At 65.4% G+C, this 55,941-nt stretch carries 56 protein-coding genes (1 of these 56 only partly in view); 31 read left to right on the top strand and 25 right to left on the bottom strand.

Translation table 11 applies throughout. The features are described 5' to 3' along the window. From AWB78_RS09395 to AWB78_RS09385, 3 genes are all read left to right on the top strand, one after another. On the top strand, positions 1 to 61 hold the 3' portion of the coding sequence (locus AWB78_RS09395; RefSeq protein ID WP_062604300.1) for a PrkA family serine protein kinase. The gene continues 1,862 nt to the left of window position 1, outside the view; only the last 61 of its 1,923 coding nucleotides appear in the window; its start codon lies off the left edge, out of view; the stop codon is at positions 59 to 61. Positions 62 to 300: 239 nt separating this feature from the next. After that, complete coding sequence (locus AWB78_RS09390; RefSeq protein WP_062604299.1) at positions 301 to 1,566, top strand: YeaH/YhbH family protein; 1,266 nt, start codon at positions 301 to 303, stop codon at positions 1,564 to 1,566. After that, positions 1,563 to 3,227: a SpoVR family protein gene (locus AWB78_RS09385; RefSeq protein WP_062604298.1), complete on the top strand. Its 1,665-nt coding sequence runs from the start codon at positions 1,563 to 1,565 to the stop codon at positions 3,225 to 3,227. The genes AWB78_RS09390 and AWB78_RS09385 overlap by 4 nt, the downstream gene beginning before the upstream one ends. A 58-nt stretch (positions 3,228 to 3,285) precedes the next feature. Here the strand turns inward: AWB78_RS09385 and AWB78_RS09380 are convergent, their stop codons facing one another. Further along, complete coding sequence (locus AWB78_RS09380) at positions 3,286 to 4,341, bottom strand: AI-2E family transporter (protein WP_062604297.1); 1,056 nt, start codon at positions 4,339 to 4,341, stop codon at positions 3,286 to 3,288. A 282-nt stretch (positions 4,342 to 4,623) separates the two neighbouring features. On the opposite strand from AWB78_RS09380, the gene rarD reads away from it, so the two are divergent. Continuing rightward, positions 4,624 to 5,499, top strand: a complete 876-nt coding sequence (gene rarD / locus AWB78_RS09375; RefSeq protein ID WP_062604296.1) for an EamA family transporter RarD — start codon at positions 4,624 to 4,626, stop codon at positions 5,497 to 5,499. Between the two features lie 4 nt (positions 5,500 to 5,503). Here rarD and AWB78_RS09370 read toward each other — a convergent pair whose 3' ends face one another. Both AWB78_RS09370 and AWB78_RS09365 read right to left on the bottom strand, forming a co-directional pair. Beyond that, positions 5,504 to 6,499 carry an aldo/keto reductase gene (locus AWB78_RS09370; RefSeq protein WP_062604295.1) on the bottom strand — a complete coding sequence of 332 codons (996 nt, stop codon included), beginning with the start codon at positions 6,497 to 6,499 and terminating at the stop codon, positions 5,504 to 5,506. A 54-nt stretch (positions 6,500 to 6,553) separates the two neighbouring features. After that, entirely contained in the window at positions 6,554 to 7,939 is a 1,386-nt protein-coding gene (locus AWB78_RS09365; protein WP_062604294.1) for a DHA2 family efflux MFS transporter permease subunit, read from the bottom strand. A gap of 163 nt (positions 7,940 to 8,102) precedes the next feature. On the opposite strand from AWB78_RS09365, the gene AWB78_RS09360 reads away from it, so the two are divergent. After that, the gene (locus AWB78_RS09360) at positions 8,103 to 8,963 is read left to right on the top strand and encodes a LysR family transcriptional regulator (RefSeq protein ID WP_062604293.1); all 861 of its coding nucleotides are present in this window, start codon (positions 8,103 to 8,105) and stop codon (positions 8,961 to 8,963) included. 137 nt (positions 8,964 to 9,100) lie between these two features. Continuing rightward, positions 9,101 to 10,759: a tannase/feruloyl esterase family alpha/beta hydrolase gene (locus tag AWB78_RS09355; protein ID WP_062604292.1), complete on the top strand. Its 1,659-nt coding sequence runs from the start codon at positions 9,101 to 9,103 to the stop codon at positions 10,757 to 10,759. Between the two features lie 3 nt (positions 10,760 to 10,762). Here the strand turns inward: AWB78_RS09355 and AWB78_RS09350 are convergent, their stop codons facing one another. After that, positions 10,763 to 11,161, bottom strand: coding sequence for a DUF2917 domain-containing protein (locus tag AWB78_RS09350; protein WP_062604291.1), 399 nt, complete (start codon positions 11,159 to 11,161; stop codon positions 10,763 to 10,765). Positions 11,162 to 11,500: 339 nt separating this feature from the next. Between AWB78_RS09350 and AWB78_RS09345 the strand changes: the two genes are divergently transcribed. The 3 genes from AWB78_RS09345 to AWB78_RS09335 all read left to right on the top strand — a co-directional run bounded on the left by AWB78_RS09345 (position 11,501) and on the right by AWB78_RS09335 (position 13,630). Next, positions 11,501 to 11,854, top strand: a complete 354-nt coding sequence (locus AWB78_RS09345) for a YciI family protein (protein WP_062604290.1) — start codon at positions 11,501 to 11,503, stop codon at positions 11,852 to 11,854. Positions 11,855 to 11,948: 94 nt separating this feature from the next. Next, positions 11,949 to 12,347 carry a VOC family protein gene (locus AWB78_RS09340; protein WP_062604289.1) on the top strand — a complete coding sequence of 133 codons (399 nt, stop codon included), beginning with the start codon at positions 11,949 to 11,951 and terminating at the stop codon, positions 12,345 to 12,347. After that, entirely contained in the window at positions 12,344 to 13,630 is a 1,287-nt protein-coding gene (locus AWB78_RS09335) for an RNA polymerase sigma factor (protein ID WP_062604288.1), read from the top strand. The genes AWB78_RS09340 and AWB78_RS09335 overlap by 4 nt, the downstream gene beginning before the upstream one ends. Before the next feature lie 416 nt (positions 13,631 to 14,046). Here AWB78_RS09335 and AWB78_RS09330 read toward each other — a convergent pair whose 3' ends face one another. Continuing rightward, the gene (locus AWB78_RS09330; RefSeq protein WP_062604287.1) at positions 14,047 to 14,553 is read right to left on the bottom strand and encodes a CBS domain-containing protein; all 507 of its coding nucleotides are present in this window, start codon (positions 14,551 to 14,553) and stop codon (positions 14,047 to 14,049) included. A gap of 89 nt (positions 14,554 to 14,642) precedes the next feature. After that, positions 14,643 to 14,954: a TFIIB-type zinc ribbon-containing protein gene (locus AWB78_RS09325; protein ID WP_062604286.1), complete on the bottom strand. Its 312-nt coding sequence runs from the start codon at positions 14,952 to 14,954 to the stop codon at positions 14,643 to 14,645. A gap of 379 nt (positions 14,955 to 15,333) precedes the next feature. Here AWB78_RS09325 and AWB78_RS09320 point away from each other — a divergent pair, with 379 nt between their 5' ends. Then, positions 15,334 to 16,032, top strand: a complete 699-nt coding sequence (locus tag AWB78_RS09320) for a carbonic anhydrase (RefSeq protein WP_062604285.1) — start codon at positions 15,334 to 15,336, stop codon at positions 16,030 to 16,032. Between the two features lie 46 nt (positions 16,033 to 16,078). Here the strand turns inward: AWB78_RS09320 and AWB78_RS09315 are convergent, their stop codons facing one another. Continuing rightward, on the bottom strand, positions 16,079 to 16,624 hold the full coding sequence (locus tag AWB78_RS09315) for a DUF4142 domain-containing protein (protein ID WP_062604284.1): 546 nt from the start codon (positions 16,622 to 16,624) through the stop codon (positions 16,079 to 16,081). 139 nt (positions 16,625 to 16,763) lie between these two features. On the opposite strand from AWB78_RS09315, the gene AWB78_RS09310 reads away from it, so the two are divergent. Both AWB78_RS09310 and AWB78_RS09305 read left to right on the top strand, forming a co-directional pair. Further along, positions 16,764 to 16,982 carry an FmdB family zinc ribbon protein gene (locus AWB78_RS09310; protein ID WP_062604283.1) on the top strand — a complete coding sequence of 73 codons (219 nt, stop codon included), beginning with the start codon at positions 16,764 to 16,766 and terminating at the stop codon, positions 16,980 to 16,982. Between the two features lie 210 nt (positions 16,983 to 17,192). Continuing rightward, positions 17,193 to 17,468 (top strand): DUF1488 family protein, encoded by a 276-nt coding sequence (locus AWB78_RS09305; RefSeq protein ID WP_062604282.1) that lies wholly within the window; start codon positions 17,193 to 17,195, stop codon positions 17,466 to 17,468. A gap of 53 nt (positions 17,469 to 17,521) precedes the next feature. On the opposite strand, the gene AWB78_RS09300 is transcribed toward AWB78_RS09305, so the two are convergent. Next, on the bottom strand, positions 17,522 to 18,139 hold the full coding sequence (locus AWB78_RS09300; protein ID WP_232477657.1) for a response regulator: 618 nt from the start codon (positions 18,137 to 18,139) through the stop codon (positions 17,522 to 17,524). Beyond that, entirely contained in the window at positions 18,076 to 18,540 is a 465-nt protein-coding gene (locus AWB78_RS09295) for an ElaB/YgaM/YqjD family protein (RefSeq protein ID WP_062604280.1), read from the bottom strand. The genes AWB78_RS09300 and AWB78_RS09295 overlap by 64 nt, the downstream gene beginning before the upstream one ends. 333 nt (positions 18,541 to 18,873) lie before the next feature. Between AWB78_RS09295 and AWB78_RS09290 the strand changes: the two genes are divergently transcribed. Continuing rightward, positions 18,874 to 19,824, top strand: coding sequence for a DMT family transporter (locus AWB78_RS09290; RefSeq protein ID WP_062604279.1), 951 nt, complete (start codon positions 18,874 to 18,876; stop codon positions 19,822 to 19,824). 1 nt (position 19,825) lies between these two features. On the opposite strand, the gene AWB78_RS09285 is transcribed toward AWB78_RS09290, so the two are convergent. The 3 genes from AWB78_RS09285 to AWB78_RS09275 all read right to left on the bottom strand — a co-directional run bounded on the left by AWB78_RS09285 (position 19,826) and on the right by AWB78_RS09275 (position 21,083). Beyond that, complete coding sequence (locus AWB78_RS09285) at positions 19,826 to 20,359, bottom strand: cupin (RefSeq protein WP_062604278.1); 534 nt, start codon at positions 20,357 to 20,359, stop codon at positions 19,826 to 19,828. A gap of 94 nt (positions 20,360 to 20,453) precedes the next feature. After that, entirely contained in the window at positions 20,454 to 20,708 is a 255-nt protein-coding gene (locus AWB78_RS09280; protein WP_232477656.1) for a hypothetical protein, read from the bottom strand. A gap of 30 nt (positions 20,709 to 20,738) precedes the next feature. Next, on the bottom strand, positions 20,739 to 21,083 hold the full coding sequence (locus AWB78_RS09275; protein WP_062604437.1) for a hypothetical protein: 345 nt from the start codon (positions 21,081 to 21,083) through the stop codon (positions 20,739 to 20,741). Positions 21,084 to 21,319: 236 nt separating this feature from the next. Here AWB78_RS09275 and AWB78_RS09270 point away from each other — a divergent pair, with 236 nt between their 5' ends. The 6 genes from AWB78_RS09270 to AWB78_RS09245 all read left to right on the top strand — a co-directional run bounded on the left by AWB78_RS09270 (position 21,320) and on the right by AWB78_RS09245 (position 30,214). Next, a complete protein-coding gene (locus AWB78_RS09270; RefSeq protein WP_062604277.1) occupies positions 21,320 to 22,237 on the top strand; it encodes a LysR family transcriptional regulator in 918 nt (305 codons plus the stop codon). 165 nt (positions 22,238 to 22,402) lie between these two features. Continuing rightward, the gene (locus tag AWB78_RS09265; RefSeq protein WP_232477655.1) at positions 22,403 to 24,718 is read left to right on the top strand and encodes a two-partner secretion domain-containing protein; all 2,316 of its coding nucleotides are present in this window, start codon (positions 22,403 to 22,405) and stop codon (positions 24,716 to 24,718) included. Then, positions 24,691 to 26,460, top strand: a complete 1,770-nt coding sequence (locus tag AWB78_RS09260; RefSeq protein WP_232477654.1) for a ShlB/FhaC/HecB family hemolysin secretion/activation protein — start codon at positions 24,691 to 24,693, stop codon at positions 26,458 to 26,460. The genes AWB78_RS09265 and AWB78_RS09260 overlap by 28 nt, the downstream gene beginning before the upstream one ends. An 8-nt stretch (positions 26,461 to 26,468) precedes the next feature. Further along, complete coding sequence (locus AWB78_RS09255; protein WP_062604275.1) at positions 26,469 to 27,113, top strand: FecR family protein; 645 nt, start codon at positions 26,469 to 26,471, stop codon at positions 27,111 to 27,113. Between the two features lie 55 nt (positions 27,114 to 27,168). Beyond that, the gene (locus AWB78_RS09250) at positions 27,169 to 29,397 is read left to right on the top strand and encodes a CHASE2 domain-containing protein (RefSeq protein ID WP_062604274.1); all 2,229 of its coding nucleotides are present in this window, start codon (positions 27,169 to 27,171) and stop codon (positions 29,395 to 29,397) included. A 31-nt stretch (positions 29,398 to 29,428) separates the two neighbouring features. Continuing rightward, positions 29,429 to 30,214, top strand: a complete 786-nt coding sequence (locus AWB78_RS09245; protein ID WP_062604273.1) for a 3',5'-cyclic-nucleotide phosphodiesterase — start codon at positions 29,429 to 29,431, stop codon at positions 30,212 to 30,214. Positions 30,215 to 30,264: 50 nt separating this feature from the next. Here AWB78_RS09245 and tehA read toward each other — a convergent pair whose 3' ends face one another. After that, positions 30,265 to 31,281, bottom strand: coding sequence for a dicarboxylate transporter/tellurite-resistance protein TehA (tehA, locus tag AWB78_RS09240; protein ID WP_062604272.1), 1,017 nt, complete (start codon positions 31,279 to 31,281; stop codon positions 30,265 to 30,267). 132 nt (positions 31,282 to 31,413) lie between these two features. Further along, entirely contained in the window at positions 31,414 to 31,683 is a 270-nt protein-coding gene (locus AWB78_RS09235; RefSeq protein ID WP_062604271.1) for a hypothetical protein, read from the bottom strand. Positions 31,684 to 31,871: 188 nt separating this feature from the next. Between AWB78_RS09235 and AWB78_RS09225 the strand changes: the two genes are divergently transcribed. From AWB78_RS09225 to AWB78_RS09215, 3 genes are all read left to right on the top strand, one after another. Next, a complete protein-coding gene (locus tag AWB78_RS09225) occupies positions 31,872 to 32,315 on the top strand; it encodes a diacylglycerol kinase (RefSeq protein WP_062604435.1) in 444 nt (147 codons plus the stop codon). A gap of 26 nt (positions 32,316 to 32,341) precedes the next feature. After that, complete coding sequence (locus AWB78_RS09220; protein WP_062604269.1) at positions 32,342 to 32,980, top strand: hypothetical protein; 639 nt, start codon at positions 32,342 to 32,344, stop codon at positions 32,978 to 32,980. Positions 32,981 to 33,082: 102 nt separating this feature from the next. Further along, the gene (locus AWB78_RS09215; protein WP_062604268.1) at positions 33,083 to 33,403 is read left to right on the top strand and encodes a hypothetical protein; all 321 of its coding nucleotides are present in this window, start codon (positions 33,083 to 33,085) and stop codon (positions 33,401 to 33,403) included. Between the two features lie 7 nt (positions 33,404 to 33,410). On the opposite strand, the gene AWB78_RS09210 is transcribed toward AWB78_RS09215, so the two are convergent. Further along, a complete protein-coding gene (locus tag AWB78_RS09210; RefSeq protein WP_062604267.1) occupies positions 33,411 to 34,889 on the bottom strand; it encodes an NCS1 family nucleobase:cation symporter-1 in 1,479 nt (492 codons plus the stop codon). On the opposite strand from AWB78_RS09210, the gene AWB78_RS46395 reads away from it, so the two are divergent. From AWB78_RS46395 to AWB78_RS09185, 5 genes are all read left to right on the top strand, one after another. Then, positions 34,888 to 35,223, top strand: a complete 336-nt coding sequence (locus AWB78_RS46395) for a hypothetical protein (RefSeq protein WP_157697446.1) — start codon at positions 34,888 to 34,890, stop codon at positions 35,221 to 35,223. The genes AWB78_RS09210 and AWB78_RS46395 overlap by 2 nt on opposite strands. Positions 35,224 to 35,332: 109 nt before the next feature. Further along, positions 35,333 to 36,244: a YihY/virulence factor BrkB family protein gene (locus tag AWB78_RS09200; RefSeq protein WP_062604265.1), complete on the top strand. Its 912-nt coding sequence runs from the start codon at positions 35,333 to 35,335 to the stop codon at positions 36,242 to 36,244. Positions 36,245 to 36,311: 67 nt separating this feature from the next. Further along, the gene (locus tag AWB78_RS09195; RefSeq protein ID WP_082883277.1) at positions 36,312 to 37,202 is read left to right on the top strand and encodes a DMT family transporter; all 891 of its coding nucleotides are present in this window, start codon (positions 36,312 to 36,314) and stop codon (positions 37,200 to 37,202) included. Between the two features lie 524 nt (positions 37,203 to 37,726). Further along, the gene (locus tag AWB78_RS09190) at positions 37,727 to 38,521 is read left to right on the top strand and encodes a hypothetical protein (RefSeq protein ID WP_062604264.1); all 795 of its coding nucleotides are present in this window, start codon (positions 37,727 to 37,729) and stop codon (positions 38,519 to 38,521) included. Continuing rightward, positions 38,481 to 39,629: a GGDEF domain-containing protein gene (locus AWB78_RS09185; protein WP_374729453.1), complete on the top strand. Its 1,149-nt coding sequence runs from the start codon at positions 38,481 to 38,483 to the stop codon at positions 39,627 to 39,629. Before AWB78_RS09190 ends, AWB78_RS09185 begins: the two co-directional genes overlap by 41 nt. Before the next feature lie 9 nt (positions 39,630 to 39,638). On the opposite strand, the gene AWB78_RS09180 is transcribed toward AWB78_RS09185, so the two are convergent. Both AWB78_RS09180 and AWB78_RS09175 read right to left on the bottom strand, forming a co-directional pair. Then, complete coding sequence (locus tag AWB78_RS09180; protein ID WP_062604263.1) at positions 39,639 to 40,550, bottom strand: recombination-associated protein RdgC; 912 nt, start codon at positions 40,548 to 40,550, stop codon at positions 39,639 to 39,641. A 52-nt stretch (positions 40,551 to 40,602) separates the two neighbouring features. Further along, entirely contained in the window at positions 40,603 to 41,541 is a 939-nt protein-coding gene (locus tag AWB78_RS09175; RefSeq protein ID WP_062604262.1) for a DMT family transporter, read from the bottom strand. A gap of 112 nt (positions 41,542 to 41,653) precedes the next feature. On the opposite strand from AWB78_RS09175, the gene AWB78_RS09170 reads away from it, so the two are divergent. Further along, the gene (locus AWB78_RS09170) at positions 41,654 to 42,124 is read left to right on the top strand and encodes an Lrp/AsnC family transcriptional regulator (protein WP_062604261.1); all 471 of its coding nucleotides are present in this window, start codon (positions 41,654 to 41,656) and stop codon (positions 42,122 to 42,124) included. An 88-nt stretch (positions 42,125 to 42,212) separates the two neighbouring features. Beyond that, positions 42,213 to 42,533, top strand: coding sequence for a hypothetical protein (locus tag AWB78_RS09165; protein WP_062604260.1), 321 nt, complete (start codon positions 42,213 to 42,215; stop codon positions 42,531 to 42,533). An 81-nt stretch (positions 42,534 to 42,614) separates the two neighbouring features. Here AWB78_RS09165 and AWB78_RS47590 read toward each other — a convergent pair whose 3' ends face one another. Beyond that, positions 42,615 to 42,770, bottom strand: coding sequence for a hypothetical protein (locus tag AWB78_RS47590; RefSeq protein ID WP_198399243.1), 156 nt, complete (start codon positions 42,768 to 42,770; stop codon positions 42,615 to 42,617). A gap of 197 nt (positions 42,771 to 42,967) precedes the next feature. Between AWB78_RS47590 and AWB78_RS09160 the strand changes: the two genes are divergently transcribed. Next, a complete protein-coding gene (locus AWB78_RS09160) occupies positions 42,968 to 44,362 on the top strand; it encodes a selenium-binding family protein (protein WP_062604259.1) in 1,395 nt (464 codons plus the stop codon). Between the two features lie 20 nt (positions 44,363 to 44,382). Then, entirely contained in the window at positions 44,383 to 45,006 is a 624-nt protein-coding gene (locus AWB78_RS09155) for a hypothetical protein (RefSeq protein WP_062604258.1), read from the top strand. A gap of 94 nt (positions 45,007 to 45,100) precedes the next feature. Here the strand turns inward: AWB78_RS09155 and AWB78_RS09150 are convergent, their stop codons facing one another. From AWB78_RS09150 to AWB78_RS09120, 7 genes are all read right to left on the bottom strand, one after another. After that, the gene (locus AWB78_RS09150; protein ID WP_062604257.1) at positions 45,101 to 46,612 is read right to left on the bottom strand and encodes an efflux transporter outer membrane subunit; all 1,512 of its coding nucleotides are present in this window, start codon (positions 46,610 to 46,612) and stop codon (positions 45,101 to 45,103) included. After that, on the bottom strand, positions 46,612 to 47,820 hold the full coding sequence (locus tag AWB78_RS09145) for an efflux RND transporter periplasmic adaptor subunit (RefSeq protein WP_062604256.1): 1,209 nt from the start codon (positions 47,818 to 47,820) through the stop codon (positions 46,612 to 46,614). The genes AWB78_RS09150 and AWB78_RS09145 overlap by 1 nt, the downstream gene beginning before the upstream one ends. Before the next feature lie 25 nt (positions 47,821 to 47,845). Next, complete coding sequence (locus tag AWB78_RS09140; RefSeq protein ID WP_062604255.1) at positions 47,846 to 51,034, bottom strand: efflux RND transporter permease subunit; 3,189 nt, start codon at positions 51,032 to 51,034, stop codon at positions 47,846 to 47,848. A 253-nt stretch (positions 51,035 to 51,287) separates the two neighbouring features. Further along, positions 51,288 to 52,628, bottom strand: coding sequence for a phenylacetate--CoA ligase PaaK (gene paaK, locus AWB78_RS09135; RefSeq protein WP_062604254.1), 1,341 nt, complete (start codon positions 52,626 to 52,628; stop codon positions 51,288 to 51,290). Positions 52,629 to 52,658: 30 nt separating this feature from the next. Continuing rightward, the gene (locus AWB78_RS09130; RefSeq protein WP_062604253.1) at positions 52,659 to 54,173 is read right to left on the bottom strand and encodes a 3-hydroxyacyl-CoA dehydrogenase; all 1,515 of its coding nucleotides are present in this window, start codon (positions 54,171 to 54,173) and stop codon (positions 52,659 to 52,661) included. 12 nt (positions 54,174 to 54,185) lie between these two features. Then, a complete protein-coding gene (pcaF, locus tag AWB78_RS09125; RefSeq protein ID WP_062604252.1) occupies positions 54,186 to 55,388 on the bottom strand; it encodes a 3-oxoadipyl-CoA thiolase in 1,203 nt (400 codons plus the stop codon). Positions 55,389 to 55,534: 146 nt separating this feature from the next. Continuing rightward, on the bottom strand, positions 55,535 to 55,941 hold a 407-nt coding region (locus tag AWB78_RS09120), incomplete at its 5' end, for a 2Fe-2S iron-sulfur cluster-binding protein (RefSeq protein WP_157697445.1).

Raw genomic sequence — 55,941 nt, 5'->3', positions numbered from 1 at the left:
CACGCCGAAGCAGGTGCGGCTGCTGTGCGACTGGTATCTGCGTGTGCGCAAGTCGTCATGAAGTAAAGTATCAGGGCCAGCGCCCGGTTTCATTGCAGGCGCGAAACCCATAGACCGGAACGGCGCTTCAACGCCGGTTCCGGTCCCGCGCAGCGCGGGAGTTATGATGTCCCTGAGCCGTGCGGGCGCGCGGATTGCATCCGGCCGGCACAGTGGACAGTTTGCGAGACAGAGACGCTGCGAACGATTCAAGGCTCGCGCAGCGCCTCGCCATCTCGCCAATAACGCGGGAGACTGGATGTGCTGCACCAAATCATCGACCGCAGGTTAGCCGGCAAGAACAAGAGCATCGCCAACCGCGAGCGCTTTCTGCGACGCGTCAAGAGTTATATTCGCCGCGCGGTTTCCGACGCGGTGCGCGATCGCAGCATCAAAGACATTCAAAGCACCCAGAGCATCACCATTCCCAAGAAGGACATCTCCGAGCCCTCGTTCCGTCATGGACCGGGCGGCAAGCGCGAGTATGTCCATCCGGGCAACGCCGATTACATTCGCGGCGACAAGATTCCGCGTCCGCCGGGCGGCGCGGGCGGCGGCGGCAAGAGCGCGAGCAACGAAGGCGAAGGGCAGGACGATTTCGTCTTCGAACTCTCGCGCGACGAGTTCATGCAGTACTTCTTCGACGACCTCGAACTGCCGCGCCTCGTGAAGACGCAACTGCTGGCCGTGCCGACATGGAAGAACGTGCGTGCGGGTTGGGCGGCGGAAGGCACGCCGAACAACATCGATGTGGTGAGATCGCTGCGCAGCGCGCTCGGGCGGCGCATCGCGCTCGGCTGGCCGCTCGCGTCGCAGTTGCGCGAGATGGAACGCCAGCTCGAGCAGCTGAAGGAAGAGAATGGCGACGCCGAGGAAATCGCGCGGCTCGAAGCGGATATCGTCATCATGCAGGGCCGGATCACGCGCATTCCGTTCATCGATCCGTTCGATCTGCGCTATATCAATCGCGTGAAGCAGCCTACGCCGTCGAGCAAGGCGGTGATGTTCTGCCTGATGGACGTCTCCGGCTCGATGGACGAGCAGCGCAAGGATCTGTCCAAGCGCTTCTTCATCCTGCTGTATCTGTTCCTGCAGCGGAACTACGAGAAGATCGAGGTCGTGTTCATCCGGCACCATACGCGCGCCGAAGAAGTGGACGAGGACACGTTCTTCCATTCGACGGAAAGCGGCGGCACGGTGGTGTCGAGCGCGCTCGAGCTCATGAAGAAGATCATGGACGAGCGTTATTCGCCGACTGAATGGAACATTTACGGCGCGCAGGCATCGGACGGCGACAACTGGACGGACGATTCCCCCAAGTGCCGCAAGCTGCTGGCGGAAGACATCCTGCCGAAGGTCCGGTATTTTGCCTATATTCAAGTTGCGCCGGAGGAGCAAAATCTCTGGCTGGAGTATGCTCAGCTTGCCATGGGCGCGCCCGAGCTGGCTATGAAGAAAGTCGATTCGGCCGCGGACATCTATCCGGTGTTCCGCGAACTGTTCGAAAAACAGCAGGCGGCCGCATGACGACGCGGCATTTGCACAATGAGACGCGCGGGTATCAGCTGGATGGCACGGACGATCGTGCCGCCGCGCGGCCTGGGCCTGATGCAGGGCAACGCAATGCGTCCGCGAAGACAGACGAGGCGCACAAGGAAGGCAGAATGAATGTTTCTGAGAAACGGCGGCCGCTGCCGTGCCCATCGGACTGGAGCGTCGAGCTGATCGAGGAGTACGACGCCGAAATCTCGCGCGTCGCGAACCGCTACGGTCTCGACACTTATCCCATTCAGCTCGAAATCATCAGCTCCGAGCAGATGATGGATGCGTATGCATCCGTCGGCATGCCGGTGAACTATCGGCACTGGTCGTTCGGCAAGCACTTTCTCGCGACGGAGAAAGGCTATCGGCGCGGGCAGATGGGCCTGGCGTACGAAATCGTCATCAATTCGAATCCCTGCATCGCGTATCTCATGGAAGAGAACACCATGACGATGCAGGCGCTCGTGATCGCGCACGCCGCTTACGGGCACAACTCGTTCTTCAAGGGCAATTATCTGTTCAAGCTCTGGACGGATGCGCACGCCATCATCGATTACCTCGTCTACGCGAAGAATTACATCGCGGAATGCGAGGAGCGTTTCGGGCTCGACCGCGTCGAGGAACTGCTCGACTCGTGCCATGCGCTGATGAATTATGGCGTCGACCGATACAAGCGTCCGCAGAAGCTGTCGCTCGCGAAGGAAGCGGCGATGCGGCGCGAACGCGAAGCGTATCTGCAGTCGCAGGTGAATGAACTGTGGCGCACGCTGCCGAAAGGAAAGGAGCCTTCGCAGGAGGAAATCGAAAGCCGGTATCCGCCTGAGCCGCAGGAAAATCTGCTGTATTTCGCGGAGAAGAACGCGCCGTTGCTGGAGCCGTGGGAGCGGGAAGTCATCCGCATCGTGCGCAAGATCGGCCAGTATTTCTATCCGCAGCGGCAGACGCAGGTCATGAACGAGGGCTGGGCGACATTCTGGCACTACACGCTCTTGAACACGCTCTACAACGAAGGCCGCCTGGAAGACGGCTTCATGATGGAGTTTCTGCATTCGCATTCGAATGTCGTGTATCAGCCGCCGGTGACGAAGCCGTATTACAGCGGCATCAATCCGTATGCGCTCGGCTTTTCGATGATGAGCGATATTCGCCGCATCTGCGAAAACCCCACGGACGAAGACCGCGAGTGGTTCCCGGAGCTCGCGGGCAGCGACTGGCTGGAATCGCTGCACTACGCGATGCGTAATTTCAAGGACGAGAGTTTTATCGCGCAGTATCTGTCGCCGCACCTGATTCGCGAGATGCGTCTCTTCTCGATTCTCGACGACGACATGCGCGACGCGCTCGAAGTCTCCGCGATTCATGACGACAGCGGGTATCGGTATGTACGACAGGCTTTGTCACGGCAATACGATATTCACCATCGCGAGCCGAACATTCAGGTGTATTCGGTGAATACGCGCGGGGATCGGAGTCTCACGCTGCGCCACTTCATGACCGATAACCGGCATTTGTCGAACGACAGCGACGAAGTGCTCAAGCACATGGCGCGCTTGTGGCAGTTCGATGTCTATCTGGAAAGTGTCGACGAGAACGGGACCGTGAGGAAGCGGTTCGAGTGTCGGTATACGGCGCCGAATACGCGGTGAACGACGCATGCCTCGAAACAAAACCGGCTCTGATCCAGAGCCGGTTTTTTCTTCGCCGCTATTGCGTCCCTGCCTGATCCTGCGAAAACAAATCCCAGCTCGCCATGAAAAGCGCCGCCACGAGCGGCCCGATCACAAACCCGTTGATCCCGAAGAGCGCCATTCCGCCGAGCGTCGAAATGAGCACGACCCAGTCCGGCATCTTCGTATCCTTGCCGACGAGAATCGGCCGCAGCACGTTATCGACGAGCCCGATCACGACAACGCAGAACACGACCAGGATCAGCCCCTTGAGAATTGCGCCTGTCATGAAGAAGTAGAGTGCCGCGGGCACCCACACGATCGCCGCACCGACGGCGGGCAGCAATGACAGAAATCCCATCAGCACGCCCCACAGCAGCGACCCGCCGATGCCCAGAATCCAGAAAATCAGCCCGCCGAGCAATCCCTGCACCGCCGCGACCGCGATATTGCCCTTGACCGTCGCGCGCACCACCGTGGTGAACTTGGCGATCAAATGAAGCTTCGGCTCCGGATCGAGCGGAATCGCGCGGCGGATGCGCCGGCCGATTTCGCCGCCATCGCGCAGCAGAAAAAACACGAGATAGAGCATCACGCCGAAGCTCACGACGAACTGGAACGTGTTCTGCCCGATCGACAGCGCCTGCGCCGCCGCAAACTGGCTGATCTGCGCCGCGCCTTCCATCAGCTTGCGCTGCACGCCGACGATATCGTCGAGACCGTAGCGCCCGAGCAATTGTTGTATCGAAACCGGCAGCGCATGCAGCACGTGCTGGAAATACAGCCCGAAATTCAGCTCGCCGCTCTTGATCCGCGCGTACACGAGCGCGATTTCCTGCACGAGCGTCACCGCGACGACCGCAAGCGGAATGATGACGATGAGAATCGCGGCGGCCAGCGTCGTCAGCGCGGCGAGATTGCGGCGCTTGCCGAAGCGCGCGGCGAGATAGCGCTGCATCGGCTGAAAGAGGATCGCGAGAATCGCGCCCCAGAAGATCGCGCCGAAGAAGGGCAGCAGCACCCACGCGAGCGCGAGCGTCACGATGGCCAGCAGGATATGGAAGAAATTCTGGTGAACGGTGTGGTTATCCATTGGCGAACGATAAAACAGGCGGGGAGCTATTCAGCAATCGCGAGGCCGGCCATGCTATCACGGCCCTTCGGGCGGCTTTCGCGCTCTGGGTTCGAGCGCCAATTCGTCCAAGGGTTCGTTAAACAGTTCGCAAAAGGGCGTGCACGCCGCTGGAGCCAAACCGCGCGCGTCGACTAAAATCCGGCTTCCAATCCTTGCGGAACGCTGCCGGTCAGCCGGCAAGCACGCCCGAGAACGAGCCGATCGTTCGTGCGCGGCCATTTCCGCTCAACGCATCGAACAATGAATCCAGGCGTCGTCTACGCATTCGCGGCCTTTGCCATCTGGGGCCTTTTTCCCATTTACTTCAAGGTCCTGCATTCGATCGGCGCGGTCGAGATGCTCGCGCATCGCATGGCATGGTCGATGCTCTTCCTGCTCATCGTGATGACCGTGCGCCGTCAGTGGAAGTGGCTCGGGCCGGTTCTGCGCGACCGGCGCCTGCTCGCGCGCTTCGCGGCGAGCGCCGTGCTGCTGTCGGCGAACTGGGGCATCTATATCTGGGCGGTGAACGACGGACGCATCGTCGAGGCGAGTCTCGGCTACTTCATCAATCCGCTCGTCAACGTGCTGTTCGGGATGGCGTTCCTGCACGAGCGACTGCGGCCGGTGCAATGGATCGCGGTCATCATCGCCGCGCTCGGCGTGCTGTGGCTGACGTGGGTGAACGGCGCGCCGCCGTGGATCAGCCTCGCGCTCGCGCTGACATTCGGCGGCTACGGGCTCTTGCGCAAGACCGCGTCGCTCGGCGCGCTCGAAGGGCTCACGCTCGAAACCATGCTGCTGTGTCCCGTCGCGCTGCTGTATCTGTTCTTCCTGAACGCGCACGGCGGTAGCGGCTTCGAGCACGCGTCGCTCGGCGTAAAACTGCTGCTCGCCGCCGCCGGGCCCGTGACCGCCGTGCCGCTGCTGCTCTTCGCGGCGGGGGCGCGGCGCATTCCGCTGTCGATGCTCGGGCTCATCCAGTACATCACGCCGTCGCTGCAATTGCTGATCGGCGTCGTCATCTATCAGGAGTTCTTCGGCCACGATCAGTTGATCGGCTATGGCGCGATCTGGACCGCGCTCGCGATCTACTCGCTCGAAGGCGTGTATCGCGCACGCGCGGCCCGCGTCTGACGAATCAGCGCAGCGCGTCGCCGAAGCGATACTCGACCGTCGCTTCGTCGAGCTTCGCCTTGATCTCCGGATCGAGCGGCTGATCGACGGCCGCGAGCGTCTCATTCAGCTGATCGGGCCGGCTCGCGCCGATGATCGCCGAGCTCACCGCCGGATTCGCCAGCACCCACGCGAGCGCCGTGCTCGCGAGCGAGCGTCCGGTCGGCGCGACGATCTGGTTGATCTGCTCGATGGTGTGAAACTCGCGCTCGTGCCAGTAGCGCTCCGTGTACATCGCGCCCGCCTTGCCGACCGCGCCGGTGAAGCGGCCCTCGCTCGGGCCCGCATCGAATTTGTGCTTGCCGGTGAGAAGGCCGCCCGCGAGCGGGTTGTACGGAATCACGGCGAGGCCTTCCTCGGTTGCGAGCGGCAGCAGTTCGCGCTCGATCTGCCGGAACAGCAGGTTGTAGCGCGGCTGCACGGAAACGAAGCGCGCCGTCCGCAGAACGTCCGAGCGGCCGAGCGCCCGCGCGAGCCGGTACGCCAGAAAGTTCGATACGCCGATATAACGCGCCTTGCCTTGCCGCACGATGATGTCGAGCGCTTCGAGCGTCTCGTCGAGCGGCGTGTCGCGGTCGTCGTTATGGAGCTGGTACAGGTCGATGTAATCGGTATTCAGGCGCTTGAGCGATGCGTCGATCGCGTCGAGCAGATGCTTGCGCGACGCGCCCTTGTGCCAAGCGTGCGGCCCCATCTCATGCACGGCCTTGGTCGCGAGAATGAAATGGTCGCGCCGGCCCTGGAGCCAGCGCCCGACGATCTCCTCGGTGCGGCCCGCGAGATCATGCCCGCTGCCGAGCGGATAGACGTTCGCCGTGTCGATGAAATTGACGCCCGCATCCGCCGCGCGATCCATGATGCTGCGCGATACGTCTTCCTCGGTCTGCAGCCCGAAGGTCATCGTGCCGAGCGTGAGACGCGAAACGGTGAGGCCGGTGTTGCCGAATTTGCCGTATTGCACGGTTGCGCTCCAGAAGAAAACGGTTCGATGGGACCGACAGAATAGCCGCAACGGCTAGGACGTGCCGGCGCGGGCGGGCGCGGCGCCTTGCGGCGCGGAATCGAGATAGCGGAACACGACGCCCGACAGCAGCGTCACCACGCCCATGCACACGAAGCTCAGCTTGAAACCGGTCGACGCCGAGAACGGCCCCTGGAAAAGCTGCACGAGCGAGCCGCCGATCGATACGCCGAGGCCGATCGCGAGCATCTGCACCATCGAGAAGAGGCTGTTGCCGCTGCCCGCATCCTTTTTCGACAGGCCCTTGAGCGTGACGCTGTTCATCGCGGCGAACTGCATCGAATTGCTGGCGCCGAACACCGCGAGGATCGCGATTTCGACGGCGAGCGGCAGCGTCGGCGAGAAGAGCGCGAACGCGACGATCGACGCGCCCACGAGCGCCGTGTTCACGAGCAGGAAGGTGTCGTAGCCGTAGCGCTTGACGAGCTGCGCGATCCAGCGCTTGCTGATCGTGCCGGCGATTGCGATGGGCAGCATCATCAGGCCCGAATGCAGCGGGCTATAGCCGAGCTCGAGCTGCATCAGAAGCGGCAGCAGGAACGGCACCGCGCTCGATCCGATCCGGCACAGCAGATTGCCGATCAGCCCGACGCTGAAGTTCGGCTCGTGAAAGAGCGCGAGATGAAAGAGCGGATGGCGCTTGTGCCGCGCGTACGGCACATACGCGAACGCCGATACCGCCGCGAGCGCGAAAAGCGCCGCCGACACTGCGCCGCGATGCGTCTCGACCGGGCAATCGAGCGCGAGCGAGAACGACACCATGCACATCGACAGCAATCCGCAGCCGACGAAATCGAAGGGCGGCGCATCGTGCCGCGTGTCGTTCGGCAGATAGCGGTGCACCGCGTACAGCCCGACCGCGCCGATCGGCACGTTGATCAGGAAGATCCAGTGCCACGAGAACGACTCGACGAACCATCCGCCGAGCGTCGGGCCGAGGATCGGGCCGACCTGGCCGGCGACGGAAATCATCGCGAGCGCGGAGACGTAGGCTTCGCCCGACACGGCGCGCAATACGGCGAGACGTCCGATCGGCAGCAGCATCGAGCCGCCGATGCCCTGCAGCACGCGCGCGAGCACGAGTTGATTGAGCGTGTGGGCGCTCGCGCAGGCGAGCGAGCCGATCACGAAAAGCGAAATGGAAACGAGATAGACGCGGCGCGTGCCGAAGCGGTCGGCGAGCCAGCCGGAGGCGGGCGTGAAGAGCGCCATCGTGAGCGTGTAGGCGACGACGATCGATTGCAACGCGAGCGGCGCGGCGTTCAGGCTTCGTGCGATGGAAGGCAGCGCCGTGTTGACGATCGTCGTATCGAGCGCCTGCATGAAAAAGCCCACGGCGACGATCCATAGAAGTGCCGTGTGCGAAGACTGTCTGGTCATGTGGAGAGGCGTTTTTGCAGGTGACGCGCACGATCGAAAGCCGGGAGAAAGCGCGTTGAAACCGGTTTCTCTGGCGCATTGTGAAATCTTAGTGACTCGGAGAGTCATCGGGAAGACCGCTAACCGCATTGACTGTCATCGGATTTAGCGATCACAATGCGGGATGCTCAATCCAGTCTGGCTGAACACCTTCGCGACGGTGGCCGCGTCGCACAGCTTCACCGACGCCGGCCGGCAGCTCGGGCTGCGCCAGTCGAGCGTGTCCGAGCATATCCGGCGTCTGGAGGAGAGCGTCGGGCGGCGGCTTTTCGTGCGCGACACGCATTCGCTCGCGCTCACAGCCGACGGCGAAGCGATGCTCGTGCACGCCCGCGTGATCCTCGAAGCGATGGCGCACGCGCAGTCGCAGTTCAGCTCGCCGCGCCTGCGCGGGCGCGTGCGGCTCGGTTCATCGGACGATATCGCGCTCGGGCCGCTGCCGAGCGTGCTCGCCGCGTTCCGCGACACGCATCCGGACGTCGAGCTGGAAATCACCATTGGCATGACGGGGCGGCTGTATCAGATGGTCGATGCGGGCGAACTCGATCTCGCGGTCGGCAAGCGCCGTCTCGGCGATGCGCGCGGCATGCGCCTCTTCTCCGGGCGGCTCGAATGGCTCGCGAAGCCCGGCACCGTCGTCGATACGAGCGGGCCGCTGCCGCTCATCCTCGTCTCGGAGCCGAGCGTCACGCGCGGCGTCGTGCTCGATTCGCTCGCGATGACCGGCGCCAGTTGGCAGATGGTCTGCACCAGCAGCAGCCATGCGGGGTGCATCGCCGCGGCGCGCGGCGGCCTGGGGCTGACGGTCCGTTCGCATTTTCTGGCGGCCCGGGGACTGGCGGCGCCGGTGAATCGCGCGGAGTTGCCCGTGCTGCCGGAAGTGGAGTTCATCGCGTTCGGCGCGAAACATTTGAGCCGCCCGGCCGAAACCTTGCTGCAGCTCCTCGAGAACAGCGACCTGCGCGGCGAATGGGACGGCGAATGACCACGACAACGACCCGCGAAGAAACACGCGAGGGCAGGGAAGCCGGTTGTGCCGCTGCAACGACCGGCAGACCCGAATGGCTATCGACAATCTGTTCTTATATATTGTGCGGCGTTTGAAGTAGCCACTTCCAAGACGTGTTCCGTTTCCTGCGCCTGCTTTCCTCCTATCCGTTCCGCTTGCCGGCGTTTTTCGTCGCGATGATGCTCGCGGCGTGGTCGAACGCGCACGCCGCCGCCTACGTGACGAAGCACTGCGACGACCTCGAAGGCAAGACGGTGCCCGCGTCGATCATCGGCCTGCCGACGCGCGGCGCGACCATCGTGTCCGCGTGGGTCGTGAAGGCGGCCGCGCCCGGCAACCGCAACGGCGAGTATTGCCGGATCACCGGATTCATCAGGGCGCTGCAGGACACGACGCCCGACATCCGCTTCGAAGTGAACCTGCCGAGCCGCTGGAACGGCCGCGCGCTGCAGATGGGCGGCGGCGGCTACAACGGCACGATCGTCTCCGGCACCGATCCGATGCCTTTCGCGCCCGATTCGACGCCGCTCGCGCGCGGCTACGCGACCTTCGGCTCGGATTCGGGCCACGTCGGCAATTCGGGGCGCGCGGACTTCGCGGTGAACGACGAGGCCATCGTCAACTTCGGCTTCGGGCATCTCAAGAAAACACGCGACGTGGCGCTCGCGCTGATCCAGATGGGCTACGGGCGCACGCCCGACAAAACCTACTTCGCGGGCGGATCGACGGGCGGCCGCGAAGGCTTCACCGTGATCGAGCGCTTTCCGAACGACTACGACGGCGTGATCGCCAACGCGCCGGCGATCAATTTCTCCGGCGTGCGGCTGATGGGCGTGCAGATCGGACAGGCGTCGTATGCGAAGCCGGGCGGCTTCGTCGGGCTCGCGCAGCAGCGGCGCGTGTTCGAGACCGTCGTGCATGAATGCGACCGGCTCGACGGCGCGGCGGACGGCATCGTCGGCAATGTGGAGGCGTGCAGGACGCTGGAGCCGCAGATCGTCGCGTCGCTGCGTTGCGCGAACGGGCAGCGTCCTTCATTGCGCGACAGTTGCCTCTCCGATGCGCAGATCGACACGCTGGAAATGCTGCGCGACGGCCTTACCTTGCCGTATGCGCTCGCCTACGGGGTCGATGCGTATCCGGGCTACAACGTGTTTCAGGGCGTCGATTTGTCCGGCGCGCTCGGTCTCGGCGATTCGCCGACGCTGCTGAATCCGCCGACCTTCGCCGCGAACGGCTATCTCTTCGCGCAAGGCGACGCGTATATCCGCCACTTCGTCACGCGCGATCTCAACTTCAGCTCGCTCGCGTTCGACCTCGACAATCCGGGCCGCTTCAGGCAGCGCCTGAGGACGCTCGCGTACACCGTCGGCGCGATGAACCCGGACTTCTCCGCGTTCATCGAGCACGGCGGCAAGCTCATCGCGATGCACGGCCTCGCCGATGAAGTCATCAGCCCCAATCAGACGATCGCGTTCTATCGCGGGCTCATCGACCGATACGGCAACGAGACCGTCGATTCGTTCATGCGGCTCTACATGGTGCCGGGCTTTCAGCACGGCAACGGCGTGTTCATCCCCGCATGGGACGAGCTCGGCGCGCTCGACGAATGGGTGAGCAACGGCGTAGCGCCCGAAACGCTCATCGGCAGCGACATCGCGCCCGCCACCAACGGACGCACGCGGCCGATATGCCGTTATCCGAACTATCCGCGCTACATGGGGCGTGGCAGCGTCAATCTCGCGGCGAACTTCCGTTGCGTGGAGCCTTGAACGCTAGAACGCGTTCGTATGCCGCTGCGCCATGCGCGGCCAGTACCGCGCGAGCCAGCGCGACACGAAGCCGCGTTGCGTGCCCCGATACGACGTGAGCGACACCTCCAGCGGCTCGTCGCTCTCGGATGTCAGCCACACGCGCTCGCCGCGCGAAAGACGCACGACGTCGCCGGGCTTCATCCAGTAGTCGTACGGATCGCGATGACGCGTGAGCCAAAGGGAACACGCGGGTGCATCGCCGATACGCAGCTCGGCATCGCGCGTGAGGCGCCACGACACCATCTGATGCGGATGCACTTCGACATAGACCACGACGCGCGCGCCCGATGCGCTCAGGCAGCCCGACGCCACGCCGTGGCCGACGCCATGACGCGCGAAAACCTGCGATACCTCTTCCATCTCTGCTCTCCATGATGTGAGCCGAAGACGGAAACCTTGCACGCAAAAACAAGAAGGCCCCGTCTTGCGGCGGGGCCTTCGGAATTTGTTTGCTTGCCTGTTTCGCTAGCGCACACGCTGTCCCGATGACCCGCCACGGATGGCGTTCATACGGTTTTTAATCGCGGCGATGGAGAAAAGGATGGCTGCGTGCATGTGTCGCAGTATCGTGTGGCGTGAGGGCGCTTGTCAATATCGAGATAGATGCGTGATGCAGAAAACCGGAGCGGGGCGGGCCTTGCCGGCGCGCGTGCGACGGTTTAACTTGGACGCCATCGCGAAAACATTCGGAGACTCGTCGTGGCTTATCTGCTACTCGTGGTGGAACCGGTCGAACAGCGCGGCCAGCGCACGCAGGAAGAAGGGCGCGAGGCGTATCGCCAGATGGTGGGATTCGCGGAGGGACTGAAGGCGCGCGGCGTGCTGCGCGCGGTCGAATCGCTGACGTCGCTGAAGGATGCGTCGCGCGTCACCGCGAGCAATGGCGATACGCGCGTCATCGACGGTCCCTTCGCCGAGGCCAAGGAGATGATCGGCGGCTTTTTCCTCATCGATTGCGAAACGCATGCGGAAGCGGTCGCCATTGCCGCGGAATGTCCGGCGGCGCAGTGGTGCACCATCGAAGTCCGCAAAGTCGGACCGTGTTATTCGTGATCGTCGTGTCGATTCCGGCGTGCGCGGATCGTCGTGTAGTTGACGGCCAACGATGAAACGCCCCGCGTAACGACCCAACCAGGAGACCTCCGCCATGCACAAGCAGATTTTCGTGAACCTTCCGGTGCGCGACCTCAAGCGCTCGATGACCTTCTTCAAGGCACTCGGCCTCCACTTCGACCCGGCGTTCACGAACGACGACGCCGCGTGCCTCGTCATCGGCGAAAACATCTTCGCGATGCTGCTCGTCGAAAAGTTCTTCCAGACCTTCACGGAAAAGACGATCGCCGATGCCCACACGAGCACCGAGACGCTCGTGTGCCTGTCGTGCGAGAGCAGGGCGGAAGTCGACGAGCTCGTCGCGAAGGCCGTCGCCGCGGGCGGACGCGCGCCGCGCGAGCCGCAGGATCACGGCTTCATGTACGGCCACGGCTTCGAGGACCTCGACGGCCATATCTGGGAACTCGTGCACATGAATCCGGAAGCGGCGTGAGCGGGCCCGAGCAGCGGAACGATGCCGCCCGGCGCGCCATCGACGCGGTATGGCGCATCGAATCGGCGAAGGTGATCGCGAGCGTGGCGCGCGTCGTGCGTGATGTCGCGCTCGCCGAGGAGCTGGCGCAGGACGCGTTCGTCGCCGCGCTGGAGCATTGGACCGAGACGGGCGTGCCGGAAAAGCCGGGAGCGTGGCTCATGACGACAGCGAAGAACAAGGCGCTCGACCGGCTGCGGCAGCACGCGCTGCACGCGAGGAAGCACGAGGAATACGGCCGCGATCTCGACGCGCGGGAGGCGCACGTCACGCCGGATTTCGTCGATGCGCTCGACGCCGCGCGCGAGGACGACATCGGCGACGATCTGCTGCGGCTCATTTTCACGGCGTGCCATCCGGTGCTGTCCGTCGATGCGCGCGCCGCGTTGACGCTGCGTCTGATCGGCGGCCTCACGACCGACGAAATCGCGCGCGCGTTCCTCGTGCCGGAGCCGACGATCGCGCAACGCATCGTGCGGGCGAAGCGCACGCTGTCGGCGGCCCGCGTGCCGTTCGAGGTGCCGAAAGCCGACGCGCGCGCGGCGCGGCTGGGAACGGTGCTGGAAGTCATCTATCTGATCTTCAACGAGGGCTATTCGGCGACGGCCGGCGACGACTGGATGCGCCCGGCGCTGTGCGAGGACGCGCTGCGGCTCGGACGCATTCTCGCCGGACTGGCGCCCGACGAGAGCGAGGTTCACGGGCTGGTCGCGCTGATGGAGATTCAGGCGTCGCGTACGAAGGCGCGTGTCGATCGGGAAGGCAGACCGGTGTTGTTGCCGGATCAGGATCGCAGCCGCTGGGATCCGCTCTTGATCCGGCGCGGGCTCGCGGCGCTGGAGCGTTCGGAGGCATTGGGCGGCGCGCGCGGCGTGTACGCGCTGCAGGCGGCGCTCGCGGCGTGCCACGCGCGCGCGCCGAGCGCCGCTGATACCGATTGGCCGATGATCGTCGCGCTCTACGACGCGCTGATGCAGACGGCGCCGACACCGGTGGTCGAGCTGAATCGCGCGGTGGCGGTCAGCATGGCGTACGGGGCGGAGACGGCGTTGCCGATCGTCGATGCGCTTTCCGATGCGCCCGCGCTCAGGAATTACCACTGGCTGCCGAGCGTGCGCGCGGATCTGCTCGCGAAGGTAGGACGCAAGGACGAGGCGCGCGTGGAGTTCGAGCGCGCCGCGTCGCTTGCGAAGAATGCGCGGGAGCGGGAGTTTCTGTTGGAGCGGGCCGGAGCGATGGGATGAAGGGAGCGCGGGCGGATTGCTGCCGGCGCAATATCCAATTTTACATAAGATAAATTAGCGAAGTTTTGCTTGTAGGTCCCAAGTTCAAATGTCGTGTTCTGGCTATTTACAGATGTCGGGTTTTTAGCCGGTGGCAAGCTGGCGGCTGACCGCTTAGCGGGAGCCTGCCATGTCACCGAACCCAATGGTGAGTTTTACCTTGCGCGAACGGGATCGCTTGAAGATCATCGAGGCCGGTGGTCGATGCGCGGCTGATGACCTGATGCTCCGAACTCGACGGCCTGGCATCCATCGACGCGTCTCGTCCGCGCCCGCCGGATGGGCGGCTCGACGGACGACGCTCGCAATCCGCAACAACGTCTCGCGCTCGCCGGGCGCTGAGCGCCCGGCGGCAAGGCGCGTCCACGCGCCCCGCATCAAGCAAAACGCGCCGCGAGCGTCTGCGGGATCGGACTGCGGCGCGTGAGCGCGCAGGTCGGCAGCTCATGGTCCGGACCGCGCACATAGGTCTCCAGCTGATCGATCGCGAACTGCTGCTCCTCGATCAGATGCCGCACCATATCCCCGATTGAGATCATCCCGACGAGCGCACCGCCCTCTATCACCGGCAGATGACGGATGCGGTGCTGCGTCATCAGCGCCATGCATTCGTCGGCGCTCGTCCTGAGGCTCGCGGACATCACGGGCGCGGTCATGATTTCGCAGACCGTCGTCGTGCGCGATGCCTTGTCCTGCAGGATCACCTTGCGGGCATAGTCGCGCTCCGTGACGATGCCGCACACGGCATCGCCCACCGTGACGACGAGCGCGCCGACTTCCGCCCTCGACATCAGCGCCACGGCTTCATAGACGCTCGCTTCCGCGTCGATGCTGTGAACCGTCGTATCGCTCTTCGTCTTCAGGACTTGCTTCACCGTTGCCATTGCCGTTCTCCGTTGCAGTTTTCCGATGCATCCGCGGGTGCGGCGTGCTGCGCTTCAAAAGCTCGTCGATGAATCGGGCGTTTTCGCATTCAGTCGAAGTCGAAAAGATCGCCGAGGAAGGATTTCTTGCGGCGCGGGTGCCCGCGCTTGTCACGCGGGTCGCCATAGTGATAGCCGTCGTGATGATGGGCACGGCGCTCGCGCTCGCGATCGCGCTCCTGCCAGTCGTCGCGCTCGGCCGCCTGCGCGTCGGCCAGCGACGCCTGCGCCGCGCGGCGGATGATCTGATCGAGTTCGCCGCGATCCAGCCACACGCCGCGGCATTGCGGGCAATAGTCGATTTCGATGCCCTCGCGCACGGTCATCAGCAGTTCGGTGGCGGGACATACCGGGCATTTCATGTCGATTCCTTTCTGATTGCTTTCAATGAAAACAATCTAACCGAAAGAACGACATCGAAAAATGCGAGATTCCGAGCGGTTAAGTTCGGAAAAACCGCAATTGTCGGCGCGGTGCGCGGACGGGCTCGGCCGATTCGCCGGATCGGTGAGCGGCGAAGGTCTGGTAAATGCTTGAAACGAGCAGCATCGGTCGATGTGAAACCATCAGACGATCTTTCAACGCAAAAACGCCGCAAGCCGACCGCAAAGCCGCACTACGCCGGCGCGCATGCCGGGCATGAGCACGGCCGACTTGCGATCCATCTCAAAACCTCGCAAGCTTTCGGCTTGAGACGGCGCGCGGGGGCGCGCGCCGCGACCGCACAACCAAGGCGAGATCATGCCCGACAAAACCACGATGGAAGAACGCGACGGCGCCGAGACGCCCGATCTCCTGTATCTGCTGCAAGGCGCCGACGACTTCAGCCGCCTCGTGTTCCCCGACAGCGAAGCGCTCTTCAAGAGCCTCGCGCGCCGGCAGACGCCGCACACGCTTTTCATCACCTGCGCGGATTCGCGCGTGTCGCCGGAAATGATCACGCAGACGCGCCCCGGCGAGCTTTTCGTGTGCCGCAACATCGGCAATATCGTGCCGGCTTATGGCGAGATGCTCGGGGGCGTGTCGGCGGTCGTGGAATACGCGGTGCTCGCGCTCAACGTGCGGCAGATCGTGATCTGCGGACACTCGGATTGCGGCGCGATGAAAGGCCTCGCGTCGGGCGCGACCATCGCCGATGAAATGCCGACCGTGCACGCGTGGCTGCGCAATGCCGAAGCCGCGCGCAGTGTCGTGATGGCGCGAAAGCTGGAAGAGGAGCGCATCGTCCAGGCGATGGTCGAGGAAAACATTCGCCTGCAGCTGACGCACCTGCGCACGCATCCCGCGGTCGCCGGAAGGCTCGCGCTCGGCAAGCTGCAGGTGCAAGGCTGGGTCTACGACATCGGACGCGGCAAGGTCTCGGTGTTCGACGAAGCCGACAGCAAGTTCGAATCGCTGGAACAAGCGCGTCTGCGGATGTTGCGCAAGGACGCGCGCTGACGGATTCGCGAAGCCGCGCGCACGGGCGGCGCGCGGCGCAGGCGCGTTACTGCACGCCCTTCTTCGCGGCGAGATCCTGCGCCATCTTCAGGTGCTGCTGAATCGTCGGCAGCGCCTGCTGCGCGGCCTGCTTCAGCTTGGCGTTCTGCCCTTCCTGCGCTTCCTTTTCGAAGAGCTGGACGGCCTGCTGGTGTCCCTCGACGCCCACCTCCTGGATGTACGCGGTATCGAACTCCTTGCCGTGCAGCGGCTTCAGCGAATCGAGCACGGCCGGATCGGAGTTGTCCTTCGGCACGGTCACGCCGTGCGGGGCGGCCATCTTGAGCTGCATCGTGAGCTTGGTGTGATCGACCATCATGTGATGCGCGAAGCTCTTGACGTCCTTGTCCTGCGACTGCTTCGTGGCGAGCTTGGCGGCGTCGATTTCCGTCGATCCCGCCGCCGACGCCGCCTGCACGAAAGCCTTGTCGACGGGCGGCAGGTCGTTCGCCATCGTCGTGCTGGCCGCCTCGGTCTGCGCGAGCGCGGCAAGCGGCACAGCGGCGATGAGGGTCGAAGCGAGCGCCGCGCACAGCGTTGCATTGCGTTTCATGAGGCCTCCTTGAGCAATTAGGTCCGCCTCTTTTTCAGCAATGGCGGTGCCACGGCGCATCGGGGCCGGGAACGAAAACCGCTTGCAACAGGCTTGTTAAACTGGATCAATACGCAATCTGCAATCGAGTGGAATCGCCATGCCTGTCTACGATTACGAGTGCGCGCGCTGCGGCGCATTCGAAGCCGTCCGCCGCATCGCCGAGCGCGACGAACCCGCGGCCTGCCCGCAATGCGGCGCGATCGCCGCGCGCGTGACCATCGGTGCGCCGAGCGTGGGCAGCGCGAGCCCGTCCGGCGCCGACGATGCCGGCAGCTACGGCATGCAGCATCGCGGCGGCTGTCTCTGCTGCCGTTAGCGCACGTCGGGCCGCCTGCCCGGGCACAGCCATTGCAAAGTCACCACGGCGCCCGCCTCGCGCGGGGCGGGCGTATGATGCAAGACGACGGTGCGTGGCGCACAAGGCCGCGCGCAGTCGAGGGCATCGCCATCGCGGGCCGCGGGTCGTTGCGGCCATTGCGATGATCGCGCTTAGCGTGTTCCGATCGAATAACAGGAGGTGATAAGGATGACGATAGAGTTCAGCGGGCGGCGTCATGTGGTGGCGGCAGCGCGTGTCGCGTTCGAGGCCAAGGTAGAGGGCCGCGAGGTCTGGTGCAGCGTCTCCCTCGATGCGCTCAACGATCACTTCGGCAACAGCGGAACGTCCTCGCACGATCTCCTCGCCGCGTTCGAAGGAGGACGCGTGCAGATCGAGGACGCGGCCCGGCGCGCACTGGAGCGCAACGGCGGTCAGTCGGTCGAGCTGGAAACGAACGATTTCAAGGCGTCACGGGCCGTCTGAGGCCGCGCAGCGGGCGGCGCATCGTCAGGATCCGCCGCCCCGCATCGGCGCAATCAGCGCGCATAGAAGCACTTCAATACGTCGAACATCCACCAGACCGGGCACGGCGTCCGGCAAAAGCCGTCGTAGCCCGCGTCGAAAAGGACATCGCGCGGGTCGCGGACGGCATCCGCGGCCAGCGCGATGAGCAACTGGACTTCACCCTCCACCGGATCCTGAGCCAGCGTCTCGCGCAGCCTGTGCGCCAGCGCGTGGTCGTGCGCGTCGCCGATGAGCGTATCGACGAACAGGACCTGCGGCCGCCACGTGCGGACGAACTGCAATGCGCTCTCGGCATCGCCGATCTGCACGGCCTCGAAGCCGCGCATCGCGAGCAGGAGCGCGAAGGAATCGCCGACATTCGATTCGGAATGCACGATCAGAACGCGCCGCGTGCCGGCCAGCGCCGACGTCGACGGGTTCCATACTTCGCACCGTTCGGTGCAGAGATCGTACGATCGTTCTTCCATATCGGCGCGGCACGGCGATTGGCGCCGTGCCGGTACCGTTAGTCCAGCAAGGTTAAGGCCCGCTTGATCCATCGCGCCGATGCGGGCCCATGCACCGCTCAACGCGCAGCCAGCAAACCGACGATCAGCCCGGCGACCGCCGCCAGCGCGATCGATTTCCAAGGGTTTTCGTGCACGTAATCCTCGGTGCCTTCCCTCGCCTGCCGGTAGCTCGCCGCGACGACATCCTGCGCATCCGCGAGCACGGCGCGCGCGCGGCGCGGAACCGGCCGCGCGGGATGGAACTGGCTGCCCTGCCCCTCGGCCCTGGCGGCGGCGGGCTGGGCGAGCACCGTCGGGCTGTCGCCGCCCTCGAGCACGCTGCCGTGCACGTGATACGGCGCGTACATCGCCGGCTTGTGCGCCGCACCCGGCGCGAGCGGCGTCACGCTCGCGCCCTGCCCCTGCGTCATGCCGGGCGTGAGCGCCGCTTCCATCGCGCTCGCCACCGTCCGGCGCGCGAGCGGTGGCTCGCCCGAGGGCATCGTCTGGATCGTGGATGCGCTGCCGTTTGCCTTTTCCATGTTCCTCTCCCGTTGACTCCGTTCCCCGCCTTTCGATGAGCAAGAGTCGCACCGAATCGGCGCGCCGGCAACCCATCCGATCGGGGCCACCCGGTCCGCGCGGCACATGGCAATTTTTCTCACATAACGGTGAGAATTGCTCGTTTGCCGCCGCGCCCGCGCGAGCCTACGATCCGTGGCGTAGAGCGAAGCCGGGCGCGTGTCCCGAAAGAAGCGGCGCAGCACGAGCCGTGCGCCGGCGCTGCATCTTTCGTTTCACGCCACGCGGAAACGTCGGCCGGCCGCGCGCCGCTACGATGGCTTCGCTTTCCGACTCCTTCAGCGAAGCCCGCCATGAATCCCGTCAACCTCGTTCAGCTGTTCATCCTTGCCGCGCTGTGGGGCGGCTCGTTCCTGTTCATCCGCGTCGGCGTGACCGATCTCGGCGTCGCGCCGCTGATGGCGTTGCGCGTCGGCATCGGCGCGGCGTTTCTGCTTCTCATGTTGATGCTGCGCGGCACCGCGCGCCAGGCCTTCTCCACGATGCGCGAGCGCGCGTGGCCGCTCTTCGTCGTCGGCGTGCTGAATTCGGCCGCGCCGTTCTGTCTGTTCGCCTATGCGGAGCTCACGTTGTCGGCGGGCGTCACGTCCGTCATCAACGCGACGACGCCGCTCTGGGGCGCGATCGTCGCCTTCTTCTGGCTCGACGACCGCCTGACGCGCATGCGTGTCGCGGGCCTCGCGATCGGCTTCGCGGGCGTGCTCGCACTCGTCTGGGATCAGATGTTCGCGCATGACGCGAGCGCGGCTCCCGTTTCGCCGACGGCAACGGCGCTGGCCGCACTGGCGGCGCTCGCGGCGTCGGCCAGCTACGGCGTCGCGGCGAGCTACACGAAGAAGCATCTGATGGGCGTCGATTCGCTGACGGTCGCCGCCGGTACGATGAGCGCGGCGACCGTCGTGCTGCTGCCCTTCGCGATCGTCTTCTGGCCGGCCGGCACGGTGTCGCTCCACGCGTGGGGCGCGGTGCTCGGGCTCGGCGTCGCGTGCACGGGCCTCGCCTACATGATGTTCTTCCATCTCATCTCGGTGGTCGGTCCCGCCCGCGCGATCACCGTCACCTTTCTGATTCCGATCTTCGGCATTCTGTGGGGCGCGCTGTTCCTCGCCGAGCGCGTCTCGATGGGCATGGCGGCGGCATGCGCGATCGTGCTCGTCGGCACCGCGCTCGCGACGGGCGTCGTCAAGCGCATGCCTTTGACGGGCACGCGCCGGACGCAATGCGCGAAAGAAAGCGAGGCGTGATTCAGTGCCAGTGGCGCGCGAGCGGCCCGTCTTCTCCGGCGACGGGATCGCTCCTTGGAAACGGCAGCGCTTCCATCGCGATGCGCTCCGGCTCGCTGATCGCTTCACGCCGGATATCCCATTGCTGGCCTGGCGGATAAGCGCCGACCACCTGAAAGCGGCGTCCGGACGTGAGCAGGCAATGGCCGGTGCCCGCGGGCAGGACGAGCACATCGCCTGCGGAGACGGCGATCACGCGCCCGTGCGGGCCGCCGAGAATCAGCTCGGCGTCGCCCGACGCGATGCCGAGCGCCTCATGCGCCGTCGAATGGAAATGGTGATAGTCGAAGACACTGTCGCGCCATTGCGGCGGCCAGCCGTTCTGCGCGAACAGGGCTTCGAAACGGGCGGCGAGGTCCGCCGCGTGCGGATCGATCGCGCCGCGCCAAACGAGCACCGGTAGGCGCGTATTGTTCGGCACCCAGCCGTTCGGCGGCAGCATGAAATGCTCGCAGCGGGCGTCCTGCGCCAGCAAGCCTACGGTTTGCTCAGCCATCTTGCGCTATCTCCAGAGAAGTCTGGAGAAAGCGCAGCAACAGATGTTCCAGTGCGGTTCAGTGCGGCTCGACGCTATCTGGCCGATGTCCGCATCAGTGGCCGTGCCAGTGCCCTCCGCCACTGCCTCCGCTGAAGCCGATACCGAGCGACACCGACGGCGCCGCGTAATATCCCGGCCCGTACGCGTAGCCATAAGCAGGCGCGTAGCCATAGGCCGGCGCGGGCGCATAGCCGTAAGGCGGCGCGTAGACGCAGCCGCCGAGCGCCGCCGCCAGCACGAGCGCGCCGGGCACGATCAAAGCGCGTGCGACGCGCGCCCCGGTTTGAGTTCGAGTTGAATTTTTCATGGTGATGCCCCGTTCCCCGAGTTCCTGCGCTTACCAGTGCCGATAGCCGTAGCCGCCGCCGTGATGCGCATACCAGTCGCGGCGTCCCCAGTAACGGTAGCCGTCCCAGTAGCGGTCGCCATGCCATCCGACGACGATCGCGGGCGCCGGCGCGACGACGACCGGCGCCGGCTGATACATGACAGGCGGAGGAGGCGGCGCGACATAGACCGGCGCGGGCGGCGCATAGACAGGCGCGGCATAGACCGGCGCGGCATAAACGGGAGCGATGGGAACCCCGAGATTGATGCCGACGCTCACGCGCGCCATCGCCGCTTCGCAGGCGAGCCCTGCCGACAGCGCGATTCCGATCCCGACCAAGCCCTTGATGTTCATTTCTTCCTCTTCTGAGAAGGCCGTCATGAAGACCGCCATGCGATCCCGAATTCACATCCGGCCATGAATCCATGGTAGCCGCGCCCCCTGCGCGCTGAGTTACAAGCCATGTAACAGATGTGAACTCTGAAACGAATGTGCGGAAACACGCGCGGACGGAGCGCCCTCGTGCGCGGGTTGCGCGGCCTTGCGCCGCCGTGGGATAGTTCCGGCTTCGTCAAACGGACGGCGGGACGATGGATCTGTTGCGGAGCATGAGGATCTTTGCGCGGGTGGCGGAAGCGTCGAGCTTCACTGTCGCGGCGCAGCATATGGACATCACCACGGCGCAGGCATCGCGCGCCGTCACCGAGCTCGAGACGCATCTGCGCACGCGCCTCCTGAATCGCACGACACGTCGCGTCGCGCTCACCGATGCCGGCAACCGCTATCTGACACGCTGCAAGGAAGTGCTCGAGCTCGTCGATCTCTCCGAGGCCGAAGCGAGCAACGCGCAGGTTTCACCGAGCGGCGTGCTGCGCATGCATGCGCCGATCACCTTCGGCCAGCACTACGTCGTGCCCGCGCTCACGCGCTATCTGGAAGCGCATCCGCAGGTCCGCGTCGAGCTGACGCTTTCGCAGCAGGTGCCCGACATGCTCGACGAAGGCTACGACGTCTTCCTGCAGGTCACCACGTCCACCCTGCCCGACTCCGCGCTCGTCTCCACGAAAATCTGCTCGATGCCGAGCGTGCTCTGCGCATCGCCGGCTTATCTGAAGAAAGCGGGCATCCCGCGCGATATCGGCGATCTGTCGGGCCACGCGTGCCTGCAACTCGTGACGACGTTCTTCCCCGTCGACCGATGGACCTTCGAAGGTCCGCGCGGACAGGTCGAGATGGAGCTGGACCCCGGCCGCCTGCGCGTGAATTCCGCCGATGCGCTCGCCGTCGCGCTGTCGAACGGTCTCGGCATCGCGCCCTTGCCGATGCTCTCGGCGCTGCCGTGGCTCCAGAGCGGCGCGCTCGTGCGCGTGCTGCCCGAGTGGGAACTCCAGACGATGACCATCTACGCGATGTACGCGTCCCGCCAGTATCTCGACGCGAAAATCCGTACGTGGATCGCGTTTCTGCGCGAATTCGTCGAAGGAACGCTCGCAAACGAACCGGCCTGAGCACGCCGGCAAACATCGCATCCCTAATACAAATCGACTGCCCAGGTGCGAGACCCGGCGCAACTGAACGCATAGTTGCAAGCATGCTTCGGAACACTAAACTGCTTGATGGTGCGCCTGCATTCGTCGACGACGATGCACCGCAACAGAAAGGAGTCGGCCGACATGATCAGGACTCTGCGCACAGGCATCGCGTCCCCCGCGCTGCGACTCTGCATGGCCGCGCTTCTCGGCGCGACATTCACGCTTGCACATGCGGGGCCGAGCGGCGGGCGCGTCGTCGCGGGCGCCGGCTCGGTCACGAGCGCAGGCGCGAGCACGACCATCCAGCAGAACAGCGGCCGCCTCGCGATCGACTGGAATTCGTTCAGCACGCGCCCGGGTGAATCCATCACGTTCAATCAGCCCGGCGCGAATGCGATCGCGCTCAATCGCGTCGTCGGTCCGCGCCCTTCGGCGCTCTTCGGCAGGCTCGACGCGAACGGCCAGGTCTTTATCGTCAATCCGAACGGCGTGATCTTCGGGCCGGGCGCACAGGTGAACGTGGGCGGGCTGCTCGCGTCGACGCTGAATCTGTCGACGAACGATTTCATGAGCGGCCATTACACCTTCGCGGGCGGCGAGCGCTGGCATCACCATCATCACGACGACGGCGCGGCGGTCGTCAATCTCGGCTCGATCAAAAGCGCGCCGGGCGGCTATGTCGCGCTGATCGGCGCGCGCGCGATCAACGCCGGCACGATCGACTCCCCCGGCGGGTTCGCCGCGCTCGCAGCGGGCGAGCGCATCGCGGTGACGCTCGGCGATCACAGCATGATCGGCCTGTCGGTGGAACGCGGCGCACTGCACGCGCTCGCCGCCAATCACGGTCTGATTCAGGCCGATGGCGGTCAGGCATGGCTCGCCGCGAGCGCCGAAGACGCGCTCTTCGCGAATGTCGTGAACAACACGGGCATCATCCGCGCGCGCAGCGCCGTGAACCAGAACGGCGTGATCCGGCTCGTGGCCGACAGCGGCATCGTGCAGGTCGGCGGCACGCTCGACGCGTCCGCGCCGGGCGGCGGCAACGGCGGCATCATCGAGACGGCGGGCACGCAGGTGCGCGTCGCGCCCGATGCGCAGGTCACGACGGCGGCGGCCTCGGGGCGAACCGGCACGTGGCGCATCGCGAGCGATTTCGCCGCGCTCGTCGGCTCGGGCGACCGCTTCGGGCAGCGCTTCGGCACGATCCAGAGCACGACGCTCTCGCGCGTGCTCGAATCGACCAATGTGTCGATCAGCGCGGCTGCGCCTTCGGGCTTCGAGCCGTTCGGCTTCGTGCTGATCGATGGCCCGGTCGCGTGGCGCGGCGCCAACACGCTTGCGCTCGCGGCGCAAAGCGGCATCCAGCTCGACGCGCCGATCAGCGCGCCGCGCGGCACCCTGTCGATGACGACCGCCGGCGCGGCCACGCAGCGCGCGCCCATCGAAGCGGCCAATGTCGCGCTGCAAGGCGGCGGCACGTATCGGCTGACGAACGCGGGCAATCGCATCGGCACGCTGGCCGCCGATGCCGCCACGGTCACCATCGACGATAGCGCGCCGCTCACCATCGGCAGCGTTGCCGGATTGACGGGCGTGTCGGCGAGCGGCGCGGTCACGCTCACGGCGCCGTCGCTCACGCTCGACGCGCCGGTCTCGAGCCGCGCGAGCGGCACGGCCATCACGCTCGCCGCCGCGACCTTCGACAATCGCGCGGGCTCGCGGGCGCTTTCCGCGCCGAACGGCCGCTGGCTCGTCTACACCGATTCGCCCGACGCCGACGCGTTCGGCGGCCTGCAAAGCGGCAACCTCGCGCTCTGGGGCGACGCGTACACGGGCGGCGCCGATGCACGCGCGGCGGCGTCGCCGGGCAACCGCTTCGCGTTCGACGCGCTCCAGCAGGTCACATTGACGGCGATCAACATCGACGTGCCGTTCGCCACGCCGCGCACGCTCGGCCCCAACGACGTCACGATCGCGCTGCGCTACAACGGCGCGAAGTACGGCAACGCCTTCGCGGACAGCCCGACCGTTCACGAACCTTTCATCTTCACGGTGACGAGCACGGGCGCGGCGCCGGGCGCGCCGAGCGGCACCTACGCGATCACGGTCACGGCGTCGGGCGGTCCGACCGGCTACAAGATCACGACGCAAGGCGGCACGCTGCGCATCGCCGGCGCGCCGACGCCGCCCGCTCCCCCGGCGCCGCCTACGCCGCCTGCGCCGCCCCAACAGCCCGTGGCGCCGCAACCGCCGGAATCGGTCGTGACGACCGTGGCGGCGCTGCCCGGCGTTCTCGATTCCGCGCGCACCGACGCCGCCAATCCCCCGCATCTCTTCGACGCGACGCCGGGCCTCCAGCCGGTGTCGGCACCGCTCGTGCGGCAGCGCACCGATTCGTCGAGCGACGGCAGCCGCCTGCCGGACGACGCATGGCCCGGCCACGTATGCCGTATGTGAGGGCGCGGCGCGTGCGACGCTTCGGGCCTCACGCACAATGCCGGCGCGTCGCGGCGCGGCGGCTCGCCGTGCTGTTCGCGACGCTCGTCGCCGCGACCGCGCGCGACATGCGCGATGTGCACGCACAGGCGCTGCCGAACGCGGGCAGCACCCTGCGCGAGCAGCAGCAGCAAGCGCCCGTGCCGCCGCCGCCGTCCGATCTGCGCCTGAACGTGACGCCCGCGCCCGAGCCGCCGCCGCCCGCAGCGGGTGCGCCGGGCGGCATCCGCTTCGAGGTGAAAGGCTTCGCGTTCACCGGCAACACGCTCTTTTCGTCGGCGGAATTGCTCGATGTCGCGCGCCCTGTCATCGGTCCGGATCGCTCGCTCGACGATCTCGAAAACGCCGCCGATCGCGTGAGCGCGTTCTACCGCCGCCACGGCTATCTGGTCGCGCGCGCCTATGTGCCGCCGCAGCAGATCGATAACGGCATCGTGCGCATCGCGGTGAGCGAGGGGCGCTATGGGCACATCGGCATCGACAACCGGTCGCGCACGCGCGATCCGGTCATCGCGCGCTTCTTCAGCACGCTCAAACCGGGCGATGTCATCGACGAGCACGCCCTCACCCGCGCGACGCTGCTCGCGCAGGACGCCGCCGGCACGACGGGCGCGAATGCGACGATCTCGCCGGGGCTTCTGCCGGGCACATCGGACATGACACTGCAGATGCCGCAGGCGCGGCCGCTTTCCGGCAGCGTCCAGGCCGACAACTACGGCCAGACGACGACCGGCACCGCGCGGCTGATCGGCGCGCTGCAATGGAACAATCCGCTCGGCATCGGTGACCAGCTCGGCGCGCGGCTGCTCGGGTCGATCACCGGGCAGTTCTACGGCAACATCGGCTATACGGTGCCGGTCGGCGGCAGCGGGCTCGCGTGGGGCATCGGCTACACGCGCTCGACGTATTCGGTCGGCGGCCAGTTCGACGAGCTCGACGCCTACGGCAGCGCGAACGTGTTCTCCACCTTCGTCAGCTATCCGCTATTGCGCGCGCCGTCGGCGAACGTGTACACGACGCTCGGCTACGACCACAAGCTGCTGTCGGATCACCTGGGCGCGTTCGATTCCGTCAGCGACAAGACGAGCGATGTCGGGCGGCTCGGGCTGTCGGGCAATCTCACGCTCGAAAAGAGCATCACCACGTTCGATACGAGCATCCAGCAGGGCAATCTGCGCTACAAGTCGCCGCAGCAGGAGCAGATCGCATCGCAGATCGCGGGCTCGTTCACGAAGTTCGTGTTCGCGGTGACGCACCTGCACGTGATCGGCGATCAGGCCAACGGCACGCAGCTCTACTTTTCGCTGACCGGCCAGGCCAGTTCGCACAATCTCGATTCGTCGGAACAGATCTCGCTCGGCGGCCCGTACGCAGTGCGCGCCTACGCGACCGGCGACGCGCCCGTCGACGAAGCGTATATCGCGACCTTCGAACTGCGGCAGACGATCAAACAGTCGCTCGTGCCGGTGCTCGTCACGCTGGCCGGTTTTGTCGATACCGCCGATGGCAGGATCGTCGCGCATCCGGTCGTGCCGGGCACCAATCACGTGCGGCTCTCGGGGCTGGGCGTCGGCGCGACCTTTACCGCGCCGCACGACTATTTGCTGTCGATGTCCTACGCGCACACGCTCGGCCATGTTCCGCCGACGCTCGGCACCGGCCACGCGAACCGCTTCTGGGTCGCGCTTACGAAGTCCTTCTGAGGCCGATCATGACGCGCGCCCGACACCTTCTCCTGCTACTTCTGCTGCTGACCGTGCGCGCCGCATGCGCCGAGCCGGTCGCGACGATCACCGCGCTCGTCGGCAATGTCGCGATCCAGTCGGCGGGCGGCGCGCAGCGCGTGGCGGCGGTCGGCGGCGGCATCGACAACGGCGACACCGTGCAGACCGGCGTCGCGTCCGAAATCGTGATGATCTTCACCGACAGACAGCGCGTCTATCTGAAGCCCGGCTCGGTGTTTCGTGTCGACGATTTTCATTACGCGGCGAACGCCCCGCAGGAAGATCGCAGCTTTCTCTCGCTCGTCAAAGGCGGCTTGCGCGCGGTCGACGGGCTCGTCGCGAAGGAAGGCAAGCCGGAGAACTATCGCGTGAAGACGCCGACCTCGACCATCGGCATACGCGGCACCGAATACTCCGTCACCGATTGCGCGAACCTCGAGCCCGGCGGCAACGCCGACTGCAAGGGCGACCAGATCGTCGTGTATGACGGGCAGATCGTCGTGATCAATCAGGTCGACAGGCAGATCGTGCGCGCGGGCGAAGGCACGATCGTCATCAGCGCGCGGCTGCCGTTTCACGTGCTGCCGGCATCGCGGGTCACGCCGGTGGTGCCGTCGGCGGCGTGCCGCTAGCGGGAGCCGCGATGAACGCGCACGGCATCGCGGGCGAGCAGATCCGGGCGGCGCGATGAACAGGCGCGAGCCGCTCGCGTTCGCGCTGCGACGCTCGGGCGCGCGCTGGGCGCTGGGGCTCGCGATCGTCGTCGCGCTCGCGGGACACGTGCTTGCGCGCTACGACATCCGCTTCGTCGAGTCGCTCGACGCGATGATCTACGACGCGAAGGTGCGCCTCTTCATGCCGCGCACGACCGATGCGCGCATCGCGATACTCGACATCGACGAGAAAAGTCTCGCGGAGCTCGGCCGCTGGCCGTGGGATCGCGCGCGCATGGCGGCGCTCGTCGATGCGCTTTTCTCTCGCGAGCGCATCGCGGTGCTCGGCTTCGACATGGTGTTCGCGGACCCCGACGCGAGCTCGGGCCTTCCCGTGCTCGACGAGCTCGCGCGCGGCGCGCTCGCGGACGACGCCGGTTATCGCCGCGCGCTCGACGCACTCGCGCCGCGCCTCGACTACGACCAGCGCTTCGCCGATGCACTCGCGGGCCATCCCGTCGTGCTCGGCTACTACTTTTCGAATCAGGATGCGTCGAGCGGCGCGATTGCCGCGCCGCTCATGAGCGCGGGCGCGTTCGGCACGCATCCGTTCACGCTCTTCGACTGGACGAGCTACGGCAGCAATCTTCCCGCGCTGCAAAAGGCGGCGCGGCGCGCGGGCTATTTCAATCCGGTGATCGATTTCGACGGCTCCGTGCGCCGCGTGCCGCTCGTCGCCGCATACCGCGACGGCGTGTACGGCGCGCTGTCGCTCGAAGTGATCCGCGCGCTGTTCGGCGACGCTTCGGTCACACCGATCTTCGACGACCCTCACGATCCCGCCGCGCCGCTCGCGGGCCTCGCGCTGACGACGCCGCGCGGCACGCGCATCGTTCCCGTCGATGAAAACGGCGCGGCGCTGGTGCCGTATCGCGGCGCGGCGGGCAGCTTTCCGTACTACTCGATCGCCGATGTGCTCGCGAAGCGCATTCCGGCGGGCGCGCTCGCGGGCAAGATCGCGCTCGTCGGCACCACGGCGCCGGGCCTGATGGATCAGCGCACGACGCCCGTCGGCGAGGTGTATCCGGGCGTCGAGGTGAACGCGAATCTGATCGCCGGCATGCTCGACGGCACGATTCGCTTCGAGCCGCCGTTCGCCCCGGCGGTGCAGACGCTCGCGCTCGCCGTCGCCGGTCTCGCGATGATCTTCCTGTGGCCGTGGCACACGCCCGCCCGCGCGACGCTCCTGAGCGCGCTGCTGGTCGCCGCGATCGTCGCGGCGGACCTGTACGCATTCGCGCGGCCAGGCTGGTCGATTCCGGTGGCGTCGCTGCTGCTCGCGGTGCTCGCGCTCTATGTGCTCAACATGTCGTACGGCTATTTCGTCGAGGCGCGCGCGAAACGCCATTTCGCCGCGCTCTTCGGGCAGTACGTGCCGCCCGAGCTCGTCGAGGAGATGAGCCGCCATCCCGAGGACTACAGCATGGCGGGCCGCCGCGCGGAGCTGACCGTGCTGTTCTGCGACGTGCTCGGCTTCACCGCCATCGCCGAAACGCTGGAGCCGGAAGCGCTCGCGCGCCTGATGAACGAGTATCTCGGCACGATGACCGCGGTGATCCGCGCGCATCGCGGCACGCTCGACAAGTACATCGGCGATGCGATCATGGGCTTCTGGGGCGCGCCCGTCGACGATCCGGATCACGCGCGCCATGCGGTCGCGGCGGCGCTCGGCATGCGCGCGGCGCTCGTCGATCTGAACCGCACGCTGACGGCGCGCGGCTGGCCGACGCTATGGATCGGCATCGGCATCAATACGGGGCCGATGACCGTCGGCGACATGGGCTCGTCCGTGCGCAAGGCCTACACCGTGATGGGCGATGCGGTGAACGTCGCGGCGCGGCTCGAAGGGCTCACGCGGCGCTTCGATATCGACATCATCGTCGGCGAGGCGACGCGCGAGCAGGTGCCCGATGTGATCTTCCGCGAGATCGACCGCGTGCGCGTGAAGGGACGCGTCGCGCCGATCGCGGTGTTCGAGCCGCAGCCGCCGCATGAACATGCCGATGCGCTCGCGCGCTGGCACGCGGCGCTCGCGCACTATCGCGCGCGCGAGTGGAACGAGGCGGAAACGCTACTCGCGACGCTCGCGGCGCAGTATCCTGAGCGGCAGGTGTATGCGATCTATCGCAAGCGTATCGATGCGCTGCGCGGCGTCGAATTGCCCGAAGACTGGGACTGCGTGAGCGCATTCGATACGAAGTGATATCGGTTGGGCGGACCAGCAAGGCTGCATCATGAACGTTCGGGTACTCGGCTGTAGCGGCGCGATCGGCAGCAGCAGCGGCGCTGCGCTGGAGCCGGGCGGCACGACGGCGCTGCTCGTCGACGACGACCTGCTGATCGATGCCGGCACGGGCGTCGGCGTCTTGAGCGACGACCAGCTCGCGCGCATCGATCATGTGTTCCTCACGCACTCGCATCTGGATCACATGGGGTATCTGCCGCTCATGATCGACGCCGTGAGCGATGCACGCGACGCGCCGCTGACGGTCCACGCGAGCCGCGCAACGCTCGATATCCTGCGCGCGCATGTCTTCAACAATCTGATCTGGCCGGACTTCACGCGCATTCCTTCGCCGCAGGCGCCGGGCGTATGTTTCGAAGCGCTGGAAACCGGCGAACGTGTGACGCTGAATGGTCGCATCGTGACGGCTTTGCCCGCGCGACACGTGGTGCCGTCGATGGGATATGCGCTTTCCACCGATCATGCGTCGCTTGCGTTCAGCGGCGACACCACGACGAATCCGGAATTCTGGGCCGCGGTGTCTGCGTTGCCGGGATTGCGTTACGTGATCGTCGAGACCGCGTTTCCCGATGCGCAAATCGGTCTGGCGCGCGCGGCGCATCACTACTGCCCGAAGCTCATCGCCGACGATCTGCGCGGCGTCGGGATTCACGCCGAGCTGCTGATTTCGCATCTGAAACCGCCGCACGGCGCGCAGATCATCGACGAACTGCGCGCCGCGTTGCCGGGGGTTGCGTTGCGTGCGTTGCGGGCGGGTGAAGTGCTGGAGCTGTGATGTCCGGGCGATAGTTGCATCGCTAACTAGTTGCGCGCTTAAGGCATAGTTCAGCGCGTGCCCGCCACCGCGCGACGTTCGATGGACGGCATGTTCGGCAGCAAATCGCCTCGCGCCATCGCTCGCACCGTTCCCGCGATCAGCACGCCGATCACCACGTTCGCCACGATGAACGCCACAGGCGCGATCCACTCCACCGGTCCCGTCGCGCCGCGTTCGAGCATGCGGATCGTCATCGTCGGCAATGCGGCCGCGCCGAAGCTGAACGCCCAGTACGAAGGCGTGAACGCGTTCTGACGAATCCACGGGACGAGACGCGCAAGCATCAGCGCCTGATAGAGCCCGTAGCCGAGCAGCATGTAAGCGAACGTGTCCGGTGCGCCGTGCGTGATCGCGAGATACGACACGCCTCCGACCACCGGCGGCGCGAGCTGGATGCCCAGGCTCGGGCGCAGCGCTTCGGGCAGCGGCTCATGCACCGCCGCGCGATGCAGCACGATCGATTCGATCGCGAGCCACGAGAACACGCCCGCGCCGAAGAACAACATGCCGGTCTGCGTGAAGCCGAGGCCGGCTGCCGCCGTCCCCGCGACGAAGCTCGGCGCGACCGTCGGCAGATAGACGGCCGGCGTGGTCAGCTCCGGCTTGCGGCCGCCTTGCCAGAAGCGTCCGTGCAGATACGCGCCGAGCGCGAGCGAACCCGATACGCCGACGACGAACAGCGCAATCGCGAGGCCGCGCGAATACGTCTGCACGGCTTGCGCGGCGAGCATCGTCGACACCGGCACGAGCGCCGCGAACGAAGACTGCACCGGATGACGCATTTCGGCGCTCGCCGCGTCGCGTTCGACGAGCCACTTGCGCCCGTAGGCGATCAGAAGCGCGAGCCAGACGACCAGTGCCAGCGCCGTCAGCAGCGCGGGCGCGGCAGCGGGAATCGGCCATACGCGGGCCGCCGCGCGCCATGCACCGGCGAGCGCGAGCGCGCCGACCGCGATGCCGAAGAACGCCACCGGCATCGGTGCACCTTGTCGCGCGCCATTGTTCGTATCATTGTTGCCGTTCATTGCCCTTCTCCTTGAAGTGCGTCGAAAGCGCGGAACGCTCTCGTTGCGTCGTTGGAGAAAGGTTAGTGGCGGCGGCTTCGCGCGCGAATGTCGCAGCGTCTCGTTCGTCTGCTCGCGCGTCTCAAAGTCGTATCACTCGCCGCCGCGCAGCTTCACCGCGATATCGTGCCAGTCGCTCACCGCGTGCTTCAGTTCCCGGCACAGCTTCGGGTCGAGCGCATCGAGACGCGCCCACAAGTTCGTGAGGGTCTCCTCGCGCGCCTCGAACACGGCTACCGCCGCGAGCCTGCTTGCGCCGCACAGACGCGCCTCGGCATCGACGCACTCCATGTAGAGATGCGCGAGATGCGGGTCCGCCAGCTCGACAGGACGCAAAGGAACAGCGGTAAAGCGTGACTTCATGATGATTTCCCCGGTCTTCTTTTTTTATCGACGTGAGCGCTTTCGCATCACGATTGGGCAAGAGTATGAAGGCCCGGTAATTGCCCTGACAAGCCGAATCATGTGCGCTTCGTGCGATACGGATCCAGCAAACGTTTTCGCTCTCGACGCATGGGATATCGCGACGGCCAAGCGGTAACATGACCGTTATGAACCGTCCCACTTCTTCCACTTCGCGTGCTTCGTCAACCTCCGCAAAGCAGGCACACGGCAAACGCCGCGGCCTCCTGCGCGGCGTCTTCGCGCTGCGTCATTCATGGGCCGGCCTCGTGGCAACGTGGCGGGAGGAAAGCGCGTTTCGTCAGGAAGCGTGCGTCGCCGCCGTGCTGCTGCCGATCGCCGCGTTCGTTCATGTGAGCGCGCCGGAGCGCGTGCTGCTCGCGGCGTCGGTCCTGCTGGTCTTGCTCGTCGAACTCATCAACTCCAGCATCGAAGCGGCCGTCGATCGCATTTCGCTCGAACGTCACGAGCTCTCCGGACGCGCGAAGGATTGCGGCAGCGCAGCGGTGACCGTCGCGCTCGTGATCGCCGCGATGACCTGGGGCGTGATCTGCGGGCCGCTCGCATGGCACTGGCTGCGCGGGCACCTGTAGAACGGGGAGATTCATCGGGAGGAGTCATGCACGCGTCCGTCTCTCATGCGTGGCCCACCGCGGCGGATATCGTGATGATCCCCGCTGCCCTCATCGCGCTCGCGGTCGTCGAAGTGTTTCATCCGCATCCGCACGATCTGATGCAACTCGACACCAACGCGTGGCTCGCCGTGCATTACGCGCAGATTCCGCTTTTCGCGCTCGCGGCCATCGCCATCGCGGCGCTGGTGCGCGGGCTTCCGGGCATCGCGCCGGTCGTGTGCCGCATCGCCATGTTCGTGTTCGCGACGAGCTATATCGCGTTCGATACGGCGGCGGGCGTCGTCGTTGGCATCGTCGTCGAGGCCGCGCGCGCCTCGGGCGATGCGAACGCGTGGCGCATGGCCATCGACGCGATCTGGACGCATCCCGTCGTCGGCAGCGCGCCGAAGTTCGCGCTGCCGCTCCTCGCCGTGCTGGGATCGATCGCATTGAGCGTCGGCGCGGCGGCGGCCGCCGTCGCATTGCGCGCAGACGGGCGCTCGTGGCCGCCGCTCGTGCTGCTCGTGATCGCGAGCTTCGGCATCGCGCTCTTCAGGACGCATGCGTGGCCTGGCGGGCCGCTCACGTTCGGCGGCATGGGCATCGCGGCGGCATGGCTGCTGTGGGAAGCGCGGCGCGGCTGAATCGCTTCGACACGAACGCGTGACGCGCCCGACGTCGGCGGAGAATAATAGGCGGCGAATCCCGCGCCTTCAATACGCCCTCAACGACAGGAATTCAAGCCGATGAATCGACGCTTCCGCTCGTGCGTTCTTCCTTTTGCCGCGCTCCTTCTCGCCGCCTGCAGCACACCCGTCGAATTCTCGGCGAGCGCGAACCCGCCCTCTTTCAACAACGACGGCGACGCCGATTTCAGCGGCATGGACAACGCGATGTCCACGTGCAAGGCCGCCGCGAAGAAAGCCGGCGCGGGCCGTTGCACGCAGGTGCGCGCCTACGAGGCGTGCATGAAGGACAAGGGCTACATCACCGTGCTCGGCCCGGAGAATCCGCCGAACTGCGGCCAGCCCGAATGGGAGCAGGACGTGCGCAAATGGCTGAAATGAGACCGTGCTATTTTCGGTGGGCCATGCGCATGAACAGCACATAGAGCAACGCGCCCACCGCAGCGCCGATCAGCCAGCCGAGATTGTTCGGCGGCAGGAGCTTGAGCATCTGCGTCGACAATTCCCACCCGACCGAAATCACGCCCGCCACGAGCAGCGCCGCGAGCCCGACCTTGTTCCAGCCGCCGTCGTAGTAGAAACGTCCGCCGGGCTGCATCGTGTAGAGCTCGGCGGTCCTCACCTGCTGGCGCTTCACGAGGTAATAGTCCGACATCATCACGCCGTACATCGGCGCGAGCACGGCACCGAACACGGACACGAAAATCGTGATCGCCTTCGGGCTGTCGACGAAGATCCACGGGCACACCATCACCGCGAGAATCGACGCAATCAGGCCGCCCTTCTTGAAGTCGACGTGCTTCGGAAACAGATTGGCGATGTCATACGCGGGCGAGACGAAGTTCGCGACGATATTGATGCCCATCGTCGCGATGATGAACGTGATGCTGCCGATCGCCACCCACACCTTGTTCTCGATGCGCGAGACGATCTCGACGGGGTCCATGATCATCGTGCCGAACACCTTTTCGCTGCCCGCCGTGACGATCACCGTGATGATTGCGAACGCAACGAAATTGAACGGCAGCCCGAGAAAATTGCCGATTTTCATCTGCCGCTCGCTCTTCGCGAAGCGCGAGAAGTCGCCGAAATTCAGGAGCAGCGCCGCGAAGTAGCTCACGACGAGCAGGATCGCGTTGATCATCGCGTGCAATTGCTCGTCGCCGGTGAGCACCTTGCCGGAGAGCGTGAGATTCAGGCTGCCGAGACCCGCGCGATAGAGAATCCATCCCATCAGCACGAACATCACGACATACACCGCCGGCCCGCAGAAGTCGATGAACTTGCGGATGATCTCCATGCCGCGCTGAAAGATGATGAGCTGCAACAGCCACATGAAGAGAAAGCCCACCCAGCCCAGCAGGTCGAGCCTGAGGAAGCTCGTGTCGCGCCAGGCGGCGACGGACGGCACGAACAGGAGCAGCAGCGTCACGACGGCCTTCGACGCGAAATACGTCTGCACCCCGTACCACACGATGCCGACCACGCCGCGAATCAGCGCGGCGAGATTCGCGCCCATCACGCCCATCGAGACGCGCGCCATCACCGGGAACGGGATGCCGTGCCTGAGGCTCGGCTTGCCGACCCAGTTCATCAGCACGTAGACCACGAGAATGCCGATGGTGAGCGCGAGCAGCACCTGCCAGCCGGAGATGCCGAGCAGAAAGAGGCTCGCGGCGAAGGTATAGCCGCCGACGCTGTGCACATCCGACATCCACATCGCGAAGATGCTGTAGCCGGTCCAGGTGCGCTTCGCGCGCGGCACGGGAGCGAGATCGTGGTTGTAGAGGCGCTCGTCGGCGTTGACGATTTCGGCGTCGGCGCCGAGCGCGATGTCGTCGGCGGAGGTTGCGTGGGATGCGGCCATGATGTCCTCCAAAGCCTTCGACGGGCTCGTGTTATGTACTCAGAGTAATGCATCAAAAACCGAAGGTGAAACCGCGTGCGCGCTGCGCCGCCGCACATTAAAGTCCGGCCGTGCGGCTGCCGTTATGCGGAGCATGAGAAAAAAACGCCTTGATTCACGGGATATGAACCTCGCCTTCGCCGCCGCGGCCGAGGCGCTCGCGCTGTTCTGCCGGCTGCGCAACGTCGATGCGGCCGATCTGCCCGCGCGCGAAGTCGACGTTATCCTCGATCTTGCGTTCGAGGAAGCCGCGCAGCAGGCCGCGGCGCGCACCGAAGTCCGCCGGGCAGGCTGACGCGCGCGTTTCGACCTCTGCGCTGCGCGATGCGCTCACAGGTGCGAAACTTGCTCGTACCGCGTGGTGGTTCATAAGGGATGGGCAGCGTTCGCGCCGCGGAGGTCCCATGTCGAAGATACTCGGCCCTGTGCTGGGCCCGCAGGTAAGAAGCGTCGCGCGCCATCCGCTCGGCTTCGCGATACGCACGGTGAAGGCCTTCCGTGCGAACCAGGGCCTGCTGCTCGCGGGCGCCGTCGCGTACTACGCGCTGCTGTCGATCGTTCCGCTGCTGATCCTGATCGTCATCGTGCTGTCGAAATTCGTCGGACAGCAGGCCTTGCTCGACGCGCTGACGCATCTGCTCGAATGGCTCGTGCCGGGCCAGGCGCGCGCGATCGTGCACGAGCTCGCGAATTTTCTGGCGCATCGCGCGGTGCTCGGCTGGCTGCTGCTCGTCACGATGATCTTCTTCAGCTCGCTCGCCTTCACGGTGCTGGAGAACGCGATGTCGGTGATCTTCGTGCATCGCGTCGCGATCCGCCGCCGGCATTTTCTGCTCTCGGCGCTCCTGCCTTACTGCTACATCCTGTTTCTCGGCGTCGGCATGCTGATCGTCACACTCGTCTCCAACGGCCTGCAGGCGATGGGCACCAGCAGCATCGATCTGCTCGGCGTCGAGGTGTCGCTGAAGGGCGTGTCGCGGCTCCTGCTCTATCTGCTCGGCTTCGCGGGCGAGATCTTCGTGCTCACGTCGATCTACATGGTGATGCCCGTCGGCCGGCCGTCGATACGGCTCGCGCTGCTCGGCAGCATCACCGCCGCCGTGCTCTGGGAAATCACGCGGCACTTTCTCGTCTGGTACTTCGCGACGCTCTCGCAGGTGAGCGTCGTGTACGGCTCGCTGACGACGGCGATCGTCGTGCTGTTCAGCCTCGAAGCGCTCGCGACGCTGCTGCTCTTCGGCGCGCAGGTGATCTCCGAGTTCGAGCGCTTCGGCATCGAGGGCGATGCGCCGCCGCCGCGCTTCACCACCGATTGAAGCGGTGCAGCATGTTTTCCTCGCGCGCGTGCGCTACAGTGGTGCGCCCTCCCAAAGCGCGCTGCCGATGTCCAAGCTCACGTCCGACGCCGCCTCATCCGCCGCGCCATCGCACGGCGCGCGCCTCGTCGTTTTGACCGTCGTCGCGATGCTCGCCTTCGCGGGCAACTCGCTCCTCTGCCGTCTCGCGCTCAAAGGCACGCAACTCGATGCGGCAAGCTTCACGCTCGTGCGGATCGCATCGGCGGCGCTCGTGCTGTGGGCGATTCTGCTCGCGCGCGGCGGCGGAGGCCAAAGCATGCGGCGTGCGGGGAGCTTTCTTTCGGCGCTCGCGCTGATCGGCTACGCGGTGACGTTCTCCTATGCGTACGTGCGGCTCGCGGCAGGCACCGGCGCGCTGCTGCTCTTCGGCGCCGTGCAGGCGACGATGATCGGCTATGGCATCGCGATCGGCGAGCGCCTTGCCGCGATCCAATGGCTCGGCCTGCTGCTCGCGCTCGCCGGGCTCGTGTGGCTCGTCCTGCCGGGGCTGGCCGCGCCCGATCCGCTGTCGTCGGCGCTGATGATCGCCGCTGGCGTCGGCTGGGGCGTCTACTCGCTGCGCGGGCGCGGCCAGGCCGATCCGGTCGCCGCCACGGCGGGCAACTTCGTGCGCGCGCTGCCCTTCGCGATGGCGGTGTCGGCGCTCGCTTTCGCGCACGCACGCTTCGATGCGCCGGGCCTCGCCTACGCCGCCGCTTCCGGCGCGGTGACGTCGGGGCTCGGCTACGTCGTCTGGTACGCGGCGCTCAAGAGCCTGAGGCCCGCGACGGCCGCCACCGTGCAACTGAGCGTGCCCGTCATCACTGCCGCCGGGGGCGTGCTGCTGCTCGGCGAGACGCTCACGGCGCGGCTCGTGGCAAGTTCCGTCGCGATACTCGGCGGCATTGCGCTCGTCGTGTTGCCGAAGCGCCACTGACGCGATCCGCCGCTTTCCCGCTGAACCGTGCCGGTGGGCACGTTCACGCACCGCCGTGCTTCGTATGTGCGCAAGCTCACATACGTCCGGGAACTTCCTCTGAAGAATGATGCATGCGCGATCCATCAAACGGGGCAGGAACGGTAACTGCTGAGATAGGGCGCGAATATGCATCGCCGTCGCGTGGCGCCATGCGGGGAAAGCGCCGTGCGCCGGTATGTCGGGCGCTGCGGGAGTGCGCCGCGCAGACATCGGAGAAAGCGTTCGCGACTTCGTTGTCGACGCCTCATCGCCGCCCCTGATTGTCGCGGTATGTGGTGCGAGTTACATTGATTGGCAAAAATGGGCCGGACAGCGCAGGCTGGACCGGCAACCCGCTTTTATGCCCGACGAAGCCGCAACGCGTTCGAATGTTCATACGATGAGACGCGCCGCATCGCGCCATCCGGCTGTAGCGGACCCGGCGCGCGCCGTGCGTTCGCGCTGGTCCGCCGTCCGACGAATAGGTTCTGGAGAGCGCTGTCATGCCTCAGCACGCAAAGCTAACCGAAGAGAGCATCGCGGACCACGCGAGTCCTGCGAATGATCCGACTGTCATCAACTTGCCCGAGCCTGCAATCGATTTCTCAGACGAAACTGAACCCTCGCGCATGCCGCAGCGCTTCGGCCGTCTCGCGCTGTGGATGGCGTCGGCGAGCGCGCTCGGCATCGGCGTGCTCGGCACCGTCGCGTACGGCATGTGGTTCAACCATGACCAGCGCGTCTACGCCGAAGCGATGGCGAGCGCGCGCAGGACGCTCGGCATCGATCAGCCCGCCATCGCCGTGCGGACGGAGTCGTCGGGCATCGTCGAAACGCCCTTGACGACACCGCCGCCGCCCGGCTACACGAACAGCTACGCCACGACCGACGCGCCGATGCCCGCCGATACCACCGCAGCGCTCGCGGACAACGCGCCCAGCCCCGACGCCGCCGACGAGGTCACGCTCACCGATGCGTCGGACGGCGCAGGCGTTGCCGGCGCGGCCGCCCTGGTGACGGCCGCGGCGGCGTCCGCCCAAACGCAATCCCGCCCGCAGGTGGATGCATCGTCGGCCGCCGCGCCCGCGCAGAGCGCCGCCGTGCAGCGCCGCCGCAATCCGCCGGGGACGCAGCAGGCCGCGGCGAACCGCGCCAACCCGTCCGCGCAGGCAAGCAGGCATCAGGCACGCGCGAAGTCCGAGGGCGGCCTGTTCGCGCGCATGGGTGCGTTCTTTCATCGAGTGAGCTATCGACACAATGTTCCGACCCGTCAGCGAGAGGAGTATTCCCGTCCCTGAAGAGACGCTGGCGAGCCGCGTGCGGCGCGCCTTGCAGCGCGTTCGCGTGCCCGGCCCCACCCCGCTCGCGGGCGCCGCGCTGCTGTGTCTGCTGATCGGCCTGCTGTTCCTGGCGTTGCAGGTGCGCGCGATCTTTTCCGCGCAACTGCAGCAGGAATATGTCGGGCTCGTCCTCGAAGCGGTCGAGCGCGCGGATGCCGCCCGCGCGGCTGCGCTGTCCCTGCAGAACACCTCCGACGACGACGTGCAGCATCGGGCCGCCTATCGCGAGGCGCGCATCGAACTCGCGACGCGCCTCGCCGCGCTGCACGCGCTGGTTTCGTCCAGTCCGATGTCCACGCCCGCCTTGCCCTCCGCCGTGCTCTCGCCCGCGGCCGCCCTCGGCGACGCGAGCGCCGCGCTCGATTCCGCGTACGCCTGGTGGCGCACCGAGCGCGACCGGACGAGCGCCGATGTGCGCGATCGCATCCTGAGCGTGTCGCACACGCTGATCGCGCTGTCGGCGATCGTCTTCGGCGTGCTCATCACGGCGCTCGGCATGTATGCGAAGCGCAACCGGCAGCTCCTCGGCATCTCGAACGAGTTCGAGCAAGCGTCGCTGCACGATCCGATGACGGGCCTGCCCAACCGCCGCAAGCTCTTCGCCGCGCTCGAAGATGCGGCCAACGCGATCGCGACCGGCACGCGCGGCTCGGCGCGCATCGCGGTGCTGTATATCGACCTCGACGGCTTCAAACGCGTCAACGACACGCACGGCCACCGCATCGGCGACGAATTCTTGATCGCGGTGTCGCGGCGTTTCCGTCAGACGGTGCGCGGCGGCGATCTGGTGGCGCGCATCGGCGGCGACGAGTTCGCGCTGCTCGTGCGCCAGTTCTCGACCGATGGCGAGCTCGCCGCGATCGCGCAGAGGATCATCGCGTGCGTGGCCGAAACCGATGCGCAGATGGGATTGTCGATCGTGCGCGCGAGCATCGGCATTGCGAGCTTTCCGGATCGCGTCAGCGATTACTGGCGGCTCGTCGCCGCCGCCGACGACACGATGTACACCGTCAAGCGCAACGGCAAGAACGGCTACGCGTTCGCGTCGGCGCCCGTCGCCGAGTGACGCGCGGTTTCAGGCCGCCGCGCGCAGGTCCTCTTCGCCGCCGAGCGCTTCCGTCACGTCCGCGAGCATCCGCGCGAGTTCGCCCGTCATCAGGATGAAGTCGGACTCGAAACGTTCGTCGTCGTTCGCGGCGGTGGGATCGGCGGCTTCCTTGATGACGTCGAGCGGACTCACGCGCTTGAGCGTGAGCGACGGCGTCAGCACGAACGACACGCGGTCGTTCCAGGTCATCGCGAGACGCATGCACTGCTTGCCCGCTTCGATATGGCGGCGCATGTCTTCCGTTTCGAGCGCGTGGCCGACATAACGGACCGTCGCATTGCCTTCGCCGGTCGAGCGCAGCTCGGTGTCGCGATCGAGCGTGAAGCCCGCGGGGCCTTCGCCCGACAGCAGCCACTCGGTCATCGCGGACACGGGCGAGCGCGCGGTGCGCACGCTCGCGAGCGGCAGATCGGTGACGGACTTCACGAGCAGGCCGATGATGTCGTCGCACAGCGTCGCCGATGACGAATCGATCGCGAGCCAGCCGTTCACGGGATCGATCCACACGCGCGTGTCGCGGCGAATGCTGAAGGCGCGCGGGAGCAGTTCGTCGGTGATCTGCTCTTTCAGTTCCTTCATCTGCTTGCGGCCGGGTTTGAAACCCTGCTGCTCTTCGAGTTCGGCCGCGCGCTCCTTCACGAACTGCGTGACGACTGATGCGGGCAGCAGCTTTTTCTCCGCGCGATAGACGATGAGCATCTGACGGTTCGCAGTGTAGACGAGTTCATCGTCGCCGCGCGGCGCGACCCAGCCGCGCCGCTCGTTTTCGACGCTCGACGCCGCGCTGAACGCGAGCGGCGCGAGCCATTGCTGCATCTGATGCGGCGTGACGGACCAGTGAGCGGGAAGACGGTGAAGCTGAAGATTCTTGAACCACATGGCGCGGGATTTCGATGTAGTCGGAGGGGGCGCCATTCTATACGAGGTGACGTCAATCGTTCGCGCGCTGTTTTCCCGGCACGATCCGCCACTTCAGATTCACCCCCGCCGCCGCGAGCAGAATCAGCACGGCCCCGGCCACTTGCGGCCACGCGAGCCGCTGCCCGAACGCGAGCCAGTCGACGACGATCGCCACCACCGGATAGATGAACGACAGCGCGCCCGTCGTCGCGGTCGGCAGCTTCTGGATCGCGCCGTAGAGCAGCACATACATGAGTCCCGTGTTCACGACGCCGAGCACGACGAGATCGGACCAGCCGGACATCGACGCCGGCGTCTGATCGAAGCGCGCGAACGGCGCGAGCATCACGATGCCGAAGAGCACATGCAGCATCGCGATCAGATGCGGCGGCGTGCCCTGCAAGCGCTTCGTGACGATCGACGATATCGCGTACAGGAAGGCCGCACCGAGCGCATACGCAATGCCTTCGAGATACTCCCCCGGCATGGCGAGCACGGCGGGCTCGACGCGCACCACCATCACGAGCCCGATGAACGCGATGCCGAGCCACGCGAACGTCGACGCCGACACGCGCTCGCGCAGGAAGACGATACCCAGCGCGACGAGCATGAACGGCTGCGTGTTGTAGACGGTCGTCGCCATCGAGATCGACGCGCGCGAGTACGCGGCGAAGAGCAACAGCCAGTTGCCGACGATCGCCACGCTGCCAAGCGCGACGAGCGCGATCATGCGCCACGAGAAATAGCGCTTCTTCAACAAGCCCAGCGCCGCGCACACGGCGATGAGCGTCGCCCCGCCGAACACGCAGCGGAAGAACACCACGTTCCACGGCGTCTGCCCCGACGACACCACGAGCCAGCCGATGGTGCCCGACATCAGCATCGCGACCGACATCTCGATCGCGCCGCGGCGAACGTCGTTTGCATTCGATGCACCCGCAAAGCGCACATTGATTCTTTCGGTATTCATTTCGTCCCTGCCCTGCAAGTTTCGATGCGTTCAAGTCTATCGATGCGCTCCGCCCAAAACCATGCCTAAAATTAGGCGCGTACACCTTTTGACCTCTGAATCGAAGGCCGCCATGGCAAAGAACCTGATTAGCCCGTCGCACGCCGATATCGACGCCATCGATCGCGAGCTCATCGGCGTGCTCGCGAGCGACGGACGCATCGCGATCAGCGAGCTCGCGAAGCGCGTCGGACTGTCGGCGCCGAGCACCGCCGAGCGCGTGCGCCGCCTCGAAACGCAAGGCGTCATTCGCGGCTTCACCGTCGATATCGATCCGCGCGCGCTCGGCTATACGCTGCAGGCCATCGTGCGCGTGCAGCCGCTGCCGGGGCAGTTGCATCTCGTCGAGGAGGCGATCCGGCGCATTCCCGAGTTCGTCGAATGCGACAAGGTGACGGGGGACGACTGCTTCGTCTGCCGCCTGTGGCTGCGGTCGATCGCGCATCTCGACGACATTCTGTCGCGCGTGACCGAGCGCGCCGCGACGAGCACGGCCATCGTGAAGGCGACGCCGATCGAAAGACGCCTGCCGCCGCTAGCCTGAGCATTCTGGACGTTTTTACCGCAGACGAACGGCGTTACACTAAGAGCGCTTGAAAACGCATCACAGGCTATGCGCGAGAGGAGCGGACATGAGTGACTTCGACGCCAGCAGCACCTTCCGCGGGCTTCCGTTGACTCCCGAACAGGATGCCGAAGTGCGGCATTACATCAAGAAGAAAAGGCAGCGCGGCGAGCCGTGGGAGACGCCCGAACTGGAGGCGATGCTGCAGGACATGCTGGAGCCGCCCGGCGACGAGGACGCCCTCGCCGACGACGGCACCGAAGAGGAAACGCGCGCGGTGGCGGAACGCGCGTCGGCGTTCATCGACGAAGGCATGGACCCGATCGAGAACAGCGAGGAATGGCACGCCGCGATGGAAGCCGAGGCGATGAAAGGGCCAAGACGCTGAGTCCACGCGCGACGTTCGCGCAAAAAAATGCGCCGGTCGATGCCGGCGCCGCATGCATTTAATTCACCTTGCACTGCACGTTCAATGCCTGTGCCGCCAGTCGCGCGGCGGATGCGTATCCAGCCAGCGTGCCTTCGGGTTGTGGATGTGCGGATGCCGGTGATGCATCACGATAACCACCGCGACGCATAGCACCAGGACGACTCCCGCCATCAGGCTGATCATCGGCTCGGCCATCGCTATCTCCTCGTTCATGAAAGGGGCGATGCCTCTATTCTACGCGCTGATTTCCGATGCCGAATCGCGCGCCACGCGCAAGCTATCCACGAAAGCATCTAAGCGAAGCGACGACGGCAAGAGCGTCCCGCGTCCTTGTGTCCTATAGTTTTTGCACGTGTGCTTCGAAAGTCGGCAAACCAACTGGGAGACGCAGCATGGCGACCTGGAAACCGGATCCGAGCTTCTACCCTTCCCCGCGGCTCGCGGCAAAGGCGCCGCGCGAAACGCTGGCCTACGTCGCGACGTTCGATCCCGAGCGCAAGTCGCCGGACAAGATCGCCGTGGTCGATGTCGATCCCGATTCGCCCGGCTATACGAAGATCGTCGGCGAGATTTCGATGCCCGATACCGGCGACGAGCTGCATCACTTCGGCTGGAACGCGTGCTCGTCGTGCCTCTGCCCCAATGCGCCGCATCCGCACATGGAGCGGCGCTATCTCGTCGTGCCGGGGCTGCGCTCGTCGCGCATCCATATCATCGACACGAAGCCCGATCCGACGAAGCCCGTCATCGTGAAGACGATCGAGCCGGAAGAACTCGCGGAAAAGACCGGCTATACGCGCCCGCACACCGTGCATTGCGGGCCGGGCGGCATCTATATCACCGCGCTCGGCAACGCCGAGGGCAAGGCGCCCGGCGGCGTGCTGATGCTCGATCAGCAGAGCTTCGATCCGCTCGGCCGCTGGGAAGTGGATCGCGGACCGCAACGCCTCGCGTATGACGGCTGGTGGCATCTCGGCTACGACACGATGGTCACGAGCGAATGGGGCACGCCCGACACCTTCGAGCAGGGCCTCGTGCCCGAGCTGCTGCTCGGCGCGAAGTATGGGCGCAAGCTGCATTTCTGGGACTTCACGAAGCGCAGGCACATTCAGGAGATCGATTTCGGCGACGAATATCAGCTCGTGTTCGAACTGCGCCCGGCGCACGATCCGACCAAGGCCTACGGCTTCGTCAACTGCGTGATCAGCCTGAAGGATCTGTCGTCGTCGATCTGGACCTGGTATCGCGACAAGGACAAATGGGCGGTGAAGAAGATCATCGACATTCCCGCCGAACCCGCCGATGCGTCCTTGCTTCCGCCGCTTTTGCATGGCTTCGGCGCGGTGCCGCCGCTCGTCTCCGACATCGATCTGTCAATGGACGACCGCTTCCTCTACGTGTCGTGCTGGGGCACGGGCGACATGCTGCAATACGACGTGTCCGATCCGTTCGCGCCGAAGCTGACGGGCAAGGTGCGCATCGGCGGCGTGGTCGCGCGTGCGACGCATCCGGGCGCGTCGAACGGCGCATTGAACGGCGGCCCGCAGATGGTCGAAGTGAGCCGCGACGGACGCCGCGTGTATTTCACGAACTCGCTCTACGGCGCAGTCGATGCGCAGTTCTATCCGGAAGGCATCGAGGGATGGATGGTGAAACTCGACGCCGATCCGAACGGCGGACTCGCCGTCGACGAGAAGTTCTTCATCGACTGGCCGAAGGGACAGCGGCCGCATCAGATCCGGCTGCAAGGCGGCGATTGCTCGTCGGATTCGTACTGCTATCCCTGACACGCCGCGAGCCGCCTTGCATGGACGCCGCATCGCCCGCGCTCCTCTATACCGCCGCGGGCCTCGGCGCGTTTCACGGCCTCAATCCCGCGATGGGATGGCTCTTCGCGGTCGCGCTCGGCTTGTACGCCCGCAGCCGCCGCGTCGCGCTCGTGTCCCTGGTGCCGATCGCACTGGGTCATGCGGTGTCGGTCGCGCTCGTGCTCGCGGGCGCGCTCACGCTCGGCGCGGTCGTCGGCCATGACGTGCTCGCGCGCGCGTGCGGGGCGCTGCTGATCGGCTGGGGCGTGTGGCGGGCATGGCGCGGCCATCGCGGACGCCCGACCGTCGGCATGCGCACCGGGCTTGCGGGGCTCGCGCTGTGGTCCTTCGTGATGTCGAGCGCGCACGGCGCGGGCCTGATGCTCGTGCCGGCGCTCCTGCCGCTTTGCACGGGCAAGGTCGCGGCGGGTGCGTTCGAAGCCAGCGCGCTCGCGCTGACGGTGCACACCGGCGCGATGCTCGCGGTGATCGCCGTGATCTCCATGTTCGCGATGTCCGTTCAGGAACGCGGCGGACTCGGCTTCCTGCGAAGCGGCTGGATCAACGTCGACTGGCTGTGGAGCGCAGCGCTGATCGGATGCGGCGTGTTTCTGTTCGTGTAGTTTCGACACCGCCTTCGGGCATCGTTCGCGCGCCGGAAAAATCGCATTTTGCATACGTTATGCGCGATGGCATTTTGCATGCATCGCGCAAAATTCAATCGCGCCGCGAGACTTCTTCCGCGCTCGGCAGCGCCGCCGTGCTCCATCCACCGCCCAGCGCCTTCACGAGCGCGACGCTCGCCGCCATGCGCCGCCGCTCGATGCGCACCGCCGTGCGCTGATCCGACAGCACGATGGCCTGCGTCACCACCACGCTCAGGTACGTGATCGCGCCGTTCTCGTAGCGGTTGCTCACCTTGCCGAGCGCGCGTTGGGCGGCATCGACCGCATCGCGCTGCGCCTCGCTCTCGCGGCGCAGCACTTCCAGCGCGTTCAGGTTGTCCTCGACCTGCCCGAAGGCGGTCAGCACCGTTTGCCGATAATCGGCGACGCTCTCGTCGTAAGCGGCGCGCGCCGCATCGCGGGCCGCGGCGCGGCCGCCGAAATCGAGCACCGTGAACGCGAGCTGCGGCCCGAGCGACCAGAATCGGCTCGGCGCTTCGAGCCACGATGTGAAGCGCGTCGCTTCCAGACCGCCCGTCGCGGCGAGCAGCAGATTCGGGAAGAACGCCGCCGTCGCGACGCCGACGCGCGCATTCGCGTCGGCCACGCGCCGCTCCGCCGCAGCGATGTCCGGGCGCCGTTCGAGCAGCGCGGACGGCACGCTGAGCGGCAACGCGGCCAGCGCCGCCGACGGATGCGGCGAATGGTCTTCATTGAGCGGCGCGACATCGAGCGTGAAGCGCGACGGCGCCTCGCCGACGAGAATCGCGATCGCGTTGACGAGGCTCGTGCGCGTGGTTTCGAGATCGATCAGTTGCGCCTGCGTCGCGCGCAACTGCTCTTCCGCCTGCGCGACGTCCGATTCCGCCGCGACGCCGCCCGCGAAGCGATCGCGCGTCAGCGCAAGCGCCTTTTCATACGCTTGCAGCGTCGCCTGCAACAGCCGCTCTTCCTCGACGGTGCCGCGCAATTCGAAGTAGCTCGTCGCGAGCTCGGCCTGCATCGAAAGAATGGCGCTTTGCAGATCCGCCGCGCTCGCCTGCGCCTGAGCACGCCCGCCTTCGACGGCGCGCGAGATGCGGCCCCACAGATCGGGCTCCCACGAGATCTGCGCATCGATCAGATAGTCGGGCACGGTGATGCCCGCGCTCGACTTGTACAGCACATTCGACGACACGCGCGACTGATTGAACGCCGCATTCGCGGTGACGGTCGGGAAGTACGCCGAACGCGCTTGCGCCGCCGCCGCGCGGGCGCCACGAAAACGCGCGGCGGCTGCGGCCACCGTCTGGTTCGCGGTCGCGACGCGTTCTTCGAGCGCATCGAGTTGCGGATCGCCATACACTTCCCACCACGGCGCGCGTGGTTTGCCGTCCGCGGGTTGCGCGGGCTTCCAGTCTTGCGATGCCATGACGGATGCGGCGGCGGGCGCATCGAGCGGCATCGGCGATTTGTATGCGGCGGGCACCGTCATCTCGGGCCGAACATAATCCGGCCCCACCGCGCAGCCTGCCGACGCGGCGATAGTTAGCCATGCAACGAGTCGAAGCGATGCGCGCATCATCACGACTCGCTTCCTTCGGACTTCGCGGCGCCGCCACTCGCACCCTGACCTGAGCCAGCATGGCCGATCCGCACCGTCGCACCATCGACGATCGAATCGGGCGGATTCACGATCACGCGTTCATCGCCGTTCAATCCGGAGACGATGGACACGCGCGTGCCATAGTCGGTGCCGAGCGTGATGGGCAGAAGCTTCACGCGATTGTTCGCATCGACGCTCGCGGCATGCACGCCATCGGGGCGAAACAGCAGCGCGTTGCCCGGCAGCGTGTATGAAGGATTCGCGCTCGTGAGACGAAAGCGCACCTGCGCATAAGCACCCGCGAGCAGTTCGCCGGCCGGGTTCTTCACATCGACCTCGACGCGCATCGTGCGCGCGACCGGATCGACCGCGCCCGCCGTGCGCACCGTGACGCCCTCGAACTTGCGATTGCGGTCTTCGTTGAGCAGCAACTCCGCGGGCAAGCCGACGGTGACCATTCGCGCATAAGCCTGCGGCACATCGACGAACACGCGCAACGTCGACGCATCCTGAATGTGAAAGAGCTCGCGACCCGCCGCGCCGCTGCCCGCGTCGATCAGTTGACCCACATCGGTATTGCGCGCGGTCACGACGCCATCGAAAGGGGCATAGATCTTCTGGAACGACACGAGTTGTTCGAGCCGCGACACGTTCGCCTGCGCCGCATTGAACGCCGCTTCCTTTGCGAGCATGTCGCCCTGCTTCTCATCGGTTTCCTGACGCGATACCGAATTGTTCTTCAGCATCTGCGACCAGCGCTCGGCCGTCGTCTTCGCGAGCAGATAATTCGCGCGCGCCGTTTGAGCATCGGCGCGGGCCTGACGAAGCTGATCGTTGATTTCGGGCGCATCGATCTCCGCGAGCAACTGGCCCTTCTTCACTTTCGTGCCGATATCGACGGTCCATCGCTTCAGATACCCGCTCGTGCGCGCGAAAATCGGGGCATCGGAGAATGCGCGTATATCGCCCGCGAGCACGAGATCCTGCGACGCCTTCATGCGCGCCGGCTTGATGACCTCGACCGTCTGCACGCCATGCTCGTTCGCATCGCGTTCGAGTTCCGCATGCGCCGCACGCCGTGAAAGGATGCCTTGCGCGACGAGCGCCACGACCACCACGAGCGCGATCACGAGCCACACGCGCCCTCGTCGCCGGTTGCCCGATCGTTGCGACACCTGCTCTTCCATGCTCACTCCGCCTGCTGTTCGATTGTTATTGCGCTGCTTCTTTGGCCATCACGCCCGGACCTTTGCCACGCGCTTCCATGCGCCGATAGATCATCGAGAACACGACCGGCACGAAGAACAATGTCGCGACCGTGCCGACCATCAGGCCGCCGATGACCGCGCGCCCGAGCGGCGCGTTCTGCTCGCCGCCTTCGCCGAGGCCGATGGCCATCGGCACCATGCCGATCATCATCGCGAGCGCGGTCATCAGCACGGGCCTGAAGCGCGTATAGCCCGCTTCGAGCGCGGAGCGCACCGCATCGCCGTGCTCGGCGAGCGCCGTGCGCGCGAAGCTCACGACGAGAATGCTGTTGGCCGTCGCGATGCCGATGCACATGATCGCGCCCGTCAACGCGGGAATCGACAACGTCGTGTGCGTGAGGAACAGCATCCACACGATGCCCGCGAGCGCGCCCGGCAATGCCGTGATGATGATGAACGGATCGAGCCACGACTGAAAATTCACGACGATCAGCAGATACACGAGCACGACCGCGAGAATGAGCCCGAACGCAAGACCGGAGAACGAGCCGTTCATCGTCTCGACCTGACCGCGCATCTCGATCGACGAACCCTTGGGCAACTCGCCGCGCGCTTCGTCGATGATGCGCTGCACGTCGTCCGATACCGCGCCGAGATCGCGCCGCTCGGTGGTCGCATACAGATTGATGGTGGTCTGCGCGTTGTAGTGATACACGACCGCATCGCGCGCGCCGCGCGAGAGCGTTGCGAGCGCGCCGAGAATATTGGTCTTGCCGCTCGCGGACGTGACCGGAATGTTCGCGACCGATTGCAGCGAGTTCATGTCGTATTGCGGCGCCGTCGTGATGACCTGATAACTCACGCCGTTCGCGGGATTGAGCCAGAACGTAGGCGTCGTCTGCTGGCTGCCCGACAGCGTGATCAGCAGGTTGTTCGCAACATCGCGCTGCGTGAAGCCCGCTTGCAGTGCTTTCGTTCGATCGACTTCGACATTGATCGCGGGCAGGTCGGACGGCTGCTGGATGCGTGCATCGACGAGACCCGGCACGCGGCGGATCTTTTCCAGCAAACGGTTCGCGAGTGCGCGATTGCCGCGCACGTCGCGTCCGGTGATCGATATATCGATCGGTGCGGGCACGCCGAAGTTGAGAATCTGGCTCACGATATCGGCGGGCAGAAAAGAGAACGTCACGCCGGGAAACGCTTGCGGCAGGCGCTTTCTCAGTTCGCGGATATAGCCTTCGGTCGGCGCGTGATCTTCGTTCAGGCTGATGAGCACGTCGGCATCGGCGGAACTGATCGTGCCCGTGTTGTTGTACGAGAGATTGATGCCCGACACCGGCAGGCCCATATTATCGATGATCGAGCGGATCTCGCCACGCGGAATCAATTGCCTGATGCGCGCATCGACACGATCCGTCAACGCTGCCGTTTCCTCGATACGTGTGCCGGTTTTCGTGCGCATGTGCAGCGCGATCACACCCGAATCGACCGACGGAAAAAAGTCACGTCCGAGGAACGGCGCAAGCGCGAGCGACGACACGCAGCACAGCAGAAACAATGAGGCGAAGCATCCGGGATGCGCGAGCCGGGCTTCGAGAAAGCGTCGATAGCGACCGCGCACGGATTCGAAATGACGCTCGAACGCGAGATGAATGCGCACGAACGGATTGCGCGAGCCCTTCATCGATTCGACATCGCCGCCCATATGCTCGTGATAGCGCAGCAGATACTTCGCGAGCGTCGGAATCAGCGTGCGCGAGAAGAAGTAGGATGCGAGCATCGCGAACACGACCGCCTCGGCCATCGGCACGAAGAGGTAATGCGCGACACCCTTCAGCAGGAACATCGGAATGAACACGATGCAGATGGACAGCGTCGAGACGAGAGTCGGCACCGCGATCTGCTGCGCGCCGTCGAGAATCGCCTGCTCCAGTTCCTTGCCCTGCTCCAGGTTCTGGCTGATGTTTTCGATTGCAACGGTCGCATCGTCGACGAGAATACCGACCGCGAGCGCCAGGCCGCCCAGCGTCATGATGTTGATGGTCTGCCCGATCGCGGAGAGCGCGACGATCGACGTGAGCATCGAGAGCGGTATCGAGATCGCGATGATGAGCGTCGCGCGCCAGCTTCCGAGAAAGAGCAGGACCATCAGCGCCGTGAGGCCCGCTGCGATCACCGCTTCGCGCAATACGCCCGACACCGATGCGCGCACGAAGAGCGACTGATCCGCTACGGGCTCGATCTTCAGCGACTCGGGCACCATGCCGCGTAACGTGGGTAGCAGGTTCTTCACGCGCGCGACGATATCGAGCGTCGATGCGTTGCCGCTCTTGTTGATCGTGAGTAATGACGCGCGCGTGCCGTCCACGCGCACGATATTCGTCTGCGGCTGAAAGCCGTCGCGCACATGCGCGACGTCCTTGATATAGATCGTGCCGCCGGGGCCGGTGCGAATCGGTATGTCGTTGAGACCTTCGATCGAGCCCGGGCTCGCGTTCAGGCCCACCGAGTATTCGGTCGAGCCGATCTTGGTCGTGCCCGTCGGGAGAATGAGGTTCTGCGCGCTGATCGCGTTGACGACATCGGTCGGCGCGAGGTTCTTCGCCTGCAGCTTGCGCGAGTCGATATCGACCATGATCTGCCGCTGCTTGCCGCCATAAGGCAGCGGCACGGACGCTCCCTGCACGGTCGCAAGCTGTGTCTTCAGGAAGCTATTGCCGAAGTCGTAGAGTTGCTGCTCCGTGAGTTCCGCCGATGACAACGCGAGCCGCAGAATCGGCACCGTCGATGCATTGAAGCGCAGGATGTTCGGCGGCGTGATGCCCGGCGGCAATGAGCGCAGTTGCGTCTGCGAAAGCGCGGTGATCTCGGCGATGGCTTCGTCGACATTCGCGTTCGGCTGAAAGTAGATGCGAATCACCGCGATGCCCGGCAGCGATTCCGACTCGATATGCTCGATGTCATTCACCGCCACCGACAAGCCGCGCTCATAGTTGAGCGTGATGCGGCGCTCCATCTGATCGGGCGGCAAGCCCGTGTACGACCAGATGACACTGACGACCGGAATATCGATGTTCGGAAAGATATCGGTTGGCGTGCGGACGATGACGAGCGGACCGATGATCAGCAACAGCAGCGACAGGACGATGAACGTGTACGGGCGCTTGAGCGCGAGTCTGACGATCCACATCGAAATTCCGCCTGCCCCGTTTGGTGTTCGTTATTCGAATACTGTTGGATGCTCGAATAGGTCCGAGCAAACGCACTCGCTACGATGACACACTTGAAGCTTACAAAACAATTTGCGCAAACGGTTGCGCGGGTTTATGCGGAAGATATTCTGCTGAAGAATGCGTGGCCGCACCGGGATCGGAACTACACGCTCCAATTGATGGGAAAAGATAACGCCCCGCGATGTGCGGGGCGCTCGATGTCGATATGACTTAAACGGCTGCGGGACGCATATCGACGACGCGTTTCGCCTTGCCGGTCGCGGTCGTCGGCAGTTCGCCCGAATCGAGCACGCGCACTTGCGTCGATACGCCGACCATCGTCTTGACGCGATGCTGAAGCTCGCGCGACAAGCCGGTGCGATCGCTGTCGCTCAACGTCGCGCAGACTTCGGCACGCGCTTCGACGGACACCGACAGCGAATCCATGTGCCCTTCGCGCGACACGCACAACTGATACTGACCGCTCAGGCGCGGAATCGCGAGAATCAGTTCCTCGATCTGACTCGGGAACACGTTCACGCCGCGAATGATCAGCATGTCGTCGGAGCGGCCCGTGATCTTCGCGAGGCGGCGCATCGAACGCGCGCTCGGCGGCAGGAGCGACGTGAGATCGCGGGTGCGGTAGCGGATCATCGGCATCGCTTCCTTCGAGAGCGACGTGAAGACGAGTTCGCCCGTGCTGCCTTCGGGAAGCACTTCGCCCGTCACCGGATCGATGATCTCGGGATAGAAATGATCTTCCCAGATCGTCGGACCGTCCTTCGTTTCGATGCATTCGCACGCGACGCCCGGCCCCATGATCTCCGAAAGGCCATAGATGTCGAGTGCCTGAATGCCCGCGCGCGTTTCGATCTCGCTGCGCAAGCCCTGGCTCCACGGCTCGGCACCGAAGATGCCGATCTTCAGCGACGTGCTCGCCGGGTCCATGCCCTGACGCGTCATCTCGTCGAGCAGATTCAACATGTACGAAGGCGTGACGAGAATGATCTTCGGCTCGAAGTCGCGGATCAGTTGCACCTGCTTTTCTGTCTGACCGCCCGACATCGGCACGACCATGCAGCCAAGACGTTCCGCGCCGTAGTGAATGCCGAGGCCGCCGGTGAAGAGGCCATAGCCGAATGCGTTGTGCAGCGTGTCGCCCTTGCGGCCGCCCGCCGCGCGAATCGAGCGCGCGGTCACGTTGGCCCAGGTGTCGATGTCCTTCGCCGTGTAGCCGACCACTGTCGGCTTGCCCGTGGTGCCGCTCGATGCATGCACGCGCACGACCTGATCGCGCGGCACGGCGAAGAGCCCGAAGGGATAGTTGTCACGCAGATCGGTCTTGGACGTCGTCGGGAAGCGCGCGAGATCGGAGAGCTCGCGCAGATCGTCGGGATGCACGCCGGCCGCATCGAATGCGCGGCGATAGTGCGGCACGTTCTCGTAGGCGTGACGCAACGACCATTTGAGGCGTTCGAGTTGCAAGGCCTGAAGCTCGTCACGGCTTGCGCGTTCGATCGGTTCCAGTTCGCTCTGCTGTGCAATGGATTGGACCACGGTTGTCTCCTGCATGAATGCTCGATAAAAGATGATGCGAATGCTTCAATGAAATCGCTGGGCCGAGTAACGCAAGCTCGCGATGAGCGGCGACGCGCGATAACGGTCTTCGCCGTAATGTGACGCGAGATGGAGCAGCACATCGTGAACGCGATCGATGCCGATCCGCTCGCCCCACGCGAGCGGACCGAGCGGATAGTTCACGCCCTTTTCCATCGCGAGGTCGAGATCGGCGCTCGTGCAGACGCCCTGATTCACGGCGTCCGCCGCTTCGTTGACGAGCATCGCGACCGTGCGCATCACGGCCATCCCTGCGATGTCTTTCAGCGGCACGACCGCATAGCCGCTATTCGTCAGTGCGCCGGCTACGGCGGCATACGCTTCGTCGGCGCATTGACGCGCACGCGTGAGCGCCACGCTTTGCGCGCTCGCATAGTCGAGCGCGAGATCGATCAGCACGACGTTATCGATGCCGAGCGCATGCGCGCGTTCGGTCGCGGTGCGGCCATCGGTGAGGAACAGGTAGGCATCGTCGATCTGCGCGATGAGGCCGGGCATGTCGTTGCGGCCGGCGTTCGCCTGCGCGATGCGCGCCTGCAAGTGCTCATACACCGGCGCGCTTTCACCGGGCACGATGGTCGAAGGCGTGCGCGTGTGCGTCTCGACGCGCGCGGCGGGCTTCGCCGCATCGGCGGCGTAGTCGTAGAAACCGCGGCCCGTCTTGCGGCCGAGAAAGCCCGCATTCACGAGCTCTTGTTGAATCAGCGAAGGCGTGAAGCGCGGATCGTTGAAGTACGCGTTGAACACCGATTGCGTGACGGCGAAGTTCACGTCATGACCGATGAGGTCCATCAACTCGAACGGGCCCATCCTGAAGCCGCCCGCATCGCGCATGACGACATCGATGGAAGCTGCATCCGCGCCCTGCTCGTTGAGCACGCGCAAGCCTTCCGCATAGAACGGCCGGGCAACGCGATTGACGATGAAACCCGGCGTCGATTTCGCATGAACGGGCTTCTTGCCCCATGCCGCCGATGTGGCGTACACGGTTTGCGCGACGGCATCGGACGTCGCGAGGCCGTGCACGACTTCGACGAGCGCCATCAACGGCGCAGGGTTGAAGAAGTGCATGCCGACCACGCGCGACGGATGCTTCAACGGCGCGGCGATCGCGGTGATCGAAATGGACGACGTGTTGGTCGCGAGAATGCACTCCGACGTCACGATGTTTTCGAGCTCGCCGAAGAGCGCGCGCTTGACGTCGAGCCGTTCGGCGACGGCTTCGATGACGAGCGCAGCCGTGCGCAAGTCAGAGAGGCTCGTGATGATGCGCACGCGTTCGATGGCTTCATGTCCCGCGGTTTCATCGAGCTTCTTCTTGTCGATCGAACGCTGCACGTTCGCCGCGATGCCGTTGCGCGCCTTGTCGAGCGCCTTCGCGTCGAGATCGTAGAGCAGCACGGTATGTCCCGCGAGCGCCGCGACTTGCGCGATGCCCGCGCCCATCGCGCCCGCACCGATCACGCCGACGATCGCCGATGTCTGGATGGCCTGTGTCATGTGGTGCGGCCCTCAGACGCGCTCGATCGCAATCGCGATGCCCTGCCCCACGCCGATGCACATCGTGCACAGCGCATAGCGGCCGTTGCGGCGCTCGAGTTCGTACATTGCGGTCGTCACGAGACGCGCGCCCGATGCGCCGAGCGGATGGCCGAGCGCGATGGCGCCGCCATTCGGGTTCACGCGGGGATCGTCTTCGGCGAGCCCGAGTTGACGCAGCACCGCGATGCCTTGCGATGCGAAGGCTTCGTTGAGCTCGATCACATCGAACTGATCGAGCGTGAGGCCCGTGCGCGCCAGAAGTTTCTTCGTCGCCGGCGCAGGGCCGATGCCCATGATGCGCGGCTCGACACCCGCCGTCGCCATGCCGATGATGCGCGCGCGCGGCGTCAGTCCATTGCGCTTCGCCGCTTCCTCATTCGCGATGATGAGCGCGCATGCGCCGTCGTTCACGCCCGATGCGTTGCCGGCGGTCACGCTGCCATCGGGGCGCACGACGCCCTTCAGCTTCGCGAGCGTTTCGAGCGAGGTTTCGCGCGGATGCTCGTCGCGATCGATCGCAATGGTTTCACCCTTCTTCTGCGGCACATTCACCGCGACGATTTCCTGCGCGAACGTGCCGTCGGCCTGCGCGCGTGCGGCGCGCTGCTGGCTGCGCAGCGCGAAGCGGTCCTGCGCATCGCGCGAGATGCCGAAGTCGACAGCGACGTTCTCTGCCGTCTCGGGCATCGAATCGACGCCGTACCGCTCACGCATCGCACGATTGATGAAGCGCCAGCCGATGGTCGTATCGAAGATATCGGCCGAACGCGAGAATGCGCTCGATGCCTTGCCCATCACGAAGGGCGCGCGCGTCATGCTCTCGACGCCGCCTGCGAGATAGAGCGAGCCATCGCCTGCCTTGATCGCGCGTGCGGCGCTGCCCACGGCGTCCATGCCCGAGCCGCACAGGCGGTTGATCGTCGAGCCGGGCACGTCGATGGGCAGGCCCGCCAGCAGGCCCGACATTCGTGCGACGTTGCGGTTGTCCTCGCCGGCCTGGTTCGCGCAACCGTAGATGATGTCGTCGACGCGCGCCCAATCAACCGATGCGTTGCGCTGCATGAGCGCGGTGATGGGCACGGCGCCGAGATCGTCCGCGCGGACGTCCTTGAAAACACCGCCGTAGCGGCCGATGGGCGTACGAATCGCATCGCAGATGAAGGCTTCAGTCATGACAAGTCTCGATGTGTTGGATGTTCGATTACGACGAAGCCGCGCAATGCTTGCATTGCTAACGACTTCGGCGTGCATTAGTGGGGAACGCTTCGGCTTCGCGCACCGTTGCGATGCGCGTCGTTCACAGGAATCAGGGACGGCGCTTAGCGCTCGTCGTAACTCACGACCACGCGCTCGCTGACCGGATGACACTGGCAAGTCAGCACGAAACCGTCGTCGATCTCGTGTTGTTCGAGCGTGTAGTTCTTTTCCATCTTCACTTCGCCTTCGAGCACTTTCGCGCGGCACGTGCAGCACACACCGCCCTTGCAGGCATACGGCAGCGCAAGTCCGGCCTTCAGGCCGACATCGAGCACGCTCACGCCTTCATACGGAAGACGCAGCTTGCGCTTCTTGCCATCGATGATCAGCTCCAGATCCGCCGCCGGCGTGTTCTCCGTGATCTCGATCGGCGGCACGCCCGCCTGCGGCAACGGCGAGCCGAAGCGCTCGACGTGAATCTGCTTCTGCGCGACACCCGAGTCCTTCAATGCCGCTTCGGCTGCATCCA

Source organism: Caballeronia calidae, from assembly GCF_900044055.2.
Taxonomy (GTDB): domain Bacteria; phylum Pseudomonadota; class Gammaproteobacteria; order Burkholderiales; family Burkholderiaceae; genus Caballeronia; species Caballeronia calidae.
The sequence above is the reverse complement of the archived record's forward strand: the minus strand, read 5'-3'. Positions and strand labels throughout refer to the sequence as shown.

Coding starts and splice junctions, on each gene's coding strand:
- AWB78_RS09185 (WP_374729453.1), top strand. CDS start 38,481: ATGTTCCGACCCGTCAGCGAGAGGAGTATTCCCGTCCCTGAAGAGACG.
- AWB78_RS09210 (WP_062604267.1), bottom strand. CDS start 34,889: ATGGCCGCATCCCACGCAACCTCCGCCGACGACATCGCGCTCGGCGCC.
- AWB78_RS46395 (WP_157697446.1), top strand. CDS start 34,888: ATGATGTCCTCCAAAGCCTTCGACGGGCTCGTGTTATGTACTCAGAGT.
- AWB78_RS09330 (WP_062604287.1), bottom strand. CDS start 14,553: ATGGCAACGGTGAAGCAAGTCCTGAAGACGAAGAGCGATACGACGGTT.
- AWB78_RS09220 (WP_062604269.1), top strand. CDS start 32,342: ATGCACGCGTCCGTCTCTCATGCGTGGCCCACCGCGGCGGATATCGTG.
- AWB78_RS09195 (WP_082883277.1), top strand. CDS start 36,312: ATGTCCAAGCTCACGTCCGACGCCGCCTCATCCGCCGCGCCATCGCAC.
- rarD (WP_062604296.1), top strand. CDS start 4,624: ATGAATCCAGGCGTCGTCTACGCATTCGCGGCCTTTGCCATCTGGGGC.
- AWB78_RS09140 (WP_062604255.1), bottom strand. CDS start 51,034: ATGTGGATCGTCAGACTCGCGCTCAAGCGCCCGTACACGTTCATCGTC.
- tehA (WP_062604272.1), bottom strand. CDS start 31,281: ATGAACGGCAACAATGATACGAACAATGGCGCGCGACAAGGTGCACCG.
- AWB78_RS09245 (WP_062604273.1), top strand. CDS start 29,429: ATGAACGTTCGGGTACTCGGCTGTAGCGGCGCGATCGGCAGCAGCAGC.
- AWB78_RS09305 (WP_062604282.1), top strand. CDS start 17,193: ATGACGATAGAGTTCAGCGGGCGGCGTCATGTGGTGGCGGCAGCGCGT.
- AWB78_RS09360 (WP_062604293.1), top strand. CDS start 8,103: ATGCTCAATCCAGTCTGGCTGAACACCTTCGCGACGGTGGCCGCGTCG.
- AWB78_RS09155 (WP_062604258.1), top strand. CDS start 44,383: ATGGACGCCGCATCGCCCGCGCTCCTCTATACCGCCGCGGGCCTCGGC.
- AWB78_RS09310 (WP_062604283.1), top strand. CDS start 16,764: ATGCCTGTCTACGATTACGAGTGCGCGCGCTGCGGCGCATTCGAAGCC.
- AWB78_RS09165 (WP_062604260.1), top strand. CDS start 42,213: ATGAGTGACTTCGACGCCAGCAGCACCTTCCGCGGGCTTCCGTTGACT.
- AWB78_RS09130 (WP_062604253.1), bottom strand. CDS start 54,173: ATGACACAGGCCATCCAGACATCGGCGATCGTCGGCGTGATCGGTGCG.
- AWB78_RS09215 (WP_062604268.1), top strand. CDS start 33,083: ATGAATCGACGCTTCCGCTCGTGCGTTCTTCCTTTTGCCGCGCTCCTT.
- AWB78_RS09270 (WP_062604277.1), top strand. CDS start 21,320: ATGGATCTGTTGCGGAGCATGAGGATCTTTGCGCGGGTGGCGGAAGCG.
- AWB78_RS09280 (WP_232477656.1), bottom strand. CDS start 20,708: ATGAAAAATTCAACTCGAACTCAAACCGGGGCGCGCGTCGCACGCGCT.
- pcaF (WP_062604252.1), bottom strand. CDS start 55,388: ATGACTGAAGCCTTCATCTGCGATGCGATTCGTACGCCCATCGGCCGC.
- AWB78_RS09170 (WP_062604261.1), top strand. CDS start 41,654: ATGGCAAAGAACCTGATTAGCCCGTCGCACGCCGATATCGACGCCATC.
- AWB78_RS09225 (WP_062604435.1), top strand. CDS start 31,872: ATGAACCGTCCCACTTCTTCCACTTCGCGTGCTTCGTCAACCTCCGCA.
- AWB78_RS09315 (WP_062604284.1), bottom strand. CDS start 16,624: ATGAAACGCAATGCAACGCTGTGCGCGGCGCTCGCTTCGACCCTCATC.
- AWB78_RS09180 (WP_062604263.1), bottom strand. CDS start 40,550: ATGTGGTTCAAGAATCTTCAGCTTCACCGTCTTCCCGCTCACTGGTCC.
- AWB78_RS09380 (WP_062604297.1), bottom strand. CDS start 4,341: ATGGATAACCACACCGTTCACCAGAATTTCTTCCATATCCTGCTGGCC.
- AWB78_RS09350 (WP_062604291.1), bottom strand. CDS start 11,161: ATGGAAGAGGTATCGCAGGTTTTCGCGCGTCATGGCGTCGGCCACGGC.
- AWB78_RS09200 (WP_062604265.1), top strand. CDS start 35,333: ATGTCGAAGATACTCGGCCCTGTGCTGGGCCCGCAGGTAAGAAGCGTC.
- AWB78_RS09255 (WP_062604275.1), top strand. CDS start 26,469: ATGACGCGCGCCCGACACCTTCTCCTGCTACTTCTGCTGCTGACCGTG.
- AWB78_RS09190 (WP_062604264.1), top strand. CDS start 37,727: ATGCCTCAGCACGCAAAGCTAACCGAAGAGAGCATCGCGGACCACGCG.
- AWB78_RS09365 (WP_062604294.1), bottom strand. CDS start 7,939: ATGACCAGACAGTCTTCGCACACGGCACTTCTATGGATCGTCGCCGTG.
- AWB78_RS09275 (WP_062604437.1), bottom strand. CDS start 21,083: ATGAACATCAAGGGCTTGGTCGGGATCGGAATCGCGCTGTCGGCAGGG.
- AWB78_RS09175 (WP_062604262.1), bottom strand. CDS start 41,541: ATGAATACCGAAAGAATCAATGTGCGCTTTGCGGGTGCATCGAATGCA.
- AWB78_RS09265 (WP_232477655.1), top strand. CDS start 22,403: ATGATCAGGACTCTGCGCACAGGCATCGCGTCCCCCGCGCTGCGACTC.
- AWB78_RS09295 (WP_062604280.1), bottom strand. CDS start 18,540: ATGGAAAAGGCAAACGGCAGCGCATCCACGATCCAGACGATGCCCTCG.
- AWB78_RS09150 (WP_062604257.1), bottom strand. CDS start 46,612: ATGATGCGCGCATCGCTTCGACTCGTTGCATGGCTAACTATCGCCGCG.
- AWB78_RS09340 (WP_062604289.1), top strand. CDS start 11,949: ATGCACAAGCAGATTTTCGTGAACCTTCCGGTGCGCGACCTCAAGCGC.
- AWB78_RS09250 (WP_062604274.1), top strand. CDS start 27,169: ATGAACAGGCGCGAGCCGCTCGCGTTCGCGCTGCGACGCTCGGGCGCG.
- AWB78_RS47590 (WP_198399243.1), bottom strand. CDS start 42,770: ATGGCCGAGCCGATGATCAGCCTGATGGCGGGAGTCGTCCTGGTGCTA.
- AWB78_RS09260 (WP_232477654.1), top strand. CDS start 24,691: ATGGCCCGGCCACGTATGCCGTATGTGAGGGCGCGGCGCGTGCGACGC.
- AWB78_RS09235 (WP_062604271.1), bottom strand. CDS start 31,683: ATGAAGTCACGCTTTACCGCTGTTCCTTTGCGTCCTGTCGAGCTGGCG.
- AWB78_RS09325 (WP_062604286.1), bottom strand. CDS start 14,954: ATGAAATGCCCGGTATGTCCCGCCACCGAACTGCTGATGACCGTGCGC.
- AWB78_RS09285 (WP_062604278.1), bottom strand. CDS start 20,359: ATGGCTGAGCAAACCGTAGGCTTGCTGGCGCAGGACGCCCGCTGCGAG.
- AWB78_RS09290 (WP_062604279.1), top strand. CDS start 18,874: ATGAATCCCGTCAACCTCGTTCAGCTGTTCATCCTTGCCGCGCTGTGG.
- AWB78_RS09145 (WP_062604256.1), bottom strand. CDS start 47,820: ATGGAAGAGCAGGTGTCGCAACGATCGGGCAACCGGCGACGAGGGCGC.
- AWB78_RS09160 (WP_062604259.1), top strand. CDS start 42,968: ATGGCGACCTGGAAACCGGATCCGAGCTTCTACCCTTCCCCGCGGCTC.
- AWB78_RS09320 (WP_062604285.1), top strand. CDS start 15,334: ATGCCCGACAAAACCACGATGGAAGAACGCGACGGCGCCGAGACGCCC.
- AWB78_RS09385 (WP_062604298.1), top strand. CDS start 1,563: ATGACGACGCGGCATTTGCACAATGAGACGCGCGGGTATCAGCTGGAT.
- paaK (WP_062604254.1), bottom strand. CDS start 52,628: ATGCAGGAGACAACCGTGGTCCAATCCATTGCACAGCAGAGCGAACTG.